This is a genomic window from Saccharopolyspora sp. SCSIO 74807 (assembly GCF_037023755.1).
GTDB classification, from domain to species: Bacteria; Actinomycetota; Actinomycetes; order Mycobacteriales; family Pseudonocardiaceae; genus Saccharopolyspora_C; species Saccharopolyspora_C galaxeae.
The window spans coordinates 3317501-3374100 of sequence record NZ_CP146100.1 but is presented as its reverse complement, the minus strand read 5'-3'; the positions used below and the strand labels follow the sequence as shown (position 1 = coordinate 3374100).

The 56600-nt window shown below is 70.6% G+C and carries 52 protein-coding genes, 2 rRNA genes and 1 pseudogene (2 of these 55 running past the window's edge); 26 read left to right on the top strand and 29 right to left on the bottom strand.

What is annotated here, in order from left to right; all coding sequences use genetic code 11:
• Positions 1-1260, top strand: the 3' portion of a protein-coding gene (locus V1457_RS15535; RefSeq protein WP_338595276.1) for a long-chain fatty acid--CoA ligase. The gene continues 543 nt to the left of window position 1, outside the view; 1260 of the gene's 1803 nt are visible here — the last part of the coding sequence; the start codon falls outside the window, past its left edge; its stop codon occupies positions 1258-1260.
• Positions 1261-1319: 59 nt separating this feature from the next.
• Here the strand turns inward: V1457_RS15535 and V1457_RS15530 are convergent, their stop codons facing one another.
• From V1457_RS15530 to V1457_RS15520, 3 genes are all read right to left on the bottom strand, one after another.
• On the bottom strand, positions 1320-2555 hold the full coding sequence (locus V1457_RS15530) for a hypothetical protein (RefSeq protein WP_338595274.1): 1236 nt from the start codon (positions 2553-2555) through the stop codon (positions 1320-1322).
• Between the two features lie 105 nt (positions 2556-2660).
• Complete coding sequence (locus V1457_RS15525; protein WP_295149230.1) at positions 2661-3704, bottom strand: C40 family peptidase; 1044 nt, start codon at positions 3702-3704, stop codon at positions 2661-2663.
• Positions 3705-4119: 415 nt separating this feature from the next.
• On the bottom strand, positions 4120-5508 hold the full coding sequence (locus V1457_RS15520; RefSeq protein ID WP_374220953.1) for an NYN domain-containing protein: 1389 nt from the start codon (positions 5506-5508) through the stop codon (positions 4120-4122).
• 75 nt (positions 5509-5583) lie between these two features.
• On the opposite strand from V1457_RS15520, the gene V1457_RS15515 reads away from it, so the two are divergent.
• Positions 5584-7290, top strand: coding sequence for a DEDD exonuclease domain-containing protein (locus V1457_RS15515; protein WP_200071216.1), 1707 nt, complete (start codon positions 5584-5586; stop codon positions 7288-7290).
• Between the two features lie 139 nt (positions 7291-7429).
• Here V1457_RS15515 and V1457_RS15510 read toward each other — a convergent pair whose 3' ends face one another.
• The 4 genes from V1457_RS15510 to V1457_RS15495 form a co-directional block, all read right to left on the bottom strand.
• A complete protein-coding gene (locus V1457_RS15510; RefSeq protein WP_200071215.1) occupies positions 7430-9094 on the bottom strand; it encodes a cytochrome bc complex cytochrome b subunit in 1665 nt (554 codons plus the stop codon).
• On the bottom strand, positions 9091-10254 hold the full coding sequence (locus tag V1457_RS15505; protein WP_200071214.1) for a ubiquinol-cytochrome c reductase iron-sulfur subunit: 1164 nt from the start codon (positions 10252-10254) through the stop codon (positions 9091-9093). The genes V1457_RS15510 and V1457_RS15505 overlap by 4 nt, the downstream gene beginning before the upstream one ends.
• Positions 10251-11054, bottom strand: coding sequence for a c-type cytochrome (locus V1457_RS15500; protein WP_200071213.1), 804 nt, complete (start codon positions 11052-11054; stop codon positions 10251-10253). The genes V1457_RS15505 and V1457_RS15500 overlap by 4 nt, the downstream gene beginning before the upstream one ends.
• 61 nt (positions 11055-11115) lie before the next feature.
• Complete coding sequence (locus V1457_RS15495; protein WP_200071212.1) at positions 11116-11727, bottom strand: heme-copper oxidase subunit III; 612 nt, start codon at positions 11725-11727, stop codon at positions 11116-11118.
• 88 nt (positions 11728-11815) lie between these two features.
• Between V1457_RS15495 and V1457_RS15490 the strand changes: the two genes are divergently transcribed.
• The 3 genes from V1457_RS15490 (at position 11816) to trpD (ending at position 13955) form a co-directional block, all read left to right on the top strand.
• Positions 11816-12274: a hypothetical protein gene (locus tag V1457_RS15490; protein ID WP_338595271.1), complete on the top strand. Its 459-nt coding sequence runs from the start codon at positions 11816-11818 to the stop codon at positions 12272-12274.
• Positions 12275-12385: 111 nt separating this feature from the next.
• On the top strand, positions 12386-12796 hold the full coding sequence (locus V1457_RS15485; RefSeq protein ID WP_200071211.1) for a hypothetical protein: 411 nt from the start codon (positions 12386-12388) through the stop codon (positions 12794-12796).
• 139 nt (positions 12797-12935) lie between these two features.
• On the top strand, positions 12936-13955 hold the full coding sequence (gene trpD, locus V1457_RS15480; protein WP_338604992.1) for an anthranilate phosphoribosyltransferase: 1020 nt from the start codon (positions 12936-12938) through the stop codon (positions 13953-13955).
• Positions 13956-14058: 103 nt separating this feature from the next.
• On the opposite strand, the gene V1457_RS15475 is transcribed toward trpD, so the two are convergent.
• The 3 genes from V1457_RS15475 to V1457_RS15465 all read right to left on the bottom strand — a co-directional run bounded on the left by V1457_RS15475 (position 14059) and on the right by V1457_RS15465 (position 15890).
• Positions 14059-14340 carry an Lrp/AsnC family transcriptional regulator gene (locus V1457_RS15475; protein WP_200071210.1) on the bottom strand — a complete coding sequence of 94 codons (282 nt, stop codon included), beginning with the start codon at positions 14338-14340 and terminating at the stop codon, positions 14059-14061.
• A 202-nt stretch (positions 14341-14542) separates the two neighbouring features.
• Positions 14543-14941 carry a cytochrome c oxidase subunit 4 gene (locus V1457_RS15470; protein WP_200071209.1) on the bottom strand — a complete coding sequence of 133 codons (399 nt, stop codon included), beginning with the start codon at positions 14939-14941 and terminating at the stop codon, positions 14543-14545.
• 31 nt (positions 14942-14972) lie between these two features.
• Positions 14973-15890: a cytochrome c oxidase subunit II gene (locus V1457_RS15465; RefSeq protein ID WP_200071208.1), complete on the bottom strand. Its 918-nt coding sequence runs from the start codon at positions 15888-15890 to the stop codon at positions 14973-14975.
• Positions 15891-16275: 385 nt separating this feature from the next.
• On the opposite strand from V1457_RS15465, the gene asnB reads away from it, so the two are divergent.
• Positions 16276-18204, top strand: coding sequence for an asparagine synthase (glutamine-hydrolyzing) (asnB, locus tag V1457_RS15460; protein WP_200071207.1), 1929 nt, complete (start codon positions 16276-16278; stop codon positions 18202-18204).
• 255 nt (positions 18205-18459) lie between these two features.
• Here the strand turns inward: asnB and V1457_RS30620 are convergent, their stop codons facing one another.
• The 3 genes and pseudogenes from V1457_RS30620 to V1457_RS15450 form a co-directional block, all read right to left on the bottom strand.
• The gene (locus V1457_RS30620; protein WP_367268968.1) at positions 18460-18588 is read right to left on the bottom strand and encodes a hypothetical protein; all 129 of its coding nucleotides are present in this window, start codon (positions 18586-18588) and stop codon (positions 18460-18462) included.
• Between the two features lie 47 nt (positions 18589-18635).
• Positions 18636-18784, bottom strand: a pseudogene (locus V1457_RS15455) (alpha-amylase family glycosyl hydrolase); the annotation flags it as partial.
• 131 nt (positions 18785-18915) lie between these two features.
• Positions 18916-20247 carry an alpha-amylase family protein gene (locus tag V1457_RS15450; protein WP_295141352.1) on the bottom strand — a complete coding sequence of 444 codons (1332 nt, stop codon included), beginning with the start codon at positions 20245-20247 and terminating at the stop codon, positions 18916-18918.
• 408 nt (positions 20248-20655) lie between these two features.
• On the opposite strand from V1457_RS15450, the gene V1457_RS15445 reads away from it, so the two are divergent.
• Positions 20656-20868, top strand: coding sequence for an RNA-binding S4 domain-containing protein (locus V1457_RS15445; RefSeq protein ID WP_200071205.1), 213 nt, complete (start codon positions 20656-20658; stop codon positions 20866-20868).
• 100 nt (positions 20869-20968) lie between these two features.
• On the opposite strand, the gene V1457_RS15440 is transcribed toward V1457_RS15445, so the two are convergent.
• Positions 20969-21331, bottom strand: a complete 363-nt coding sequence (locus V1457_RS15440) for an iron-sulfur cluster assembly accessory protein (RefSeq protein ID WP_200071204.1) — start codon at positions 21329-21331, stop codon at positions 20969-20971.
• 282 nt (positions 21332-21613) lie between these two features.
• Here V1457_RS15440 and V1457_RS15435 point away from each other — a divergent pair, with 282 nt between their 5' ends.
• The 7 genes from V1457_RS15435 (at position 21614) to cobS (ending at position 26608) form a co-directional block, all read left to right on the top strand.
• Positions 21614-22252: a DUF3043 domain-containing protein gene (locus V1457_RS15435; RefSeq protein WP_200071203.1), complete on the top strand. Its 639-nt coding sequence runs from the start codon at positions 21614-21616 to the stop codon at positions 22250-22252.
• 82 nt (positions 22253-22334) lie between these two features.
• Positions 22335-22712, top strand: coding sequence for a hypothetical protein (locus V1457_RS15430; protein WP_200071202.1), 378 nt, complete (start codon positions 22335-22337; stop codon positions 22710-22712).
• Between the two features lie 102 nt (positions 22713-22814).
• Complete coding sequence (locus V1457_RS15425) at positions 22815-23801, top strand: aldo/keto reductase family protein (protein ID WP_200071201.1); 987 nt, start codon at positions 22815-22817, stop codon at positions 23799-23801.
• Positions 23802-23906: 105 nt separating this feature from the next.
• Positions 23907-24467 carry a bifunctional adenosylcobinamide kinase/adenosylcobinamide-phosphate guanylyltransferase gene (gene cobU, locus V1457_RS15420; RefSeq protein ID WP_338595265.1) on the top strand — a complete coding sequence of 187 codons (561 nt, stop codon included), beginning with the start codon at positions 23907-23909 and terminating at the stop codon, positions 24465-24467.
• A gap of 38 nt (positions 24468-24505) precedes the next feature.
• Positions 24506-25606 carry a nicotinate-nucleotide--dimethylbenzimidazole phosphoribosyltransferase gene (gene cobT, locus V1457_RS15415; RefSeq protein ID WP_338595264.1) on the top strand — a complete coding sequence of 367 codons (1101 nt, stop codon included), beginning with the start codon at positions 24506-24508 and terminating at the stop codon, positions 25604-25606.
• Between the two features lie 8 nt (positions 25607-25614).
• Entirely contained in the window at positions 25615-25824 is a 210-nt protein-coding gene (locus V1457_RS15410) for a hypothetical protein (protein ID WP_200071198.1), read from the top strand.
• Between the two features lie 28 nt (positions 25825-25852).
• Positions 25853-26608, top strand: a complete 756-nt coding sequence (gene cobS / locus V1457_RS15405) for an adenosylcobinamide-GDP ribazoletransferase (protein WP_200071197.1) — start codon at positions 25853-25855, stop codon at positions 26606-26608.
• Positions 26609-26618: 10 nt separating this feature from the next.
• Here the strand turns inward: cobS and V1457_RS15400 are convergent, their stop codons facing one another.
• From V1457_RS15400 to V1457_RS15390, 3 genes are all read right to left on the bottom strand, one after another.
• Complete coding sequence (locus tag V1457_RS15400) at positions 26619-26903, bottom strand: MoaD/ThiS family protein (protein ID WP_200071196.1); 285 nt, start codon at positions 26901-26903, stop codon at positions 26619-26621.
• A gap of 178 nt (positions 26904-27081) precedes the next feature.
• Positions 27082-28146: an exo-alpha-sialidase gene (locus tag V1457_RS15395; protein ID WP_338595263.1), complete on the bottom strand. Its 1065-nt coding sequence runs from the start codon at positions 28144-28146 to the stop codon at positions 27082-27084.
• 145 nt (positions 28147-28291) lie between these two features.
• A complete protein-coding gene (locus tag V1457_RS15390; protein WP_338595261.1) occupies positions 28292-29395 on the bottom strand; it encodes a branched-chain amino acid aminotransferase in 1104 nt (367 codons plus the stop codon).
• 214 nt (positions 29396-29609) lie between these two features.
• Here V1457_RS15390 and V1457_RS15385 point away from each other — a divergent pair, with 214 nt between their 5' ends.
• Positions 29610-29906 (top strand): hypothetical protein, encoded by a 297-nt coding sequence (locus V1457_RS15385; protein ID WP_200071193.1) that lies wholly within the window; start codon positions 29610-29612, stop codon positions 29904-29906.
• Positions 29907-29965: 59 nt separating this feature from the next.
• On the opposite strand, the gene V1457_RS15380 is transcribed toward V1457_RS15385, so the two are convergent.
• Positions 29966-30631: a DUF402 domain-containing protein gene (locus V1457_RS15380; protein ID WP_200071192.1), complete on the bottom strand. Its 666-nt coding sequence runs from the start codon at positions 30629-30631 to the stop codon at positions 29966-29968.
• A gap of 3 nt (positions 30632-30634) precedes the next feature.
• Positions 30635-31906: an amino acid permease gene (locus V1457_RS15375; RefSeq protein ID WP_233627745.1), complete on the bottom strand. Its 1272-nt coding sequence runs from the start codon at positions 31904-31906 to the stop codon at positions 30635-30637.
• A gap of 331 nt (positions 31907-32237) precedes the next feature.
• Here V1457_RS15375 and V1457_RS15370 point away from each other — a divergent pair, with 331 nt between their 5' ends.
• Complete coding sequence (locus V1457_RS15370) at positions 32238-33728, top strand: leucyl aminopeptidase (protein WP_338604744.1); 1491 nt, start codon at positions 32238-32240, stop codon at positions 33726-33728.
• A gap of 136 nt (positions 33729-33864) precedes the next feature.
• Complete coding sequence (locus V1457_RS15365) at positions 33865-34377, top strand: OsmC family protein (RefSeq protein WP_200071190.1); 513 nt, start codon at positions 33865-33867, stop codon at positions 34375-34377.
• Between the two features lie 73 nt (positions 34378-34450).
• On the opposite strand, the gene V1457_RS15360 is transcribed toward V1457_RS15365, so the two are convergent.
• Entirely contained in the window at positions 34451-34804 is a 354-nt protein-coding gene (locus V1457_RS15360; RefSeq protein WP_200071189.1) for an oxidoreductase, read from the bottom strand.
• 292 nt (positions 34805-35096) lie between these two features.
• Here V1457_RS15360 and lpdA point away from each other — a divergent pair, with 292 nt between their 5' ends.
• From lpdA to lipB, 4 genes are all read left to right on the top strand, one after another.
• A complete protein-coding gene (gene lpdA, locus V1457_RS15355; RefSeq protein ID WP_200071188.1) occupies positions 35097-36467 on the top strand; it encodes a dihydrolipoyl dehydrogenase in 1371 nt (456 codons plus the stop codon).
• A gap of 61 nt (positions 36468-36528) precedes the next feature.
• On the top strand, positions 36529-38367 hold the full coding sequence (gene sucB / locus V1457_RS15350) for a 2-oxoglutarate dehydrogenase, E2 component, dihydrolipoamide succinyltransferase (protein ID WP_200071187.1): 1839 nt from the start codon (positions 36529-36531) through the stop codon (positions 38365-38367).
• Between the two features lie 117 nt (positions 38368-38484).
• Positions 38485-39369, top strand: coding sequence for a TIGR01777 family oxidoreductase (locus V1457_RS15345; RefSeq protein ID WP_338604735.1), 885 nt, complete (start codon positions 38485-38487; stop codon positions 39367-39369).
• 85 nt (positions 39370-39454) lie between these two features.
• The gene (gene lipB, locus V1457_RS15340) at positions 39455-40186 is read left to right on the top strand and encodes a lipoyl(octanoyl) transferase LipB (protein ID WP_200071488.1); all 732 of its coding nucleotides are present in this window, start codon (positions 39455-39457) and stop codon (positions 40184-40186) included.
• A gap of 413 nt (positions 40187-40599) precedes the next feature.
• Here lipB and V1457_RS15335 read toward each other — a convergent pair whose 3' ends face one another.
• Complete coding sequence (locus V1457_RS15335; protein ID WP_338604732.1) at positions 40600-41547, bottom strand: LLM class F420-dependent oxidoreductase; 948 nt, start codon at positions 41545-41547, stop codon at positions 40600-40602.
• A gap of 18 nt (positions 41548-41565) precedes the next feature.
• Positions 41566-42165 (bottom strand): TetR/AcrR family transcriptional regulator, encoded by a 600-nt coding sequence (locus tag V1457_RS15330; RefSeq protein ID WP_200071184.1) that lies wholly within the window; start codon positions 42163-42165, stop codon positions 41566-41568.
• 112 nt (positions 42166-42277) lie between these two features.
• On the opposite strand from V1457_RS15330, the gene V1457_RS15325 reads away from it, so the two are divergent.
• The 4 genes from V1457_RS15325 to V1457_RS15310 all read left to right on the top strand — a co-directional run bounded on the left by V1457_RS15325 (position 42278) and on the right by V1457_RS15310 (position 45828).
• Positions 42278-42793, top strand: a complete 516-nt coding sequence (locus tag V1457_RS15325; protein ID WP_200071183.1) for a hypothetical protein — start codon at positions 42278-42280, stop codon at positions 42791-42793.
• 181 nt (positions 42794-42974) lie between these two features.
• On the top strand, positions 42975-43910 hold the full coding sequence (locus tag V1457_RS15320; protein WP_295146356.1) for an oxidoreductase: 936 nt from the start codon (positions 42975-42977) through the stop codon (positions 43908-43910).
• Positions 43911-43977: 67 nt separating this feature from the next.
• On the top strand, positions 43978-44979 hold the full coding sequence (gene lipA / locus V1457_RS15315) for a lipoyl synthase (RefSeq protein WP_200071181.1): 1002 nt from the start codon (positions 43978-43980) through the stop codon (positions 44977-44979).
• Positions 44980-45102: 123 nt separating this feature from the next.
• Positions 45103-45828 (top strand): DUF4191 domain-containing protein, encoded by a 726-nt coding sequence (locus V1457_RS15310; protein ID WP_200071180.1) that lies wholly within the window; start codon positions 45103-45105, stop codon positions 45826-45828.
• A 184-nt stretch (positions 45829-46012) separates the two neighbouring features.
• On the opposite strand, the gene V1457_RS15305 is transcribed toward V1457_RS15310, so the two are convergent.
• Positions 46013-46477 (bottom strand): RDD family protein, encoded by a 465-nt coding sequence (locus V1457_RS15305; RefSeq protein ID WP_374220952.1) that lies wholly within the window; start codon positions 46475-46477, stop codon positions 46013-46015.
• Between the two features lie 206 nt (positions 46478-46683).
• Here V1457_RS15305 and glnA point away from each other — a divergent pair, with 206 nt between their 5' ends.
• On the top strand, positions 46684-48108 hold the full coding sequence (gene glnA / locus V1457_RS15300) for a type I glutamate--ammonia ligase (RefSeq protein ID WP_338604725.1): 1425 nt from the start codon (positions 46684-46686) through the stop codon (positions 48106-48108).
• 93 nt (positions 48109-48201) lie between these two features.
• Here glnA and V1457_RS15295 read toward each other — a convergent pair whose 3' ends face one another.
• The 6 genes from V1457_RS15295 to V1457_RS15270 form a co-directional block, all read right to left on the bottom strand.
• Positions 48202-49068 (bottom strand): SMP-30/gluconolactonase/LRE family protein, encoded by an 867-nt coding sequence (locus tag V1457_RS15295; RefSeq protein WP_200071178.1) that lies wholly within the window; start codon positions 49066-49068, stop codon positions 48202-48204.
• Between the two features lie 734 nt (positions 49069-49802).
• On the bottom strand, positions 49803-50735 hold the full coding sequence (locus V1457_RS15290) for an NADP-dependent oxidoreductase (RefSeq protein ID WP_338604720.1): 933 nt from the start codon (positions 50733-50735) through the stop codon (positions 49803-49805).
• 76 nt (positions 50736-50811) lie between these two features.
• Positions 50812-53832 (bottom strand): bifunctional [glutamine synthetase] adenylyltransferase/[glutamine synthetase]-adenylyl-L-tyrosine phosphorylase, encoded by a 3021-nt coding sequence (locus tag V1457_RS15285; RefSeq protein WP_338604717.1) that lies wholly within the window; start codon positions 53830-53832, stop codon positions 50812-50814.
• A gap of 54 nt (positions 53833-53886) precedes the next feature.
• Entirely contained in the window at positions 53887-54639 is a 753-nt protein-coding gene (locus V1457_RS15280; protein WP_295150781.1) for a type 1 glutamine amidotransferase, read from the bottom strand.
• 144 nt (positions 54640-54783) lie between these two features.
• Positions 54784-54901: ribosomal RNA gene (gene rrf / locus V1457_RS15275) — 5S ribosomal RNA — on the bottom strand.
• A gap of 127 nt (positions 54902-55028) precedes the next feature.
• Positions 55029-56600 (bottom strand): 23S ribosomal RNA (locus V1457_RS15270); it runs 1513 nt beyond the window's last position.

The window sequence follows — 56600 nt, the reverse complement described above, 5'->3', positions numbered from 1 at the left end:
GCGGACGAGATCGCGACGCTGATCTACACCTCCGGAACCACCGGCCGCCCCAAGGGCTGCGAACTGACCCACCGCAACCTGCTGGCCGAGGTGCGCGCGGACGTCGAGGCGTTCCCGCACCTGATGCGGCAGGGCAACTCGATGCTGATGTTCCTGCCGATGGCGCACGTGCTGGCCCGCGCCATCGCCACCGCCTGCGTCTACTCGCGCACCACGCTGGGCCACACCGGCGACGTCAAGGAACTGGTCACCGACCTCGGCTCGTTCCGCCCCACGCTGGTGCTGGCGGTCCCGCGGGTGTTCGAGAAGGTCTACAACACCGCGAAGCAGAAGGCGCACGGCGAGGGCAAGGGCCGCATCTTCGACGCCGCCGAGGACACCGCCGTCGCCTACAGCAAGGCGCTGGACCAGGGCGGGCCGGGCCTGGGGCTGCGGGCCAAGCACCTGCTGTTCGACAAGCTGGTCTACGGCAAGCTGCGCGCGGCACTGGGCGGTCGCTGCAGCGGCGCGGTCTCCGGCGGTGCTCCGCTGGGCGACCGGCTCGCGCACTTCTACCGCGGCGTCGGCGTGCCGGTGCTGGAGGGCTACGGGCTCACCGAGACCACCGCAGCGGCCGCGGTCAACGTGCAGGAGGCGGCCAAGATCGGCACCGTCGGCAAGCCGCTCGCGGGCACCAGCATCCGGATCGCCGAGGACGGCGAAGTGATGATCAAGGGTGACGTGGTGTTCCGGAAGTACTGGAACAACGAGACCGCCACCAAGGAGTCGCTGGAGGACGGCTGGTTCCACACCGGCGACCTCGGCTCCCTGGACGAGGACGGTTTCCTGCGGATCACCGGGCGCAAGAAGGAGATCATCGTGACCGCGGGCGGCAAGAACGTCGCCCCGGCCGTGCTCGAGGACAACCTGCGCGCGCACCCGCTGATCAGCCAGTGCATGGTGGTCGGGGACAAGAAGCCGTTCATCGGCGCGCTGGTCACCCTGGACCCGGAGTTCCTGCCGTCGTGGCTGACCAACCACGGCCGCTCGCAGGACACCCCGCTGAGCGAGCTGGCCGAGGACTCGGAAGTGCGCGCCGAGGTCCAGTCCGCGATCGATCACGCGAACCAGGCGGTCTCCCGCGCCGAGCAGATCAAGTCCTTCCGCATCCTGGCGAAGGACTTCACCGAGGCCACCGGTGAGATGACGCCGAGCCTGAAGCTCAAGCGCAACAAGGTCGCCGAGAACCACGCGGAGGACATCGAAGCGATCTACTCGTAAGCGCCGGTCGCTGCGCAACCGGCCGGGAACCCAGTCCTGCAACAGCGCGGCCGCTGCCGTCAGCGGAAGCGGTTGGTGAGTTCCTCGTGCCACCCGCGCAACAGCTCGTCGGTGCTGATCCCGGCGAGTTCGCGCAGGGCAGGGTCGACCGCGTCCGGTGTGCCTGCCCGCGCGATGCGCCGGTACAGCTCGACGACCTTCGGCTCGCCCACCCGCCGCACCAGGTGCTCGATCAGCGACCACGACTGCTGGTAGGCCAGGTCCAGCCGCCGCCCCGCCTGGTGGAAGTCCGCTTCGCCGGGCGGGGCGGCGGGCAGCGCACCGGTCCGCGCCTGGGCGCGCAGGTCCGGGGCGATCCGTTCCGGCGGCAGCCCGCTGTCCCGGTACCCGATGTAGTCCGCGAACCCTTCCAGCAGCCACATCGGCGCGCCCTCTGCGGTGTCGGCCCGCGCCGCGACGTGCGCGATCTCGTGCCGGAGCACGACGCGCAGGGACGTGTCGGACAACCGGCTCGCGGTTTCGGTGTTCAGCACGACTCGGGGGCCTTCGACGCGTCCGGACGACACGTCGACCTTGTCGGCCACGGCGACCGCCGCGATGCCGTCCACGGCGAACTCGGCGCCCACCAGGGCGCGCAATTCCTCGCGGGACCGCGGCAGCAGCACGCCCACCTGGCGGCTCCAGTCCGGGCCCCAGACGTCGGTGACGGAAGCGACGGCGCCGTCGAGCTCTCCGGTCAGCCGCTCGGCGAGGCCGTCGGTGCCGTCGTGGCCGACGATCACGCCGTGCTCGGTGCGCAGCACCCGGGATCGGCCGAAGTCCCACGGTTCGTGCGGCGGCCGCGCATCAGCGCTGATGAACCAACGTCCGCCCCGCGCGGTGAAGGTGAAGTTCATCGGCCGCCGGGTGGGTACCGCGTCCACCCCGGCCAGGGCGTAGCTGAGTTCCACCCGCGGGCGAGCCGGGTCCCCGCCGGGAAGCTGCTCGACCTGGTAGTCCCACGATGCCAGCGGCAGCTCGGCGAGATCGCCGAACAGTTCCCGCTGCCGCCGCCGGAACTCGCCGGACGCCGCCGGATCCACCGAGGCCATGAACGCCGCCTCGTCGCGCCGCAACACCGCCTGCGAGCGCTGCCGCAACACGGTCTCCTGCGCCTGCCGCCAGTGGGTCGTCTCGGCACGGGCCGCGATGCTCGGAGCGGGCGGGGCCTGCGCGGGCAACGGGAGCAATGCGCCCACCGCGAGCGCGGCCGCAGCCGCCAACGCCGCCGGCCATCCCCGCGAAAACCCAGGCACGAGGCGGATCGTAGGCCGGGCAGCACCGCGCGGCGAGGCGGATCCCGAACGCGGAACGGGCCGCTACCCCTGTGGGTAACGGCCCGCCGGACGCCTCGCCGGGTCTCAGCCCGCGATGCGGCGCATCGAGCTCACGTCCGCGATGTCCTGGTAGTCGTCGACCTTCACCACGTCGCCCTCGGTCGGCGCGTGCACCGCCTTGCCGTTGCCGACGTACATCGACACGTGGCTGACCGGGCTGTAGTAGAAGATCAGGTCACCGGGTTTGAGCTGGCTCGCCGAGACGCTCTTGCCCTCGGAGACCTGCGACTTGGTGGAGCCGCCGATGCTGATCCCGGCCTGCTTGTAGGCCCACTGCATCAGCCCGGAGCAGTCGAACGTGCTCGGCCCCTTGGCGCCGTAGACGTAGGACGAGCCCTGCTTGCTCAGCGCCGCGGTGACCGCCTCCGCGGCCTTGCCGGAACCGCCGGGGCCGACGTAGTCGGTTTGCCCGCCGCCGGTCAGCGAGTCCTGATCGGCGGAGCTCAGCTGCGAGTACTGCTGCTTGACCTTGGCGATCTGCGCGTCCATGTCGGCCTTCTTCTTGCCGATCTCGCCCTGGATGCGGGCGGCGTCGGCCTCGGCCTGGGCGGCCCGGCCGCGGGCGTCCTGGGCCCGCTGCTGCGCGCTCTCCGCCTGGTGCACCGCGGCGGAGAGCTGCTTGATCGCGTCGTTGTTGTCCTTGGCCAGCACGTCCAGCGCGGACGCGCGGTCCAGGAAGTCGTTCGGGGATTTGCTGACCAATAACGCGGAGAGCTTGTTCAACCGGGCGCCCTGGTAGGAGGCGGCGGTCATCTTGTCGACCTGGCCGCGGAAGCGCTCCTCCTCGGCGCGCGCCTGGTTCGCGACCTGCTCGGCCTGGCCCGCCTCGGCGGTGGACCGGTCCAGCTCGGCCTTCTTCGCGTTGTGGTCGTCCTCGGCCTTCTTGTAGTCCTCGGTGAGGGCTTCGGCCTGGTGCGAGAGCTCCCGCACCTGCTTGGCCGCCTCCGAGGCGCTCTCGGGGGGCTTGGGGTCTGCGACAGCCGGCGCGGAGGTCATGCTGACGGCGGCGGCGACCGCCGAGGCCGCCAAGGCTCCGCGCATCGTGCGCTTCAATCGGTGCGACGCCACGTCGCGCACTGCTCCTTCGTCTCTCGACCGCCCACCGAGACCACCCACCGAGGATGCAGCGGCGGTCCGGGGCAGTCCCGGACTCCGGGCACCAGGACGGCGCCCACGCACCCCACGGGGGCAGGTTCCCGGTTCGACTCCCCGAAGCCGATTCGGCGGCGCCGCGCGGAGGACCCGGAGTGGGCCGCTGATCGCCGCGCGGACGCGCTAAGGCTACGAAAGGTCATGCGTGACGTCTATACGAGGGGGGTTAATTCTTCTGTGCACTACACAATCCCACGATAGGATTACTTGTATGCGCAGACAGTGACCAGTGAGGCATCGGCTCACCTGCGCGTCAGCCGACCACCGCAGCGCCGGACCACCGCGACCGGAAGCAACGGGACCGCTATGACCTCCGCCACGAGCAGCCCGCTCAGACCCGGTTGATCCGCTCCAGCAGCAACGGGGACGACACCGCGTACGCCCCGGCGCGCCGCACCGACGTCACCACCGCCCGGTCCGAAGTCGCCACCACCAGCTGGCGCCCCTGCGGCTCGGCCTCCACGAGCGCGCGGATCACGTCGTCGGCGATCACCCCGGGATCGCTGAACAGCACCCGCACCCCGCGCGGGCCCGCCGTGGGCACCGCCAGCACGTCCGCGCCGTCGAACACCACCGTGACCTCCGCGCCGGTGCGCGCGGCCAGCGCGGCCAACTGGTGCGCCAGCCGGTTGCGCTGATCGGCCAGCGGCAGGTCCGGATAGCCGGTCTTGGTGACGTTGTAGCCGTCGACGATCAGGTGCACCGCGGGCAGCGCCAGCAGCTTGTCCAGCTCGGCGGCATCGCCGACCTGCCCGGTGGCCCCGGTGTCCGAGCGCACCCGCTGCACCACGTCGGCCGGGCGCGGTCCGCTGCCGCCCGCGCGCAGCTCGCGGCGCAGGCCGCCGAGCGCGCCCTCCATCGTCTCCAGCAGCAGGGCCAGCCGGACCTCGTCGCCCTGCCGGGCTTCCCGCGCGGAGTGCCGTGCGACTTCCGCGTCGGACTCCGCCCGGCGGGCGCGCTCGCGCTCCTCGGCCGCCTTGGCGCGTTCCCGGTCGCGTTGCTCGCGCAGCTCGGCGAGCTCCGACTCGATCTGTTCGCGTGCCGAGGCCAGTTCGGTGCGCGCGGACTCCGCATCGTCCTTGGCGTCGCGGAGCCGCTGCCCCTGCTCCCGCAACCGCTTGCGCAGCCGGTCGGCCTCCGTGCTGGTCTCGTTGCCGACCTGGTCGGCGGCCCGCCGGGCCTCGGCGAGCTCGCCCCTGAGCCGTTCGGCCTCGGCGCTGAGCCGCTGCGCGCGGGCCACCGCGGAATCCCGTTCCCCGCGCAGCTTGCCCTGCTCGACGCGGAACGCGACCAGCTCCAAGTAGTGCGGCGTGGCCGGCGCGGCGAGCAGCAGACCGGCCGCGGCGACCACGACCGGATCGGAGTCGGCCAACTCCAGCGCCGCCGGGCGGTGCTCCCGGCACCAGTCGACGACCGCGGTGCGGAACACCGTCGACCCCCGGAGCGCATCGACCAGCGGGGCCTGGCCGAGCCGGGCGCGCTTGGCAGGCGCGAACCGCATCACCGGGCGCACCGGGGCGGGCACGTCCGCGGGCCGGATGCCGTCGAGGGCTTCCCCGGCGATCTCCGCCAGCCGCGAGCGCACCGGAGCGGGCAGTTCCGGCTGCTCACCGGGACAGGACTCCGCCGCCTCCCGCGCGTCGTCGGCATCCTGCAGCGGACCGTCCACTGCGGACTCATCAGGGCGCGGATCATCGGCACCCGGCGAAGGCGAAACCACGCTCCCAGGCTAGTCGGCCGCCCCACGATCACCCGATCCGGCGGTTGTCGGTGGCCGCCCGTAGCGTGCCCGCCGATGACCGGCCAGCTGACCTTCGACGAGCTCGACGACGATCTCCCGCTGCACCTGGCGACGTTCGTGATCGTCGACCTGGAGACCACCGGCGGCAGCGCCCAGCGGGACGCGGTCACCGAGATCGGCGCGGTGAAGGTCCGCGGCGGCGAAGTGCTCGGCGAGTTCAGCACGCTGGTGGATCCCGGCCAGGAGATCCCGCCCGCGGTGGTCTCGATCACCGGCATCACCGACGCGATGGTGCACGGCGCGCCGCGCTTCGACTCGGTGCTGCCCGCATTCCTGGAATTCAGCAACGGCGCGGTCCTGGTCGCGCACAACGCCCCGTTCGACGTGGGGTTCCTCAAGGCGCAATGCGCCCAGCTCGGCCTGGACTGGCCGAAACCGCAGGTGCTGTGCACCGCCAAGCTCGCCCGCCGGGTGCTGACCAAGGACGAGACGCCGAACCACAAGCTCGGCACCCTCGCCCGCGTGCTGCACGCCCGCACCACACCGGTGCACCGGGCGTTGGACGACGCTCGCGCCACCGTGGACGTGCTGCACTCGCTGCTGGAACGGCTCGGACCGTTCGGCGTTCGCTCGGTCCGGGAGTTGCTGGAGCACTTGCCGGACGTGACACCGCAGCAGCGGCGCAAGCGCGGACTCGCCGACGAGCTGCCGAACGCGCCCGGCGTGTACCTGTTCCGGGGCCCGAACGACGAAGTGCTCTACATCGGCACGGCCACCGATCTGCGCCGCCGGGTGCGCCAATACTTCACCGCGGGCGAACGCCGCGGGCGGATCAAGGAGATGGTCGGGCTCGCCGACCGGGTCGATCACGTCACCTGCGCGCACCCGCTGGAAGCGGAGGTGCGGGAGCAACGGCTGCTCGGCGCGCACCAGCCGCGCTACAACCGGCGCTCGAAGTTTCCCAAACGCGCCTGGTGGGTGGTGCTCACGGACGAGCCGTTCCCCCGGTTGTCGATCGTGCGCATCGCTCGCGAAGGTGCCCTGGGGCCGTTCCGCTCCCGGGCAGCGGCGGGCGAGGCCGTGGAAGCGTTGCAGTCGGCGACGATGCTGCGCCGCTGCACCGACCGCATTCCGGCGAGGAACCCGAGCGGGCGGCCCTGCGCCGTTCACGAGCTCGGCCGCTGCGCCGCACCGTGCGCGGGATACCAGAGCGTCGACGAGTACGCGCCGGAAGTGATCTCGGTGCGCGAGGTCGTCGAGGGCCGCGGCGACGGCGTCCTGGAGCGGTTGCGCGACGAGCTCACCCGGCTCTCGGTCGAGCAGCGCTTCGAGGACGCGGCAGGCGCGCGGGACCGGCTGGCCGGGCTGGTGCGCGCGCTGGACCAGGCACAACGCTGGGCGGCGCTGGCAGCGGTCGCCGAGCTGATCGGCGCGCGCCCGGACGGATCAGGTGGCTGGCACCTGGCCGTGATCCGGCACGGCAGGCTCGCCGCGGCGGGCCACGCGCGGCGCGGGACGCCACCGATGCCCGTGGTGGACGGCTTGCAGGCCGCGGCCGAAACGGTGCGACCGGGAGCCGGCCCGCTGCGCGGTGCACCGGCGGACGAGGTGCGGGCGGTGCACCGCTGGCTCACCACCGGAGGCACCCGAATGGTCCGCTGTTCGCAGCAGTGGGCGGAGCCCGCGGGTTCGGCCGCGTCCTGGCGCGACTGGCTCGACCGCGCCACCCAGGCCCGCAACCCCTACCCCGCCACCAACTGATCCCCGCCGTTCGGAGTGCACGGCCTCTTCGCCCCACTGGATTGGTCGAACGGTCCGTTCACTCCGGACGCTTGGGGGTCGAACGCAGTGCGGCCCGGCACCCCGTTTCGGGATGCCGGGCCGCGAGTGCGCGATCGGCTTACTCGGTCGGCTGCTGCTGCCTGCCCGAGACGAGTTCGCGTTGCTCGAGCTCCTCGCGCTCGCGGCGCTCGTTCTCCGCGTGCGCTCGCTCCAGCGCCTCGGTCTCCTCGGCCGGGTCCGGCTTGAGCAAGCTGCCCGCGACCGGAGTGCCCGCGGCGCCGAGCTTGTTCATCTTCTTCGGCACCGGAGCGCCCTGGTACGGCAGCTCCTCCGGGTGGCCATGCGAGTCCACCGGCCCCAGCGGCTGGTGCACCTCGATGAACTCGCCGTGCGGCAACCGCTTGATGATGCCGGTCTCCACACCGTGCTCCAGCACCTCGTGGTCGGCCCGCTGCAAGCCCAGGCAGATCCGGTAGGTGAAGAAGTAGGTGATCGGCGGCAACAGCAGCAGCCCGATGCGGCCCATCCAGGTCATCGCGTTCAGCGAGATGTTCAGCTCGAACGCGATCACGTCGTTCATCCCGGACAGCTGCAGCACCAGGAAGAACGACAGCGCCATCATGCCGAGGCTGGTGCGCACCGGAACGTCCCGCGGCCGCTGCAGCAGGTTGTGGTGCGCGTCGTCCTTGTTCAGCTTGCGCTCGATCATCGGGTAGCTGATCAGCAGCGTGAACAGGATCCCCATGCCGAGGGCGCCGCAGAAGAACACCGGCGGCACCGTGTACGGCCCGATGTAGAGCTCCCACGCGGGCCAGATCCGCAAGATCCCGTCCGCCCACATCAGGTACCAGTCCGGCTGCGAGGCCGCGGAGACCTGCGAAGCGATGTACGGCCCGAGGTTCCAGATCGGGTTGATCTGGAAGACCCCGCCCATGATCGCCAGCACGCCGGTGGTCAGCGCGAAGAACGCGCCGCTCTTGAGCGCGAAGGTCGGCAGGATGCGGATGCCGACGACGTTGCTCTCCTTGCGCCGCACCCCCGGGAACTGGGTGTGCTTCTGGTACCAGACCAGCGCCAGGTGCACCGCGATCAAGCCGAGCATGATCCCGGGCAGCACCAGCACGTGCAGGATGTAGAGCCGCGGGATGATCACCATGCCGGGGAATTCGCCGCCGAACAGCGCCCAGTGCACCCAGGTGCCGATCACCGGCACGGACAGCACGATGCCGGACATGGTGGCGCGGACGCCGGTGCCGGAGAGCAGGTCGTCCGGCAGCGAGTAGCCGAAGAAGCCCTCGAACATGCCCAGGATCAGCAGCAGCGCGCCGATCGTCCAGTTCCCCTCACGCGGGCGCCGGAACGCACCGGTGAAGAAGATCCGGAACATGTGCGCCATCATCCCGGCGACGAACAGCAGCGCCGCCCAGTGGTGCAGCTGCCGGATGAACAGGCCACCGCGCACCTCGAACGAGATGTCCAGCGTGCTGGCGAACGCCTTGGACATCTCCACGTCCTGCAGGTTCCGGAACACCCCGTGGTAGGTGACCTCCTCCATGGAGGGGTCGAAGAACAACGTCAGGTAGATCCCGGTGAGGATCAGGATGATGAAGGTGTACAGCGCGATCTCGCCGAGCAGGAACGACCAGTGCGTCGGGAAGACCTTGTTGAGCTGGCGGCGGATGCCCGGCGCCATGTTGTAGCGCAGGTCGGCCTGGTCGGCCGCGTCCGCCGCCTGCCGGTAGAGCTTGCTCTCCGGCTTCGTGGGCGTCGTGATCGAACTCATGCGTTTCGCTCCCAGTACGCTGGCCCGACCGGCTCGATGAAGTCGTGCTTGGCCACGAAGTATCCCTGCTCGTCAACCGTGATCGGCAGTTGCGGCAGCGGGCGGGTGGCCGGACCGAACACCGGCTTGGCGTAGGTGTTGACCACGTCGAACTGCGACTGGTGGCAGGGGCACAGCAGCCGGCCGGTCTGCTGCTCGAACAGCGAGGTCGGGCAGCCGACGTGCGTGCACACCTTCGAGTACGCGTAGTAGTCGCCGTAGTTGAAGTCCTCCTGGCCCTTGCGCCGGACCGGGGCGCTGCCGGGCCGCAGCCGGATGAGCATCACCGGGGCGTCGGAGCGCCGCAGCACCGAGGCCAGTTCTTCCTCGTTGTGCCGGTCGGCCTCGCGGAACGGGAAGACCGTCTCGAACCCGCCCGCGTCGATGTCCTCCGGGCGCAGCAGCGACACGTCGTGCGGATCGCCGGTGTCGCGCCGCAGGTAGACCTTCTCGCCGGGCTTGTGCTGCAACCACGCGGTGTGCTCGAGGTTGTCCGGGCCCGCGGTGGCCCACGGGTCCTTGATGAACCCGCCGATCGCGATCACGCCGGTGCCCAGCCCGAGCGCCCCGGCGCCGAAGCCCAGCGAGCGGCGGATCAGCGAACGCCGCGCGAAACCGCTGCGGTCGCCGGCGTCGGCCAGGATCGCGGTCGCGGTCTGCCGGTCCACCTCGTCCGAGCCGTGCCCGTCGTGGCGCTGCTGGACGGCGACCTCGTGCGGGATGAACTTCTTGGTGTACATCACCACACCGGCGCCGACCGCGAAGATCGACAACCCGAGGAACAGGCCGACCAGCGGGTTGTACAGGTGGTAGAGCAGGTAGGCCGCGCCGCCCTCCTGCGGGCTGACGTACTCCCACGGCCACCAGATGAACACCACGATGAACGCCAGCGCGGAGAACCCGGCGAGGGCGAACCAGGCGGCGACGGCGCGCTCGGCGCGGCGCTCGGCCCGGGTGTCCTGCACCGGCCACGGGTCCTGGTAGCTGACCAGCTCGACGTCGTCGAGGGCCAGCCCGAGCCGCATCTTCTCGTCGCGGCTCATCTCGGCCAGCTCGGCTTCGGTGTACTCCCGCTTGGGGGTGTGCCCGCCTTCTCCCTGCGGGCTCTCGTTCTCGCTCATGCCCTGGCTCCGATCCACAGCGTGATGCCGATCAGCGCACCGAGGCCGACGACCCAGGCGATGATGAACTCCGAGGCGGGACCCCAGCCGCCGAGGGAGTTGCCGCCGGGGCTGTTGTTGCTTTCGGTCACGGACTTGACGTAGGCGATGATGTCCTTCTTCTCCTCCGGCGTGAGCTGCCGGTCGGAGAACTTGGGCATGTTCTGCGGGCCGGTGAGCATGGCCTCGTAGATCTGCTGCTCGCTGGCCGGGTCGAGGTTCGGCGCGAACTTCCCGGACGACATCGCGATGCCGCGGCCGGTGAAGTTGTGGCAGGAGGCGCAGTTGAGCCGGAACAGCTCGCCGCCGCGCGCCGAGTCACCGGTCGCCGAGGCGTTGGCCAGGTCCGGGCTCTGCGGCCCGCCGCCGTAGGTCTGCACGTAGGCGGCCAGCGCGTCGATCTGCTCCGGGTCGAACTTCGGCGGCTTGCGCGTCGCCTGCGCTTCCTGCCGCACCATCGGCATCCGGCCGGAGGAGACCTGGAAGTGCGTGGCTGCCTCGCCGACGCCGACCAGGCTCGGCCCGCGGTCCTTGACCCCGCCCAGGTTCGCGCCGTGGCAGCTGATGCAGGCGTTGTTGTAGAGCTGCTCGCCCTGCCTGACCAGTGCCGGGTCCGCCGCCGCGTGCGCGGTCTGCGGCTCGGGGGTCAGGACCGTGTACAGCCCGCCCGCGCCGACCAGCGCGATCCCGAGCGCGAGAGCACCGGAAAGCCTGCGCCGGAACTTCGACCCCGCGCGCTTCCGTTTCTTGATGGTGGTCATGAGTGCGGCAACCCTTGCTGTCAGGTTCGGGTGTTACGTGGCGGCCGATGCGGCCGTCGGGTCACGGAACGAGGTAGATCACGGCGAACAGTCCGATCCACACGATGTCCACGAAGTGCCAGTAGTAGGACACGACGATCGCGGCGATGGCCTGCGCGGGGGTGAACTTGCTCAGCCGCGTCCGCATGATCAGGAACACGAACGCGATCAACCCGCCGATGACGTGCAAGCCGTGGAAGCCGGTCGTCATGAAGAAGACCGTGCCGAAGGCCGACGAAGCCATCGTCGTGTGGTGGGAGGTGACCAGCGTGTAGTACTCCCCGGCCTGTCCGAGCACGAAGATCGCGCCCATGATCAGGGTCACCACGTACCAGCGGCGGAGGCCGAACACGTCCCCGCGCTCGGCCGCGAACACCCCCCACTGGCAGGTGAACGAGGAGGCCACGAGGATCACGGTGAACGGGAGGGCGTAGGCGAGGTTGAGCTCGCTGGGCGGCGGGGGCCACTCGCCCTCGTTCTGCGCCTTCACCGTGAAGAACATGGCGAAGAGCCCAGCGAAGAACATCAGCTCGCTGGCCAACCAAACGATGGTGCCCACGCTGACCATGTTCGGCCGGTTCAGCGAGTGCACACGTGAACTGATTGAGGGCGCTGCCGTTGTCACGCGACGCATTATGTCTCCCGCGATTTTTGCGTGCGCCCTCGGGTCCGGGGCGTGCCGTCCGGGTGATCAGATCGCGACCTGGAGGTGACCCGCTGTGATGAATTTCGGGCGTTTTCTGCCCCGGCTGGCCTTTTGGCGGCGGTCGCGGGAGCCCGCCGCACCCGCACTGGACGATCCGAGCCTGGTCATCGTGGTGCGGGCGTTCGACGACACGGAGGCCGCATCGGCGGTGCTCGCCCGTTCCGAGCGGTGGACCGCGGAACGTCCCGCGGTGCTGCGCCACCACTTGCGGCTGCCGCAGGAATCCGTGGACCAAGCCGGTGAGCTGCTGGAACAGGACGGCTGGCGGCTCCGGCACGCACCGGCCGCGGACGAGAGCGCATCCGACGGGGATGCAACGGCGGGCACGGTCGCCTTGTTCGCGGAGCGTGCGCAGAAACTCGATGCGTTGCATTGCTCACAGGAGAGCTCGCGGATGGCGAGCCTGGCGCAACGGCTGCGCGGCCGCGCGCTCGGCTGGGAAGCCTTGCAACCCGCCGGGCACGACGGGTCTTAGCAGGCCGGAACGGACGCATCTACTGTTCGGCGGCGCGCGGCGGCTAACATCACCGGCAGCGACATCACCACAGCGCCGTGAGCCGATCGTCGAGCAGCGAGGAGCACGCTGATGAGCACCCCGACCACGACCGTTCTCGTGTTCAGCCATCGGCAGGAGGTCCGCGAGGCCATCATCAACGCCATCGGCAGGCGGCCGGCGCCGGACCTGGCGCGGGTGCGGTTCACCGAGGCCGCCGGGGTCGCCGACGTGCTCACCGAGCTCGACGCCGGTCGCGCGGACCTGGTGGTGCTCGACGGCGAGGCGCAGCCCACCGGCGGCATGGGCGTGTCCCGCCAGCTCAAGAACGAGATCCCGAACTGCCCGCCGATCGCGGTCACGGTGCGCCGCCGCGACGACCGCTGGCTGGCGACCTGGTCGCAGGCCGACGCGGTGCTGGTGCACCCGCTGGACCCGCTGACCGCGGCCGAAACGGTCGCCGAGGTGCTGCGCGCCAACGCGCAGGCCGCGGTTCGCGCCTGAGACGCTGTCCTCGGACCTGGCGTCCGGTGCGCGGGGAGCACGTCCGCGCAGGCGCGACCGCGGAACTCGGTCGAGCCAGCCGCGCGGCGCAGGTTCGACGACACGCCATTGACCGAACCGGAGAACGATCGTGGGCACCATGTCGGGCAGCTGGCCTGCACTGCTCGGGCACCTAGTCGCGGGCAACGACCTTTCCGCGCAGGACACCGCCTGGGCGATGGATCTGGTGATGACCGGCGAGGCCACTCCCGCCAGGGTCGCGGCGTTCGTGGTGGCGCTGCGCGCCAAGGGCGAGACGCCGGCGGAAGTCCGCGGGATGGCCGACACGATGCTCGCGCACTCGCTGCCGCTGGAGATCGACCGCCGCGCGGTCGACGTGGTCGGCACCGGCGGTGACCGCAGCGGCAGTGTGAACATTTCCACGATGACCGCGATCGTGCTCGCCTCCTGCGGCGCGACGGTCGTCAAGCACGGCAACCGCGCGGCGTCGTCGAAGTGCGGCACCGCGGACGTGCTGGAGGAGCTGGGCGTAACCATCGATCTGCCGCCGGAGGGCGTGCGGGAGTGCGTGCGCGACGTCGGCATCGGGTTCTGCTTCGCCCCGGTGTTCCACCCCGCGTTCAAGTACACGGCCGGACCGCGCCGGGAGATCGGCATCCCCACCGCGTTCAACATCCTCGGCCCGCTGACCAACCCGGCACGTCCGTCGGCGGGCCTGATCGGTTGCGCGGACCCGCGGCTGGCGCCGGTGATGGCCGAGGTGTTCGCCGCACGCGGCAACTCGGTGCTGCTGGTGCGCGGCGACGACGGCATGGACGAGATCACCACCGCGGCGGGCAGCACGATCTGGGCGGTCGGCGGCGGTCAGGTCCGGCAGACCCGGATCGAGCCTGCGGAGCTGGGCATCCCGCTCAGCTCGCCGGATGCGCTGCGCGGCGGGGATGCCACGGTCAACGCCCGAGCGGTGCGAGACCTGCTGGCGGGAGAGTCCGGGCCGGTGCGCGACGCGGTGGTGCTGAACGTGGCGGGGGCGCTGGCCGCGCACGACGGGATCGCCGAGGACCTGACCGGGCAGTTGCGCGACGGCATCGAGCGCGCCAGGCAGGCGCTGGATTCCGGCGCCGCGGCCGCGCTGCTGGCCCGCTGGGCCGCGCACTGACCCACCGGTTGGTCCGGCGGTCCGTTCACGCGAGAGCCCGGAGCCAGAAGACGCCTGGCTGAGGTTCCGCCACCCGACCAGCTGCGCGAACCAATTCCTGAACCTAGTCCTCCAGGCCGATGGAGAAGGCGGCTTCGGTGTCCTGGCGCGAGTAGGAGCGGAAGGCGATGTGCGTGTCGGTGTCGAGCACGCCGCTGACCTTGTTGATCCCGCCGGGCACGATCTCGGCGATCTTCTCGTGGTCCGGCACCCGCACGATCGCGATCAGGTCGACATCGCCCGCGCAGGAGTAGACCTCGGCGACGCCGTCGATGTCGGCGATCTCCTGCGCCGCCTCGGGCAGGCGGTCGGCGACGGTCTGGATCAGCACGATCGCGGTGATCACGAGAACAACCTCCAAGGCATCCGCCGGACGCGGCGCCCGGCCGGGGAAATCCTAAGCGTTCGGACGCGGTCCCCGAGCGGTCTCGTCCTCCGGCGAGTCCGCCGCTCGGCGGTGCGAGCCCGCCGAGCGGCTCGAAACCCCCGCCGAACGGCGAAACGCCCCCCGGACCGGCGAGGTCCAGGGGGCGCGGAGTTCGCGGAACTCACTCGTGGTTCGGCCCGGTGTGGTACTCGAAGACCAGGCCGGCGACCGTGATCAAGATCGTTCCGACGGCTATCACGATCATCCAGGTGTGGAAGAACGCCAGCGCGACACCGGCGAACGCCGCCGAGGCGGCCACGCCCACCGGCCAGTAGCTGCCGGGGCTGAAGAAGCCCAGCTCGCCGGCGCCGTCGCTGATCTCCGCGTCCGGGTTGTCCTCCGGCCGGGTCTCGATGCGCCGCGCCACGAAGTTGAAGTAGCTGCCGATCAGCAGCGACAACCCGCCGACCAGGACCAGCGCCACCGTGCCCACCGGCTCCTTGGACCAGAGCCCGTAGACCACCGCGGACAGGAAGAAGAACAGCGTGATGATGTTGAAGATCTTCGCTTCGACCTTCATGGAGTCCTCACTCTCGCGCCGTGCGACGGCCTCAGTTGCCTGCCGACCTGCCGCCGATGGTGGATGCCTCACCGGAGGTGCGGTCGGTGTCGAACGGCACCGAGGTCACCGCCCGCGGCGAGCACAGCTCACCGCAGTTCATCGCACCCAACGCCTCGGCCGCGGTGTAGTACTCGCCGGTGGCCGGGTTGGTCTGTTTCCGCAAGTCCATGTACCTGTCGAACTTGTCCGGGGACAGCGCGCGGACCTCGAAGTTCATCATCGAGTGGTAGGTGCCGCACAGCTCCGCGCAGCGCCCGACGAACGAGCCTTCGCGCTGGATCGTGTTCTGGAAGCTGCTGTCCTGGTCGTTCTTGTCCGGGTGCGGGAAGGTGTCCCGCTTGAAGTTGAACTCCGGCACGAAGAACGAGTGGATCACGTCGGTCGAGCTGAGGTTGTACTCGATCCGCTCGTTGGTCGGCAGCACCAGCAGCGGGATCTCGCTGCTGCTGCCGACGGTGCGGACCGGCTGGCCGTCCGGGGTCTTGTGGCCGGGGTAGTTGAACTCCCAGTTCCACTGGAACGACACCACGTTGACCCGCTGGTCCGGGTTCGCGGGCTTGGCCATCACGTAGTTCTGGGTGACCGCGGTGAAGTAGAACAGCACCACGACCATGACGAACGGGACGGCGGTGTAGATGACCTCCAGCGGCACGTTGTACTGGAACTGCCGCGGGAGCTCCTCGCTCTTCTTGCGGTGGAAGGCCACCGACCAGAAGATCAGGCCCCACACCAGGACACCGACCGCCAGCGCAGCGATCACCGACCAGGTCCACAGCTGGCGCATCGACTCCGCCTGCGGGGTGACCCCTTGCGGCCAGCCGAACCGCAGGACCTCATCGGCCGAACAGCCCGTGGCCGCGACCGCGACCAGGCCCACCAGCCCGGCGACTTTGACCAGCCGTGGCACTCGGGTCCCCTCCTTCAGGCGCCCGTGCTGCTGCCGCAAGCCCACTGCGCGACGCCTCCTCGCTGCGTGATCCAACCCGTGCCGCCGGGATGCCGGGGCGCGCTGCGCACCGCGCGGCCCCGCGGCCGGAATGCTGCGGGGAGCCTAGCCCAGCAGTAGCCGCGATACTCCTTCGGGGTGGCGGGGTGAGCTGCACATCACCGAGATCCGCACAGCACGACCGGGTGATCGCGGAGCTGCGCCGGACCGATCACCGGAGGCGCGGCTACGAGCACGCGCGTGCAGGCGGCGACGGAGCACCCGGCATACTTGGGGCTTCCGCCCGCCGAGCACCCGCCGGCGGCGCGGAGCCTATCCATCGCCGACGCGAGAGGTGCACGAGAGCGTGTGCGGCCTGCTTGGACTAGTCAGTCCCACTGAAGAGAACGCCGGTTTCGCCGTCGACGCCGTGGCCAAAGCGCTGCCCTGCCAGCGGCACCGAGGACCGGACGAGAGCGACACCTGGCACGGCGGTGAAGCCGTCTTCGGGTTCAACCGGCTGTCCATCATCGACCTGGAGCACTCGCACCAGCCGCTGAGCTGGGGTCCGCCGGAGAACCCCGGCCGCTACACGATCCTGTTCAACGGCGAGATCTACAACTACCTGGAGCTGCGCGCGGAGCTGTCCGAGCAGTACGGCGCCCGGTTCGGCACCGACGGCGACAGCGAATCGATCATCGCGGCCTACCACTACCTGGGCACCTCGATGGTGGGCAGGCTGCGCGGCATGTTCGCGTTCCTGATCTGGGACAGCGAGCGGCGCGTGGTGTTCGGCGCCCGCGACCCGTTCGGGATCAAGCCGCTGTTCTGCGCGACCGGGCCCGGCGGCACGGCCTTCGCCAGCGAGAAGAAGAGCCTGCTGCACCTGTCGACCACGCTCGGCCTGGACGAGGACATCGACCACAAGGCGGTGCAGCACTACCTGACGATGCAGTACGTCCCGGAGCCGGAGACGCTGCACCGCAACATCCGCCGCATCGAGTCCGGCACCTCGTTCACCATCTCCCCCGGCGGCAAGCTGGTCACCGAGCGGTACTTCGTGCCGAACTTCCACAGCCGCACGATGAACACCGACGCCGACGCGCGGCGGCTGCACGACGACATCGTCGACGTGATGCGGGATTCGGTGGCCAAGCACATGCGCGCCGACGTGACCGTCGGGGCGTTCCTGTCCGGCGGGATCGACTCGACCGCGATCGCCTGCCTGGCCAAGGAGCACAACCCGAACCTGATCACCTTCACCACCGGGTTCGAGCGGCAGGGCTACTCGGAGGTGGACGTGGCCGCCGAGTCGGCCGCGGCGATCGGGGTCAAGCACGTCATCCGCACCGTCTCCGCCGAGGAGATGATGGAGACGTTACCGCTGATCATCTGGTACCTGGATGATCCGGTGGCCGACCCGGCGCTGGTGCCGCTGTGGTTCATCGCCCGCGAGGCGCGCCAGCACGTCAAGGTCGTGCTCTCCGGCGAGGGCGCGGACGAGCTGTTCGGCGGCTACTCGATCTACCGCGAGCCGCTGTCGCTGGCGCCGTTCGAGAAGGTGCCGGGCACGCTGCGCAAGGCGATGGGCCGGGTCTCGACCGCGCTGCCGGAGGGCGTGCGGGGCAAGGACCTGCTGCGCCGCGGGGCGCTGTCGCTGGAGGACCGCTACTACGGCAACGCGCGGATCTTCCGGGACGACCAGCTGGCCGCGATCATGGAAGGGTTCGATCCCGGGGTGTCGCACCGGGACATCACCGCGGCGCCGTACCGGGCATCGGCGGGCTGGGACCCGGTGACCCGGATGCAGCACGTGGACCTGTTCACCTGGCTGCGCGGGGACATCCTGGTCAAGGCGGACAAGGTGACGATGGCGAACTCGCTGGAGCTGCGGGTGCCGTTCCTGGACTCCGAGGTGTTCCGGGTGGCCAGCGGCATCCCGCTGGAGCAGAAGATCACCAGCGAGACCACGAAGTACGCGCTGCGGCAGGCGTTGCAGCAGGTCGTTCCGGCGCACGTGCTCAACCGCCGCAAGCTCGGCTTCCCGGTGCCGATCCGGCACTGGCTGCGCGACGAGATGCACGACTGGGCGCGCAACATCATCCAGCAGTCGCAGACCGAGCGGTTGCTGAACAAGACCGCGATCCTGCAACTGCTGGAGGAGCACCGCTCCGGGGTGCTCGACCACAGCCGCCGGTTGTGGGCACTGCTGGTGTTCATGCTCTGGCACGGGATCTTCGTGGAGGGCCGGCTGGCGCCGGAGGTTCCCGAGCCGCACTACCCCGTCAAGCTCTGAGCGGCCGGCGCCTGCCCGCGAGCAGGCGCCGATCGCCGCAAGTGCGGATCACGAGCACCGCGAGGCCGCCCCGCCCCCAGGCCGGGGCGGCCTCGTTGCGTTTCCGGCAGCTGACCAGCGCCTACCGGCGGATTCGGCCGCGCCTGGACGCACCGCGCCGCGGCGATCACGGCCGATCGAGGAGATCAGATCACGAAAGATCTTGGCAAGAACAGACCATTTCGGCAGTGCTCATCGAAAATCTTTGACGGATGCTCAGCGCTGCTGCCACACGGCCGTGTCGCCGGGGAGAACGGCGGACTCGGCTTCCCCGTCGCCGCGGAATCCGCCGCTGCGCAATAGCGTCCGGCCCGGCAGCTCGACCGGCTCGGCGCCGAAGTTCACCGCGCACGCGAAATGCGGAGGCCGCAGGAACGCCAGCACGCGGCGGAACCCAGGTCGGGCAGCTCCGGGTGCTTGATCATCCCGTGCGCCACGTCGAACCGGAAACCGTCCACCCCGCGGTCCAGCCAGAACCGCAGCGTTTCCCGGAATCCGCGCGCACCTGCGGGTTCCGCCAGTTCAGGTCGGGCTGCCGCGGGCTGGTACACCACGGCGTCGCGCCACCACCGCCGAGCCATTCGTCCTACCGGGGATCCGCCGGGCTCAGCTCTTGCGCGATCGTGCCGGGTGGATGGCGGGGGTGCCCGGACGAGCACCCCCGCCGCTGCCTCAGCTCAGCTTCTGCCCCGCGTGCAGGGCGACCGCCTCGTCGGGCCGGACGGTGACGTTGATCTTGCCGTCCTGGTAGACCTCCACGGTGCCTCCGGTGCACTGACCGTCCTGCAACGAGCCGTGCGCGACATCGCAGTAGGTGCCGGGCGGCAGCGAGGTCTGCAGGCTCTGCTGCCACTGCTCGCCCCCGCGGTTGATCGCGAGGAACCCGGCGTCGCCGCGGCCGAACGCGACCTTCCCGGAACCGTCGTCCCACCAGTTCACCAGGTCCTTGCCCTGCACGGACTTGTAGAACCCGAGCATCCCGGTGATCAGCGGGCTGCGGTGCGAGCAGACCCACGCCTGGTCGTCGCAGGAGGCCGGGCTGGTGGTCCCGTTCTGGTCGGCGGGCGGACCGGCATCGCTGTTGTCGAAGCCGAACCCGGACAGCAGCTTCGGCGTGCCGTACGGGTAGGCGAGCATGAACGCGTTCGCCAGGTCGTAGGCCGCGCCGTCCTTGTAGGTCAGCGTCGGCTCGCTGCGCTGGGTGTCGTGGTTGTCCACGAACACGACGGCCTGGTCCGAGGGCGTGGGCATCTCGTCCGGCGTGTTGCGCAGCCCGGCGATGTCGCCGTTCTTGAACGCGTCGCTGATCTTGTGGTGGTAGGCGAACTCGGTGACGTCGCCGTTACCGGTGTAATTGCTGGTCGGCGCGGCCTGATCCGCGATGACCTCCTGGTAGACGTACGGCTTGCGGTCGGTGCCCGGCAGGTTGTCCACCGCACCGGCGATCGCGCCGACGTCTTCCGGCGCCATGTGCTTGGCGCCGTCCATGCGGAAGCCGGTGACGCCGAGGCTGATCAGGTCGTTGAGGTAGGCCACCGCTTTCGAGCGGACCGCGTCGGACTCCGTTTTGAGATCGGAGAGCCCTTCCAGCTCGCAGGTCCGGACCTCTTCGGCGTTGTTGTAGTCCTCGATGTTGCGGCGGCACCCGTGGAAATCGCCGTCCTGGTAGACACCCGGGTAGTCGTACTTCGAGTAAGTCGACCCGGCGCTGCCCGGTCCGTGCTCGTCCGAGCTGCCCGCGGTCATGTGGTTGAGCACCGCGTCCGCGTAGATCTGCACACCGGCCGAGTTGCAGGTGCGGACCATCGCCGCGAACTGCTCGCGGTCGCCGCGGCGGCTCTGCAGCTGGTAGCTGACCGGCTGGTAGTCCTGGTACCAGGGGTGCGCCTGGTCGGCGAGCTGCACGTGCTCCTGCGGTGGCGAGACCTGCACGGCGCCGATGCCCGACGGCCCGAGGTTGCTGGTGCATTCCTGCGCGACCGATTCCCAGGGCCACTGGAACATCTGGATGATCGGCCCGTTCGCCGGGGCCACTGCCGGTGCGGGGGCCTGCGCGGGAGCACCGGACTGCGCAGCAGCGGTGCCCGGTCCGGGAGTTCCGGCCTGTCCGAGAGCGCTGGTCCGTCCGAGAGCACTGGTCTGCCCGACAGCGCTCGCCTGCCCGAGAACGCTGGGCGGCTCAGGTGCGGCGCACGCAGGTAGCGCTGCTACTGCCGCCATTCCAGCGGCCAGCGCCAGAGCTGATAATCGCAACGAAATCCTCCTAATCGATTCCGAATGCGATTCCATTAGCTCCGGGGCCGACCCGCAATGCGCCGATCAGCCGTCTCCGTAAACAGGGAACGTGTCTGCGCAGCGAATTTCCCGCGGGCCGCCGGAGCGGTCCGCGAGCCGGGCGGGAGAATGTGCGCCATGCGCGACGTCGAGATCCGGGACGGCACCATCCGGCTGGGCCAGCTGCTGAAGCTGGCCGGCCTCGCCGAGCACGGGGCGGAGGCGAAAGCCCTGCTGGAGGACGCCGAGGTGCTGGTCAACGACGAGGTGGAGGTCCGGCGCGGACGTCAGCTCGGCGATGGCGACCTGGTGACCCTCGGCGACGAGACCGTGCGGGTGGTCGCGGCCTGACCCTCCCGGCCGGACGCACCAAGCCCGGCGCACGCCGAGCCGAACGCGAAACGGGCCGGCCCTCCGCCAGGAGGACCGGCCCGTCGTGCGCGCGGGTGCGTCAGTGGAACGAGTCGCCGCAGGCGCAGGAGCCGCCCGCGTTCGGGTTGTCGATCGTGAAGCCCTGCTTCTCGATGGTGTCGACGAAGTCGATGACCGCACCCTGCACGTACGGGGCGCTCATCCGGTCGACGACCACGTCGAGCCCGTCGAACCCGCGCCGCGCGTCGCCGTCCAGTGCGCGCTCGTCGAAGAACAGCTGGTACCGCAGGCCGGCGCAGCCGCCGGGCTGGACGGCGATGCGCAGGTGCATGTCGTCGCGGCCCTCCTGCTCCAGCAGCGCCTTCGCCTTCTGCGCCGCGGAGTCGGTGAGGGTGACACCGTGCGAGGGAGCCTCGCTCTCAATGGTCTGGGCGGTCGTCATGACTCTCCCTAGGGGTCTCGCTCGTCCGCTTCCGGCCTGACGTGCAACGTCGACGCCGACCCGAGCTATTCCGCCGCGGGCGCTCCGCTCGGCTGATCAGCTCGGGGGCGAGTCCGTATCGGATTACCTGCCTCCCATGGTGGCACAGAACGCGCCGGTGCTGGTGTGAACGTCCCCGCACCGGGCCTGCGGCACCCGGCGGGCCGAATCTCGATCACGATCCCGGCACGGACCGCGCCCGTGCCGTGCCTGGCGCGACAGCCCGTCGAATACCCTGTAGGGGTGAGGTTCCTTCGCCGAAACAGCGCTGAGCAGACCGCGACCGCCGACCCCTCGACGCAGGACGGCGAGGTCACCGGGGAGACCGCCCGCGACCACACCCCCGGCAAGGGCCGCCCCACGCCGAAGCGGCGCGACGCCGAGACCCGCAAGCGCGGTCCCGTCGCCCCGCCGCCGAAGAACCAGCGGGAGGCGATGCGGCGCAACCGCGGCAACAAGGACGAGCGCCGCAAGGCCGCGAAGGAACGCCGCGAGCGCATGATGGCCGGCGACGACCGCTACCTCATGCCGCGGGACAAGGGCCCGGTGCGCCAGCACGTGCGCGACATCGTCGACACCCGGCGGCACGTGATGGGCGCGTTCATGCCGCTGGTGCTGGTCGTGTTCGCCACCACGCTGGTGCAGAACATGCTGGTGCAGCAGTACGCCACGCTGGTGTGCCTGGTGCTGCTGCTGGTGATGCTGTTCGAGGGCACGTTGCTGGGCCGTGCGGTGAACAAGCGGGTGCGGGAGAAGTTCCCGGACCACACCGACCGGCCGCTGGCGCTGGGCTGGTACGCGTTCACCCGGGCCATGCAGCTGCGCAGGCTGCGGGTGCCGCGCCCGCGGTACACGCCGAAGGACTTCCAGAAGATCGGCTGAGTCCGCGCGGGCGCCGCCGCTTCCGCCGCGCCCCAAGACCAGCGTGCAACGAGCTCGGGGGCTCGCCGGAGAGGTGACAGAAGTGAATCGGTACGAGGCGACGGTGCGACCGCAGGGGCCCGGTCCTCGTTGGGTCGTCGAAGTGGACGGCATCGGCGCGACGCGGGGCCGGACCGCCTCCGAGGCTCGCGACCTGGCCGCGGACATGGTCGCGGCCGCGCTGCAGGTGCCTGCCGCGGAGATCGCCGTCGACGTGCACTTCGCGCTGGACAGCGAGCTGGAGCGGGAGATCCTGGCCGCCCGGCGGGCCGCCAGGGAAGCGCAGGAGGCGCAGGAGAAGGCCGCGAAGCTCTCCCGCCGGGCCGTGCTGGACCTGAAGGAATCCGGCATGACCGGGCGGGACGTGGCAACCGTTCTCGGGCTGAGCCCGCAGCGGGTGTCCCAGCTCTCGCGCGGCTGAGTTCTCCCGCGGCTGAGTTCTCCGGCGGCTGGGCGATCCCCGCGGCCGGACCCGGATTTCCGCGGATGTTGGACCCCGCGGCCGCGGCATAGGGTCGGATCCATGGAGTTTCGACGGCTCGGCGACAGCGGACTTTCCATCAGCGAGATCGCCTACGGCAACTGGCTCACGCACGGATCGCAGGTCGAGGAGGACGCCGCGCGCGACTGCGTGCAGGCCGCGCTCGACGCCGGGATCACCACGTTCGACACGGCCGACGTGTACGCGCGGACGAAGGCCGAATCGGTGCTCGGCCGGGCGCTGTCCGGGCAGCGCCGGGAGGGCCTGGAGATCTGCACCAAGGTCTACTTCCCCACCGGTGAAGGACCGAACGACCGCGGCCTCGGGCGCAAGCACGTCATCGAGTCGTGCAACGCCTCGCTGCGGCGGTTGCAGACCGACTACGTCGACCTCTACCAAGCGCACCGCTTCGACCACACGGTGCCGCTGGAAGAGACGATGAGCGCGTTCGCCGACCTGGTCCGCCAGGGCAAAGCGCTCTACATCGGCGTTTCGGAGTGGACCGCCGAGCAGATCACCCGCGGTGCCGAGCTGGCGCGCGAGCTGTCGGTGCCGCTGATCTCGAACCAGCCGCAGTACTCGATGCTGTGGCGGGTCATCGAGCCGCAGGTGGTCCCGGCCAGCGAGCGCGAAGGGCTCGGGCAGATCGTGTGGTCGCCGATCGCGCAGGGCGTGCTCACCGGCAAGTACCTGCCCGGTCAGCAGCCTCCCGCCGGGTCGCGGGCCACCGACGAGGGCGGCGGTTCCACGATGATCTCGCGTTGGCTGCGGGACGAGGTGCTGAACGCGGTGCAGCAGCTCAAGCCGATCGCCGCGGATCTGGGCCTGTCGCAGGCGCAGCTCGCCGTGGCGTGGGTGCTGCAGAACCCGAACGTCTCCGCGGCGATCATCGGCGCGTCCCGGCCGGAGCAGGTCCGGGACAACGCGGCCGCCAGTGGCGTGCAGCTCGGCGAGGACGTGCTGGACCGGATCGACGAGGTGCTGGGCGATCTCGTCACCAGCGACCCGCGGCGGACCAGCTCGCACTGAGTCCGCCGCCCGGAAGCTCCGCGGCGAACGCCTCCGCTCACCCGGCCGAGGGGCGGGCAGGTAGCGTGCCGTGCGGTTGTCCGCACGATCGCAGGAGGTCCGCCCGTGCCCGCAGGCGAGCCCGCGCGGCGGACGCTGGTGCTCGGCGGCGCCAGGTCGGGCAAGTCCGCGCACGCCGAGGGGCTGGTGGCCGCCGAGGACGTCAGCTACCTCGCGACGTCCCGGCAGGACCCGTCCGACGCGGAGTGGACCGAACGCATCGCCGCGCACGTCGCCCGCCGCCCGGCAGCGTGGCGCACCGTCGAAGCCGGCGACCCCGAAGTGCTGGTGCAAGCCCTGCGCACCGCCACCGAGCACGGCCCGACGCTGCTGGTGGACGACCTCGCGACCTGGCTGACCGGGGTGCTCGACGACGCCTCGGCCTGGGACCGCGACCCCGCGGCGATGCGCGCGGTCGACGCGCACTGCGACGCGCTGGCGGCCGCGGTGGTCGAGTGCGCGGCGCGGCTGGTGCTGGTCTCGGCCGAGGTCGGGCTCGGGATCGTGCCCGCCACCAGGTCTGGAAGACTTTTCCGCGACCGCTTGGGCGCCCTCAACGCCCGGCTCGCCGAGGACTGCGACGCGGTGCTGCTGCTGGTGGCCGGCGTCCCCTTGACCCTGCGCTGACCAGCGACAACGCTCGCCCGCAACAACGGAGGTAACGCTTGTCCACCGAGAACACCCCGATCCGCTTCGGCGCCGTGCAGGCCCCGGACGAGCAGGCGCGGCGGCAGGCGGTGGCCCGGCAGGAGCAGCTCACCAAACCGGCCGGGTCGCTGGGGCGGCTGGAAGAGCTCGGCGTGTGGGCCGCGGCCCGCCAGGGAAGCTGCCCGCCGCGGCAGTTCACCCGGCCCCGCGTGGTGGTCTTCGCCGGCGACCACGGGGTCGCCCGGCAGGGCGTGTCGGCCTACCCGAGCGCGGTCACCGGGCAGATGGTGCGCAACTTCCTCGACGGCGGGGCCGCGGTGAACGCGCTCGCCCGCGGGGCGGGCGCGACGGTTCGGGTGCTGGACCTGGCGGTGGACGCGGACACCCCGGACGTGGTCGCGGCGCGCAAGGTCCGGCGCAGCTCCGGCGCGATCGACCGCGAGGACGCGCTGACCCCGGAGCAGGCCCGCGCCGCGATCCAGGCGGGGCGCGACGTCGCCGACGAAGAGGTCGACTCGGGCGCGGACCTGCTCATCGCCGGTGACATGGGCATCGGCAACACCACCCCGGCCGCGGTGCTGATCGCCGCGCTCACCGGCATCGAGCCGGTCGCGGTCGTCGGCCGCGGCACCGGCATCGACGACCGCGCGTGGATGCGCAAGACCGCCGCGATCCGGGACGCGCTGCGCCGCGCCCGCAAGGTCATCGACGACCCGGAGGCGTTGCTGCGCACTTCCGGCGGGGCCGACATCGCCGCGCTCGCCGGATTCCTCGCGCAGGCGGCGGTGCGCCGCACGCCGGTGCTGCTGGACGGGGTCGTGGTCGGCGCGGCGGCCATGGTCGCCGAAGAACTCGCGCCCGGAGCGCGGCAGTGGTGGCTGGCCGGGCACCGCTCCGCGGAGCCGGGCGGTTCGACGGTGCTGGAGCACCTGGACCTGAGCCCGGTGCTGGACCTGGAGATGCGGCTCGGCGAAGGCGCCGGGGCGCTGACCGCGCTGCCGGTGCTCACCTCGGCGGTGCGAGTGCTGGCGGAGATGGCGACGTTCGGCGAGGCCGGAGTGGGCGGCCCCACCGCCGCGGAAGCCGCCGGCCCGGATCCGGCCGAGCAGGAACTCTGAGGTGCGGGGTGTTCTTCCCTGCGCCGGTCGGCGGCTTGCTGATCAGCGTAGATCCGGTCCGGGAACTGGTCAGCGCTGCACCGGTCAGCCCCGCAGCGGTCAGCGCGGTACCGGGCAGCCCGGCGCTGGTCGGTCCCGCACCGATCAGCGCTGCACTGATCACCCCAGCCGCGGTCGGCTCCGTACCGGTCAGCCGAGCACGGCAGTATCCGCGGTGAGCGCAGCAATCACGCACGCGAGGACGCAGTGAACGGCCTGCGGCTCGCGGTGTCGTGGCTGACCGTGCTCCCCCTGCCCGCCCGCACCGTCGACGAACACGCCTGCCGCCGGGCGATCACGCTCGCTCCGCTGGTCGGCGTGCTCGTGGGAGTGTGCGGCGCGGCCGTGCTGTGGGCGCTGACCGCGCTCGGCGCGCCGCCGCTGCTGGCCGGGTTGCTCACCGTGGCGACGCTGGTGCTGGTCACCCGAGGAATGCACGTCGACGGGCTGGCCGACGCGGTGGACGGCCTCGGCTGCTACGGCCCGCCGGAACGCGCGCTGAGCGTGATGCGCGACGGCGGAACCGGCCCGTTCGCCGTGGTCGCGCTGATCGTGGTGATCGGCGTGCAGGCGACCGCGTTCGCGGAGATCGCCGCGTCCGGCCGGTGGGCCGCGGTGGTGCTGGCCTGCGCGGTCGGCCGCGCCGGTTTCGTGCTCTGCTGCCGGCGCGGCATTCCCGCGGCGCGGCCGGAAGGGATGGGAGCGCTCGTCGCGTCCTCGCAGCCGATCGGCACCGTGGTCGCCTGGTGGCTGCTGCTCGCCGCGGCCGCGTTCTGGCTGCCCGGAACCGGGTGGCACGGCCTCGGATGGCTCGGCCCGCTCGCGGTCGTCCTGGCGGCAGCGGCGCTCGCCGCGTTCAGCGCGCACACCCGCCGCAGGTTCGGCGGGATCACCGGCGACGTGCTCGGCGCCGCCGCCGAACTGGGCTGCACCGTCGTGCTCGCGGTGACCGCGCTGGGCTGAGCGGCGCCGATCAACCGCCCGCGACCGAGGCCACGACCTGGATCTCGGCGCCTTCCCGCAGCCGCGAACCCGCCCCGGCGAGCCCGCGGCACTCCTGCCCGTCCAGGTAGAAGTTGACGTAACGGCGCAGCGCGCGGCTCTCGTCCCGCAGCCGCCGCTCCAACGCCGGATGCCGCGCCGCGACCACGTCCAGCGCCCCGTCCAACGTCGGGTCGCCGTCCAGGTCGAGGTCCAGCCGCGCGACTCCCCCTGCCTTGTCCTGCAACATCCGCGGCAACACCAACGTCACCTGCATCGTGATCACCTCGAGAAGGTTCCGGATCTCTAAGAAGTTCTTTCAGGATGATTTGCGTAGCGGTGCCGGTAGCGGAATCTCAGCGGCTTCCTCGCTGCCCCTTGCCGGTGTGACCGCGCTTTCTGACGTATGCCCCGTCGGCCGCGATCGATCAGGTCGGCGAAACGCCTGCGAGGACTCACAACACCGCCGCGCGCAGCGACATCACGTCCGGCAAGTGGTCCGCCACCCGTTCCCAGCTGTCCCCGTCGTCGGCGCTGGCGAAGACCTCACCGGAACGGGAACCGAAGTACACGCCTGCCGGATCGGCGTCGTCCACGCACAGCGCATCGCGCATCACCGCGGACCAGAACCGCTCCGGCAAGCCCTCGGACAGCGCGGTCCACGAATCACCCGCGTCCTCGCTGCGGTACACGCGGCACCGGCCTTCCGGTGGGTAGCGCGTTGCGTCGGCGGTCAGCGGGAAGCCGTAGATCACGTCCGGCCGGTGCGGGTGCGTCACGATCGGGAACCCGAAGTCGCTGGGCAGGCCGTCGGCGATGGATTGCCAGGACTCGGCCGCGTCATCGCTGCGGTACACGCCGTGGTGGTTCTGCAGGAAATAGCGCTCCGGTTTGGCCGGGTGCTGCGCGACCTTGTGCACGCATTGGCCGAACCGCGGGTATTCGTCCTCCGGGAAGAAGTACGCCCGCACGCCGCGGTTGCTCGCCTCCCAGTTCCCGCCGCCGTCGGTGGTGCGGTAGACGCCGCCGGTGGACATCGCGACCACCACCCGCCGGTGGTCGTGCGGATGCGGCAGCACCGAATGCACGGCCATCCCGCCGAAACCCGGCGTCCAGTGCTCCCGGTCCGGGTTGTCCCACAACCCGCGGACCAGCTCGTAGGTCCGGCCGCGGTCTTCCGAGCGGAACAGCGCGGAGGGTTCGGTGCCCGCGTAGACGACCTCGGGCTGGTCCACCGGCCCGGGCGCGAGCTGCCACACCCGCTCCAGCGCCGCGCCGGTGTCGGCGGGGAACGCGATCGGCGCCGCGTCCGGTTCCTGCCAGCTGGCACCGAGGTCGTCGCTGGTGACCACGCTCGGCCCGTAGTGCGTGCTGGATGCGCCGACCAGCAGCCGCGGCGCGCGCCGCCGGGTGTCCACGGCCACCGCGTAGATCTCGGCCATCGGCAGGTGCGGTCCGGTCACGTCCCAGCCCGATCCGGTGCGCCGCGCCAGCCAAAGCCCCTTGCGGGTTCCGATCATCAGTAGTGCGTTCGGCGTGGTTGCTCCCCAGTGAGTGATGTGCCTCACCGGGAAGCTACTCCGCACCCCCGACAACGACCCGGGACGAAAGCAACGGCGCCTCTCCGACCAGCGGAAAGGCGCCGTGCGAAGGGTCCGGGGCCGCTCAGGCGAGCTTGGTCATCCAGCCGTGCTCGTCGGGCTCCGCGCCCTGCTGGATCTTGGTTAGGCGCTCGCGCAGCCGCATCGTGACCGGGCCGGGCTCGCCGTCGGCGATGGTGAACTCGCCTTCCTGGTGCTTGACGTGCCCGACCGGCGTGATCACCGCGGCGGTGCCGCAGGCGAAGACCTCGGTCAGCTCGCCGGAGCGGGCCTTCTTCTCCCACTCGTCGGTGGTGATCCGCCGCTGTTCGACCTGCAAGCCCAGGTCCGCGCCGAGCTCTAGCAGCGACGACCGGGTCACGCCGGGCAGCAGGCTGCCGGACAGCTCCGGGGTGACCAGCCGCGCGCCAGGGCCGGAGCCGAGCACGAAGAACAGGTTCATCCCGCCCATCTCCTCGACCGCGCGGCGCTCCACCGCGTCCAGCCAGACGACCTGGTCGCAGCCGTTTTCCACGGCCTCGGCCTGCGCGGCGAACGAGGCCGCGTAGTTGCCCGCGAACTTCGCGGCGCCGGTGCCGCCGGGCGCGGCCCGCACGTACTCGTGGCTGAGCCACACCGTGACCGGCTTGATCCCGCCCGCGAAGTAGGAACCGGCCGGTGAGGCGATCAGCGCGTAGAGGTATTCACTGGCCGGGCGGTTCACCCCGAGGCTGACCTCGGTGGAGATCATGAACGGCCGCAGGTACAGCGAGCTCTCGCCCGCCTCCGGCACCCACCGCCGGTCGATGGCGACGAGTTCGCGCAGCGAGTCCAGGAACACCTGCTCCGGCAGCTCCGGCATCGCCAGCCGCTGCGCGGAGCGCTGGAAGCGGCGGGCATTGGCCTCCGGGCGGAACGCGGCGACCGAGCCGTCCGGCTGCTGGTACGCCTTCAGGCCCTCGAAGATCGCCTGCGCGTAGTGCAGCACGGTGGTCGCCGGGTCCAGCTCCAGCGAGTGGTACGCCTCGACCTGCGCGTCGTGCCAGCCCCGCTCGGCGGAGTAGCGCACGGTCGCCATGTGGTCGGTGAAGAACTTCCCGAAACCCGGGTTAGCCAGTACCTCGGCCCGTTGCCCGTCGGTGGCCGGACGCGAACTGGGGAACCGGGAAAACGAGAGGTCTTCGCTCATGGCGCAACCGTATCGCGCGCCTGCGAGCAGTGGATACCGGGACTGCAGCGGTCGGGCCTCCGAGTTTTCCCGCAGCAGCAGCAGAGTTTCCTGGCCCGGGAACGGACCGCGATCGGACGTGCCGCCCCGGTGGCGAATCGATCCGCGGCGGTGCCGCAGAACTGTCCGGAAGAATCCGCGCCAACCCTTCACGGCGACGCTCTATGATGTCGGCATGACCCATCAGAACGACGTGCCCGCGACGACCGGGCCGACGACGGTGCAGCAGGACGCGCTGGCCGCCGCGCTCGGACTGCTGATGCCGTTGGGCGGCGGGCTCCTGGTGCTGTGGGGCTACGCGTGGCTGGGAGTGTTCGGCGCGGTCGTCGGCGTGGCGGCCGTCGCGTTCTGGGGTTTCTGGTGGTACGGCAAGCACCACTCGTTCTTCCCGAAGGATCTGCGCGGCGGCAGCGTCGGCGGGATCGCCGCGCTCACGGCGCTGTTCGGGTTGTTCTTCTTCCTCGCGCTGTAACTGTCACCCGTACGTCGCGGTGAAACCGGACCCGCGATGGAATCGCCGACCGGCTCCGATCACCGCACGAGTTCGGCGGGCAGCGTGGGCAGCGGCCAGGACGGGTCGGGCCGGGCGTCGCAATAGCTGCCGTCGAACGGGAACCGGCCCGCTTCGGCGAGTCCCGCCATCCGCTCCCCTTCGGAGCGCAACCGGCGCAGGTGCGCCTCGTCGATGCGGCCTGCGGCCAGCGCGGGCGCCAGCTCGTCCTCGTCCTTCCACGCCCAGCGGCCGCCGGGGAAGACCTCCAGGTCCAGCACCCCGTCCACGCGGTCCACACCGGTGTCGTCCCGGCCCAGCGGGACCTCCAGGTTCACGTACCAGTTGCGGAACTCCCCGTCCGGCTCGAAGAACCACCACACCGACGACCAGTGCCACGCGGAGACCATCCGCAGCGTGGGCGTGCCGTGCCAGACCGAGAGCGCTGGGACGCGCACGCCGGAGAACCGCTCGTGCATCGGCAGCTCCCGGGGTTTGCGCCCGTCCGGCGAGGTCGTGATGCGGATCGGGGTGCCCGCGGGAACCCAGCACAGCGTCCGGTCCGGCGCGTCCTCGACGACCCGCGCGGGGTGCACGGTCCCGAGCGACCCGTCGAGGCGCCAGAAGCGGTAGAGGATCTCCGCGCCGGGCGGCCACTCCGCCTGCGCGATGCCGGACTTCCCGCGTTCCGGACTGCCTTCGAGCATTCGTCATCTCCAGCGCCGTGCGATCGGGCCCGCGGCCAGCGGACCCGCGATGACCACCACCAACGTTGCGAGCATGGCATGGATCGACATGCTCATGGCCAGGATCACCGCCAATCCCATGCCGAGGCAGGCCGAGCGCATCCGCCACACCTGATCGCTCGCCAGCAGCACCCGGGCCGCGGCGTTGGCCAGCGCATGGTGCACCAGCAGGCAGCACGCCGCGAACGCCATCGCCGCCGCTGGCTGCACCAGCACCGACACCGCCGCGGCGAGCAGCCCGCAGCCCAGGTCCAGCAGGTAGGGCGTGCCGTAGCGGCCGTCGCGGGCCAGCACCCGCGGCAGGTCGCCTTCGCGTTGCACCGACAGCGCGGTGGAACGCAGCGATTCCAACAGCGCCAGCAGCACCGGCAGCATCGCGAGGCCGGCGCCGAGCCCGACCGGTCGCCGCAGGTCACTCGCACCCGCGGCGTCCAGCGCGTCCAGCAGCGGCCGGTCCGAAAGCGCCAGCCGCGCGGGGCCGAGCTGGTGCAGCAGCGCCAAGGCCAGCACGCACATCAGCACCGCGGCAACGATCAACGCCGCCGACGTCCCCCATCGGACGACGACGCCGCGTTGCCGGTCCCGGTCCTCCGAGGGTGCGGTGAGGCGCTCGAATCCGAGGAAGCCGAAGAACAGCAACGCGGCCGCTCCGGTGATCCCGATACCGGCGTCGCCCTGCGGCATCCCGGCCGCGGGCGCGGCGGCCGGCTCGATCGCGAAGCAGGCCGCGATCACCACACCGAGCACGGCGCAGGTGAGCCCGAGCCACAGCCACGCCGCAGTGCCGCGGATGCGCAGTCCTGCGGTCGCGGCCAGCACCACCAGCAGCACGACCACCGCGGATGACCCCGGCGGAGCAGCGGGCACCGCGTGCTCCGCGGCGACGCGGGCCACCGCCGCCAGCCCGGCCAGCTGCCCGGCGAGCGCGGTGCTCGCCCCGATCCGGCCGGGCAGCACGCCCAGCCGCGCGCGAGTGCAGGCGATCGCCGCTCCCGGTCCCCGATAGCTGCCGGACTGGTGCGCCGAGGCGAGCGCGCAGCACGCCGCCGTGACCAAGGCGACCGGGATGGCCAGCGGCAGGAACCGCCCCGCGGCCAGCGCCGCGGGCGCGAGACCGGTCAGCAGGCCCGCGCCCAGCATTCCGCCGAGCACCACCGGGAGCGCCTCGGCCGCCTGCGGCCCGGTCCGCGCCGCAGCGGGCGGAGCCGCCGTTGTCCGTGCGAACCGTTCCGCCACGCGACCACCTTCGCAAAACCCACCGCACCCGACGGCTCCGGCCGTCGGAGCCCTGCGCCGAAAGCCTACGCACGAGCGGATGCCGCTGATGCGCGCTCGGCGGCCTCTTGGCGCAATGCGGCTGCCCGATGATCGCGAGGGCGCTAAGCTCGCCGAATGCCGCAAGTTCGCGGCAGGGCACGGACCTCCCGCGGCCGCGAGGCGAGCCACCCGCTGCCGCCGACCGGATCCCAGCGGCGTTCTAGAGTGGCGGAAGGGCGACCGACCAGGTCAGGCCCGTCCTGCAGCGTTCAACCCGCCATCGAAGGCGAACCTCCCGGAGGAAGCACACGTGAGCACGCCGAAACTCGCCCTCACCGACACCAGCGCCGCGAAGCTGACCGTCGAGGCCCTGGTCATCGGAATCGTCGCCGGGGCCGACGGACCGGAGCTGGCCGCGGGCTCGGAGCAGGTAGCGGCCGGGTTCGACGGTGATCTGGCGAAGGTGCTCGGCACGCTCGGCGCGACCGGCAAGGCCGACGAGGTGGTCAAGCTCCCGGCGGGCAACGGCCTGCGCGCGGACGTGCTGCTGGCCACCGGGCTCGGCAAGGTCACCGGCGAAGCACCGACCGGGGAGGCGGTGCGCCGCGCCTCCGGTGCCGCGGCCCGCGCGCTGGCCGGTTTCTCGCACGCGGCGACCACCCTCGGTGCGCTCGACCTGTCCGCGGCGGTGCAGGGCACCGTGCTCGGCGCCTACTCGTTCCGGCAGTACAAGTCCGAACGCGGCGACGACCCGGTGGCCAAGGTCGACGTGGTGGTGCCGGACGCCAAGGACGAGGCGGCCAAGTCCGCGCTCAAGGGCGGCTCGGTGATCGGCGAGTCGGTCGGCGCGGCCCGCGACCTGATCAACACCCCGCCGAACGACCTGTACCCGGCCTCGTTCGCCGACCGCGCCGCGGAACTGGCCCGCTCGGCCGGGCTGGAGGTCGAGGTGCTCGACGACGCGGCGCTGCGCAAGGCCGGTTACGGCGGAATCCTCGGCGTCGGCGCCGGGTCGACCCGCCCGCCGCGGCTGGTGCGGCTGCGGCACAAGGGGCCGAAGGCGGCGAAGAAGGTCGCGCTGGTCGGCAAGGGCGTCACCTTCGACACCGGCGGCATCTCGCTCAAGCCCGCCGCCACGATGGACGAGATGACCTCGGACATGTCCGGGGCCGCCGCGGTGATCGCCACGATGGTGCTGGTCGCGAAGCTGAACTATCCGCTGGAGGTCACCGCCACGGTGCCGATGGTGGAGAACATGCCCTCCGGCAACGCCTACCGGCCCGGCGACGTGCTGACGATGTACGGCGGCAAGACCGTCGAGGTGCTCAACACCGACGCGGAAGGCCGGCTGATCCTGGCCGACGCGATGGTGCGCGCCGCCGAGGACGAGCCGGACTACCTGATCGAGACCTCGACGCTCACCGGTGCGCAGGTCGTCGCGCTGGGCAAGCGCACCCCGGCGGTGATGGGCAGCGAGGACTTCCGGGACCGGGTCGCCCGGCTGTCGCAGGCTTCCGGCGAGGGCGCGTGGCCGATGCCGCTGCCGGACGAGCTGCGCGGCGACCTGGACTCCAAGCTCGCCGACATCGCCAACGTCCCGGGGCACCGCTGGGGCGGGATGCTCGCGGCGGGCCATTTCCTGCAGGAGTTCGTGGCAGGCGAGCTGCCGTGGGCGCACCTCGACGTGGCGGGCCCGGCGTACAACTCGAACTCGCCGTGGGGCTACACCCCGAAGGGCGGCACCGGCGTGCCGGTTCGCACGATCGCGGCCGTGCTGGCCGACATCGCCGAGAACGGCTGACACACCTACCTCGGCGGCCTTCTCGCTGCCCCTTGCCGGTGTGACCGCGATTTCTGAGGTGGCTCCGCCCGGGGCCGGTGTGAACTCATCCGCAAAAGGAGTCCACACCGGCCCCGGGCGATGCCAGGATGGCCGGGTGAGCGAACCCAGCGGGCGCAGCAGACCGGACGGCACCGCACCGACTCGGCACGGTTTCGCGGTCGAGGTGGTGTGGACCGGCAACACCGGCGCCGGGACCAGCAGTTATCACAGCTACGAGCGCACCCACGAGGTCCGCTCCCCCGGCAAGAACTCCATCGAGGCATCCGCGGACCCCGCCTTCCTCGGCGATCCGGACCGCTACAACCCGGAGGAACTGCTGGTCGCCTCGCTGTCGCAGTGCCACATGCTGTGGTTCCTGCACTTGGCGGCCGAGCACGGCGTCGTCGTGATCGGCTACCACGACCGGGCGCGCGGCACGCTGGCGGAGAACTCCGACGGTTCCGGGCAGTTCAGCGAAGTGGTGCTCAACCCGGAGGTCGCCGTCGAGGACCTGGCCAGCGTCGATGCGGCCGAGGCGCTGCACCGGCGGGCGCACGAGCTGTGCTACGTCGCGAAATCGGTGAACTTCCCGGTGCGCCTGGTCCCGTCCACGCGAGTCGCGAACTAGCGACCCAGTCGCGACGGCGCGCGCACGCGCGTTGCGGAACTCTTCGCAGTGGCGCCGCCGAGCACGCACATTCCTAGCCGATGTCCCCGAGGTCTCTGCGGCGTTGTTCGCGCCGCCGCAGGATCCGTTGCCGCGCCTGGTAATCCCGCATCCGCTGCGGGTAGCCGAGCTTGGCGACCTCGTAGCAGGGCATCCCGAGCCGGTGGGCGAACCGGAACGCCGCGCGCGGCCCGTCCACTCGCCGCCTGGTCCATTCCCCGTCATGCGCGACCAGCAATAACGTGGTTTCGGTGACGTTGGTTCGCGGCTCCAGGAAAGCCTCGACGCCGTAATGACCTTCCGCCCACGCACGCAGGTGCTCGGAATCGCGGGAAGTGGCCGATCCGGCCGGGCGCCGCCGTCGCCGGAAACGATCGAACAGTCCCACCGCATTCGCCTTCCCGCGAGCGTCGCGGGCCGCCGGGTACCAGGCCGGACGGCGTTCCGCCGACTCGTGCAACTCCTGTTCGCGATGATGCCACCGCGACGCTGAGCGGAGGCTGAGAATGCGCCGAAAACGATCCAGTGGCATCCGGCACGTTCCGCTGATCCCCGGCGAGCCCACGTCGCATCGTTCCTTCGGGTGGTGACAAGATGTCTCCCGGGTGTTCCGCGCCTCGTGCGACAGCCGGGCCGGGCGGCACCGAAGCGAGTCAACGATGGCTGTCGAGGAGTGCGAAGTGACCGACACGTCCGCCGATCTGGTCATTCTCGGCGGCGGTTCGGGCGGCTACGCCTGCGCTTTCCGCGCGGCTGAGCTGGGCCTGTCCGTCGTCCTCATCGAAAAGGACAAGCTCGGTGGGACCTGCTTGCACCGCGGGTGCATTCCCACCAAGGCTCTGCTGCACGCCGCGGAGGTGGCCGATTCGGCCCGCGACGGCGATCAGTTCGGCGTCAAGACCTCGCTCGAGGGCATCGACATCAACGGGGTCAACTCCTACAAGGACGGCGTCGTCACCAAGCTGCACAAGGGCCTGCAGGGCTTGGCCAAGGCGCACCAGGTCCAGCTGGTCGAGGGTGCGGGCAAGCTGGTGGACCGCAACACCGTCGATGTCGGCGGCACCCGCTACACCGGCAAGAACGTCGTGCTGGCCACCGGCTCGTACTCCAAGTCGCTGCCGGGCCTGGAGCTGGGCGGGCGGGTCATCGCCAGCGAGGAAGCGCTGAACCTGGACTACGTGCCGGACAAGGTCGTGGTGCTCGGCGGCGGTGTGATCGGCGTGGAGTTCGCCAGCGTGTGGCGCTCCTTCGGCGCCGAGGTCACGATCGTCGAGGCGCTGCCGCACCTGGTGCCGAACGAGGACGAGTTCGCCTCCAAGCAGCTCGAGCGGTCGTTCCGCAAGCGCGGCATCAAGTTCAAGACCGGCGTGAAGTTCACCGGCGCGCAGCAGACCGACTCCGGCGTTTCGGTGAGCCTGGAAAGCGGCGACCAGCTCGACGCGGACCTGCTGCTGGTGGCGGTCGGGCGCGGGCCGAGCACCGCGGGCCTCGGTTACGAGGAGGCCGGGGTCGCGATGGAGCGCGGCTTCGTCACCACCGACGACCGGCTGCGCACCAGCCTCGACGGGGTGTACGCGGTCGGTGACATCGTGCCGGGGCTGCAGCTGGCGCACCGCGGGTTCCAGCAGGGCGTGTTCATCGCCGAGGAGATCGCCGGGCTGAACCCGGCCCCGATCGACGAGGCGGGCATCCCGCGGGTCACCTACAGCCACCCGGAGGTCGCCTCGGTCGGGCTGACCGAAGCCGCGGCCAAGGAACAGTACGGCGAGGTGCAGACGTTCACCTACGACCTCGCGGGCAACGGCAAGAGCCAGATCCTGAAGACGGCCGGGGCGGTCAAGCTGGTCCGCGCCGCCGACGGTCCGGTGCTGGGCCTGCACCTGGTCGGCGACCGGGTCGGCGAGCTCATCGGTGAAGCCCAGCTGATCTACAACTGGGAGGCGCTGCCGGAGGACGTGGCACCGCTGGTGCACGCCCACCCCACGCAGACCGAGGCGCTCGGCGAGGCCCACCTCGCGCTGGCAGGCAAGCCGCTGCACGTGCACGGCTGAGCCGCGCCCGGTCCCGCACCCGCACCACACCCCGCCACACCGCACTAGGAGTCAGCGACCGATGTCCTTCTCCGTCCAGATGCCCGCGCTAGGAGAGAGCGTCAGCGAGGGCACGATCACCCGGTGGCTCAAGCAGATCGGCGACACCGTCGAGGTCGACGAACCGCTGCTGGAAGTCTCCACCGACAAGGTCGACACCGAGATCCCGTCCCCGAGCGCAGGCGTGTTGCAGCAGATCGTCGCGCAGGAGGACGACACGGTCGAGGTCGGCGCCCAGCTCGCCGTGATCGGTGACAGCGCTGCGGGCGGGGAGTCCGCCCCGGCGCAGGAGGCACCCCAGCAGGAAGCTCCCCAGCAGGCAGCGCCGCAGCAACAAGCGCCGCAGCAGGAAGCAGCGCAGCCGTCCGCGCAGCAGGAGCAGCCCGCCGCGCCGTCCTCGGGCGGTTCGGCGCAGGGCACCGACGTGCCGATGCCGGCGCTCGGCGAGAGCGTCAGCGAGGGCACGATCACCCGGTGGCTCAAGCAGATCGGCGACACCGTCGAGGTCGACGAACCGCTGCTGGAAGTCTCCACCGACAAGGTCGACACCGAGATCCCGTCGCCGGTGGCAGGCACGCTGCTGGAGATCGCGGCGGGCGAGGACGACACGGTCGAGGTCGGCGCGAAGCTGGCCGTGGTCGGTGAGCAGGGCGCCGCCCCGGCGCAGCCCGCGGCCGCCACGCAGCCGGAGCCGACTCCCGCGCCGGCCGCGGAAGCGTCGGTGCCCGCTCAGCAGCAGGCCCCGGAGCCGCAGCCGGAACCGGAGCCGGAGCCCGCGCCGCAGGCCCAGCAAGCCGCGCCCGCCCAGCAGCAGGCCCAGCCGCAGCAGGCCCAGCCCGCGGCCCAGCAGCCAGCCGCGCAGCAGCAGCCCGCTCAGCAGCAGCCAGCCGGTCAGGCCCCGTCCGGCAGCACGCCGTACGTGACCCCGCTGGTGCGCAAGCTGGCCAACCAGCACGGCATCGACCTGTCCACGATCCAGGGCAGCGGGGTCGGCGGCCGCATCCGCAAGCAGGACGTGCAGGCCGCGGTGGACGCCGCGAAGTCGCGCAACGGCGCCCCGGCCGCCGAGCAGGCCCCGGCGGCGGCCGCGCCGAGCGCTCCGGCCCCGCGCACCGAGCCGTCCGAGGAGGCTCAGGCGCTGCGCGGCACGACGCAGAAGATGTCCCGGCTGCGCCAGGTGCTGGCCAGCCGCATGGTCGAGTCGCTGCAGACGGCCGCGCAGCTGACCACGGTGATCGAGGTCGACGTGACCCGCATCGCGCGGCTGCGGCAGAAGGCCAAGGACTCCTTCGAGGCTTCCGAAGGGATCAAGCTGTCCTTCCTGCCGTTCTTCGCGAAGGCGTCGGTGGAAGCGCTGAAGCTGCACCCGAAGCTGAACGCCTCCATCGACGAGGAGAACAAGGAGATCACCTACCACGGCTCGGAGCACCTCTCGATCGCCGTGGACACCTCGCGCGGGCTGCTCTCGCCGGTGATCCACGACGCCGGTGATCTGAACCTGGGCGGGCTGGCCCGCAAGATCTCCGACGTCGCCGAGCGCACCCGGAGCAACAAGATCAAGCCGGACGAGCTCTCCGGCGGCACGTTCACGCTGACCAACACCGGCAGCCGCGGCGCGCTGTTCGACACCCCGATCCTGAACCCGCCGCAGGTGGGCATGCTGGGCACCGGGACGGTCGTGAAGCGGCCCGTGGTGGTCTCCGACGAGAACGGCGGGGACACCATCGCGATCCGTTCGATGGTGTACCTGGCGCTGTCCTACGACCACCGGCTGGTCGACGGCGCGGACGCCGCGCGGTTCCTCAACACGATCAAGCAGCGGCTGGAGGACGGCGCGTTCGAGGCCGATCTGGGCATCTGATGCCGAGACTGTGATCGATCCGGCGGCGGGCCGCTCACCTGCGGGTGGGCGGCCCGTTTCGCGTCAGGCGCAGGAAAGCGCCTCGCGCGGGAGAGATCATTGCGGGACGATCGGGCCATGCGAGTGGTAATCGCCGGTTCGTCCGGGTTGATCGGCACGAGCCTAGTGGCGGCGCTGCGGCAGGGTGGGCACGAGGTGGTCCGTCTGGTCCGGCGAGCCCCGGAGGCCCCGGACGAGCGCGGCTGGGACCCGGCGGCGGGCCAGTTGGACGACGGTGCGCTGGCGGGCGCGGACGCGGTGGTGAACCTCTGCGGCGCCGGTTTGGCCGATCGTCGCTGGACTCCGGAGCGCAAGGAGCTGCTGGTGTCCTCCAGGGTGCGCCCGACCGCCGTGCTCGCCGAGGCCGTCGCCCGCCAGGGCGTCCCGGCGCTGCTCAACGGCTCCGCGGTGGGCTACTACGGGGACACCGGACAGCGGGTGGTGACCGAGTCGACGCCGCCGGGCTCGGGTTTCCTGGCCGACCTGTGCCGCCAGTGGGAGGCCGCGACCGGTCCGGCGCTGGACGCGGGCGCGCGGGTGGTGCTGCTGCGCACCGGCCTGGTCATCGCGCCGTCGGGTGGGCTGCTGGGCCAGCTCAAGCCGCTGTTCTCGCTGTTCCTGGGAGGCAGGTTGGGCGACGGTTCGCAGTACATGCCGTGGATCTCGCTGGACGACGAGGTGGGCGCGCTGCGGTTCGCCGCCGAGAATCGCGAGGTTTCCGGACCGGTGAACCTGACGGGGCCGGATCCGGTGCCGAACGCGGAGTTCACCCGCGCGCTGGCGGCCGCGCTGGGCCGGCCCGCGCCGTGGGTGGTGCCCGGGTTCGCGCTGCGCGCGGCGCTCGGGCAGGTCGCCGACGAGGCGATCCTCGCCGGTCAGCGCGCGGTGCCGGAGATGCTGGAAAAGCACGGCTACTCCTTCGCGCATCCGACGCTCGGCGCCGCGCTGTCGACCATCACCTGACCCGTGCCGCACGACACGTGCGCGGGGCGTTCGCCCGGACGTCTCGCGCACCGGGCGTAGCCTGGCTGCCGTGAGTCGTGCGGAGATGTCATGCCGCGCTTCGGCCGAGCCGGTCGAGGTGCGCGAGCTGGGAAGAATCGACTACCTGGAAGCTTGGGACCTGCAGCGGCAGCTGTCCGCAGCGCGCGCCGCGGAGTCCGGTCCGGACACCTTGCTGCTGCTGGAGCATCCGTCGGTCTACACCGCGGGCAAGCGCACCGCCCCGGAGGACCGGCCGCAGGACGGCACGCCGGTGATCGACGTGGACCGCGGCGGCAAGATCACCTGGCACGGTCCCGGCCAGCTGGTGGGCTATCCGATCCTCGGCCTGGCCGATCCGATCGACGTGGTGGATTACGTGCGGCGCCTGGAGCAGGGCCTGATCCGCACCTGCGAGCGCTTCGGCGTGCGCACCGGCCGAGTGGAGGGCCGCAGCGGGGTGTGGCTGCCCGCCGCGGACGGCCTCCCGGAGCGCAAGATCGCCGCGATCGGCATCCGGGTGCAGAAGGGCGTGACCATGCACGGCCTGGAGCTGAACTGCAACGCCGACATGGGCGCGTTCGGCCGGATCGTGCCCTGCGGCATCCGCGATGCCGGGGTGACTTCACTGGCGGCCGAGGCCGGCCGGGACGTGCCCGTCGACGAGGCGCTGCCGTGGGTCCGGCAGGACGTGCTGGCCGCGGTGAACGGCGAGCTGCCGGTGGTGGACTGCGACATCGAGCGCGCCGAGCCGAGCGCGGCCGGGGTGACGCTCGCGCTGGATCCGACGTTGCGCTGACACGGCGCTCCACTCCTCGGGTTTTCCGCGATTGCGGACCGAGTGGGGTCATGCCGCCGTCCCGGCGCGCACCCCGCTCGGCACCGCAGCGGCGTCGGCGGATTCCGCCGCCCCGGCCTGCGCCGCCGTTTCGGTAGCCGAACCGACCTCGCCAGGCCGCAGGGCTGGCACCCGGCGCGCGGCCGTCGTGCGACCGCTCGCCGCGGAGGGGTCGTGCGCCGCGGCGTCGTTGCCGGAGGCGGTCGGCCTCGGCTCGCCCAGGCAGCTCTACCAAGCTGACCGGCTGCGGCTTGGTGGAGCAGGACAAGCGCGGCTCGTACCCGCGGGCCGCGGTTCCCGCGCTGGTCCTGCTCACCGCCGCTTCCGACGTCTCCGGTCGGCTCCGCGGCCGACGCCCGCCGCGGACCGGGGACTCAGCCCAGCTGCCGGGCGACCTCGGCGGCGACCAGGTCGATGTGGTCCAGGTCGGTCAGGTCGAGTACCTGCAGATACAGCCGGGTGATGCCGGTGCGCTCCCGCCAGGCGCCGATCTTGTCGACCGCCTCCGCGGGCGTGCCCGCCAGCCCGTTGGTGCGCAGTTCGGCCACGTCCCGGCCGATGGCCGCGGCCCGCCGCGCGATCTCCGCCTCGTCCTTGCCGACGCAGAGCACCAGCGCGCAGGAGCGCGCGATCTCGCCCGGGTCCCGGCCGATCGCGCGGCAGGCCGCGTCGACCCGCTCGTACTGCGCGGCGGCCGTGTCGACGTCCACGAACGGCAGGTTGAACTCGTCGGCGAACCGGGCCGCCAACTCCGGAGTGCGCTTCTTGCCCCCGCCGCCGATGAGCACCGGCGGCCGCGGGCTCTGCACCGGCTTCGGCAACGCAGGCGAGTCGCTGAGCTCGTAGTACCGCCCGGCGAAGTCGAACGTCTCGCCCACCGGGGTGCCCCACAGCCCGGTGATGATCTCCAGCTGCTCGGCGTAGCGGTCGAACCGCTCCCGCAGCGCCGGGAACGGGATGCCGTAGGCGGCGTGCTCCTGCTCGTACCAGCCGCTGCCGAGGCCGAACTCGACCCGGCCACCGGACATCTGGTCGACCTGCGCGGCCGCGATCGCCAGCGGCCCCGGCAGCCGGAAGGTGCCCGCCGACATCAGCGTGCCCAGCCGCACCCGAGAAGTCTCGCGGGCCAGCGCGCCGAGCGTCACCCATGCGTCGGTCGGGCCCGGGTCACCGCTGACCGACCCCATCTTCAAGTAGTGGTCGGAGCGGAAGAAGGCGTCGTATCCCGCCGCCTCGGTGGCCTGGGCCACCCGCAGCAGGTCGTCGTAGCTCGCCCCCTGCTGGGGCTCGGTGAAGATTCGCAGCTTGAATGATTCGGTCACGTCTGCCGAGGCTAACCGTCACTGCGTGCGCAACCCCCGCAGGACCCGGTCGACGACCTGGCCGACCTCGGTGCTGGTCTGCTTCTGCTTCGCGGAACCGGCGATGGTGCTCGCGCCCGCCGACAACGCCCCGAACACCACGTGCGCCAGCGCGTCCACCGGCAGCGGGGTGATCTCCCCGGCCTCGACCAGCGCCTGCACGGCCTGCCGGATGACGCCGAAGGTGTAGCGCTCCTCGGCCTCCCGCCAGCGTTCCCAGCCCATCACCGCGGGCGCCTCGTGCACCACGATCCGCTGGTACGAGGGTTCCAGGCAGACCTGGATGAAGTCGTCCAACCCGGCGCGCACGGCGTCCCAGGTGGAGCCGGAGCCGAACAGCACCTTCGACAGCCGCCGCACGACGCGCTGCTCGACCTCCTCGAAGGCCGCCTCGAACAGCGCCTGCTTGCCGCTGAAGTGGTGGTAGAGCGCGCCCTTGGTGACGCGGGCGCGCTTGGCGATCTCGTCCAGCGAGGTACCGCCGTAGCCCTTCTTCGTGAACAGCGCGACGGCGGAATTCACCAGGGCCTGCCGGGTGCTCTCGGTGTGCTCGAGCCTGCGGGGCCGCGCTGTAGCCATACTCACAATCATAAAACATACCCGCGGTATGGCCGCGCTGGTAGCTTCGACGGCACATACTCCCGGTATGCCGCACACCGGGAGTACGACAGCGATCCGGTCTGGAGGAACCATGACTTGGGACGACTTCCACCAGCGGCAGCGCACGATTCGGGCGATCCTCGAGCACACCGCGCGGCACCCGTCCGCACCGCTGGAGCTCACGGCGGTACCCGGCGCCGATGAGGTCTTCGCCGATCGCGCCGACTTGCTGCGCGCGCTGCACTACAAGTGGACGCAGGTGCTGACCGGGCGGATCGACGTGGGCGTGCAGGACGCCGACGCGGAACCGCACGGCGACCGCGTGGAAGCGGTCGCGAACGCCTGGCGGCGCGCCGCCGCGGACAACCCCGCGCTGCGGGCGATCCTGGACGCGCACGCGGGCGAGCCGGCGCTGGCGCAGGCCGCGCTGCAGGAGCAGCGGATGCTCGCGTTGTCGGCCGGCCTCGCCGAGCAGCACGAACCGGCCTCCGAGACGAACCGCGTCGGCAAGGCGTTCCGGAGCCTGCTGCGCGCCGAGCCCAGCGCACCTTCGGGCAAGTCCCGCCGCCCGCTCTCTCAACTGCGCAAGCTCATCCCGAGCTTCTGAGATCCGCCGCCCACCGCGAAGCCGGACACCCTCTTGTTCGGAGCGTGGCGAGTCCCGCCGCTGCGACCACTGCCCCGCCACCCCGAAAGACCAGCAGCCGGGCCGCAGCGGTCGCGTCGAGTGATCAGATCGTGTCTCGGTGCACCTTTCAAGCACTGCCCCGGGCGGGTAGGAGTGGGGCATGGCGCGATGGACGACGACCGACATCCCCGAGCAGACCGGCCGGACGGTGCTGGTCACCGGCGCGAACTCCGGGCTCGGCCTGCAGAGCGCGCAGGTTCTCGCCGCCCGCGGCGCCCGCGTGCTGATGGCCTGCCGGAACGCCGAGAAGGGCCGCGAAGCCCAGCGGCTGGTCGCCGCGCACGCCATCGCCGAACCCGAGCTGGTGGAACTGGACCTCGCGGATCTCGGCTCCGTGCAGCGCGCCGCCGAGGACATCCGCAAGCGCACCGGTGACGAACTCGACGTGCTGATGAACAACGCCGGCGTGATGGCTCCGCCGCGCGGCAGCACCGAGAACGGCTTCGAGCTGCAGATCGGCACCAACCACCTCGCGCACGCGGCGCTGACCTGGCAGCTGATGCCCGCGCTGCGCGCCCGCCCGGGCGCCCGCGTGGTGACGCTGTCCAGCATCGCCCACCGCGGCGGCTCGCTGGACATCGACGACCTGAACTTCCAGCGCAGGCGCTACTCGCCGAGCCGCGGCTACTCGCAGTCGAAGCTGGCGAACCTGCTGTTCGCCTTCGAGCTCGACCGCCGGGCCCGGCGCGCGGGACTGGACCTGCGCAGCATCGCCGCGCACCCCGGCATGAGCGGTTCCGAACTGGCGTTGAACTCGCTGCGCGCCCGGTCGCTGCCGGATGCGCTGACCAGCATCGCCCGTCCGTTCAACGACCTGATCACCCAGTCGGTCGCGCAGGGGGCGCTGCCCCAGCTGTTCGCCGCGACCGATCCGGCGGCCACCAGCGGCAGCTACTACGGCCCGGACGGGTTCGCCGAGATCCGCGGCTACCCCACCCGCGCGAAGACCACTTCGACGGCGCAGGACACCCGTCTGGCCGAGCGCTTGTGGACCGCTACCGAGCAGCTGACCGGCGTCGACGCCGACCCGCGCTGAGCCGCGGCGAGCGGGATCACTGCTGACGGGTTCGGTCTCGGACGGGTGAGGGCGTAGCCTTGCGGCCGTGAGTGTGGCGCCAGAGGGACGGAAGCTGCTGCGGCTGGAAGTGCGCAACAGCCAGACTCCCATCGAGAAGAAGCCATCGTGGATCAAGACCCGCGCCCGGATGGGTCCGGAGTACCAGGAACTCAAGGGCCTGGTGAAGCGCGAGGGCCTGAACACCGTCTGCGAGGAGGCGGGCTGCCCCAACATCTTCGAGTGCTGGGAGGACCGCGAGGCGACCTTCCTCATCGGCGGTGACCAGTGCACCCGGCGTTGCGACTTCTGCCAGATCGACACCGGCAAGCCCGCCGAGCTGGACACCACCGAGCCGCGCAAGGTCGCCGAGTCGGTGCAGGCGATGGGCCTGCGCTACTCCACGGTGACCGGGGTGGCCCGCGATGATCTCGACGACGGCGGGGCCTGGCTCTACGCCGAGACGGTCCGGCGGATCCACGACCTGAACCCGGGCACCGGCGTCGAGCTGCTGATCCCGGACTTCAACGCGGAACCGGACCAGCTCGCCGAGGTCTTCTCCTCGCGCCCGGAGGTGCTCGCGCACAACCTGGAGACGGTGCCCAGCGTGTTCAAGCGGATGCGCCCGGCGTTCCGCTACGACCGCTCGCTGAAGGTGCTCACGCTGGCCCGCGAGGCCGGGCTGGTGACCAAGTCGAACCTCATCCTCGGCATGGGCGAGTCGCCGGAGGAGGTGCGCCCGGCGCTGCAGGACCTGCACGACGCGGGTTGCGACATCATCACGATCACGCAATACCTGCGGCCCAGCGCCCGGCACCACCCGGTGGACCGCTGGGTCAAGCCGGAGGAGTTCGTCGAGCACACCAAGGCCGCCGAGGAGATCGGCTTCCCCGGCGTGATGGCCGGTCCGCTGGTGCGTTCCAGTTACCGCGCGGGCAGGTTGTACGCGAAGGCGACCCAGCACCGCGGCATGCCGCTGCCGGACAACCTCGCCCACCTGGCGCAGGCGCAGCCCGCCGCGCAGGAGGCCAGCTCCCTGCTCGCCCGCTGATCGGCCCGCTGACCAGCGCACTCGCCGTCCGTCCCGGTCCTGCGGGGCGGACGGCGAATTCGTCCGCGAACCGCAGCGGACGTCCCTGGTCGGGCGTTGAACGGCGGCCGTATCCTGGGGCGCATGGCCAACCAGGACAAGGCAGCCAAGAAGGCGGCGGCGAAGGAACGGCGCAACGCGCTGCGCGGACGCATCTCGCAGATCTTCCAGGCGTTCCAGATGCAGCGCCGCGAGGACAAGCTGCTGCTGCCGCTGATGATCGGCGTCTTCCTGGCGATCGCGGTCGTGGTGTTCGTGATCGGCTTCTTCTTCGGGATGCAGTGGGCGTTCCTGCCGGTCGGCATCGCGCTCGGCGTGCTCGCGGCCGTGATCGTGTTCGGCCGCCGGGTGCAGGCGACCGTCTACCGCAAGGCCGACGGCCAGCCCGGCGCGGCCGGGTGGGCGCTGGACAACCTGCGCGGCAACTGGAAGGTGTCGCAGGCGGTGGCGGGCACCGCGCAGCTGGACGCGGTGCACCGGGTGATCGGCCGCCCCGGCATCGTGCTGGTCGGCGAGGGCGCGCAGCACCGGGTGAAGTCGCTGCTGGCGCAGGAGAAGAAGCGGGTGTCCCGGCTGGTCGGGGAAACGCCGATCTACGAGGTCGTCATCGGCACCGAGGAGGGCCAGGTCCCGCTGCGCAAGCTGCAGACGCACCTGATGAAGCTGCCGCGCAACATCAACTCCGGCCAGGTCGACTCGCTGGAGAACCGGCTCTCCGCGCTGGCGAGCCGGGGCAATTCGATGCCGAAGGGCCCGATGCCGCAGGGCGCCAAGATGCGCAACGTGCAGCGCGCCTCGCGCCGCCGCTGACCCGACCCGGGTGAGCGGACCGGTTCGCCCCGACAGACCGGTCGAGTGGCCCGCTCGCTCCACGGCCGGGCGCTCCCGGCGGATGACGTCCGCGCGTGCTCGGAGTTCCGAGTGAACGGTCCGTTCGCTCGATCTTTTCGGACCAACGGTCCGTTCGCTCCGGACGGAACCGCGCGAACAGCGCTCAGCGGCGCACCACGACCGTCCCGGTGAGCCGATCCAGCCACGTCCGCCCGTCCCGGTTGCGGATCACCGCGGGAACCAGGAACGCCGTCAACGCGCACCGCACGATCGCGCGCCACAACCCCACCGAGTTCGCGCCGCCCAGCCGCGCCACCCAGATACCGGCCAGCAACATCCCCGGCGTGAAGCCGAAGACCGCCACCGGCAGCGCCGTGATCACGAACCAGGTCAGCAGACTCCAGTTGCCGGGCGGTTCGGGAACGGTGAACAGGCCCGCGACCAGCGCGGCCAGCACGATGTCCACGAGGAAGCCGAGCAGCCTGCGGCCACCACCGGCGACCGAGCCGGTCCCGCTCTCCGGCAGGCCCAGCCGCTCGCCCGGCCAGCGCCGCTGCTGCGTCGAGTCCGGGCCGCGCTCGTCGTCCACGCTGCTCACTCCGGGTCCGGATGCGGTCTCTTCGGTCACCCCGCAAGCCTACGGCCGCCCGCACGGAGCCGGTCGGCGGCCGCCCTCCGCAGTCGCGCTCACCCGTTCGGCGGGTCGTTAACAGCCGCGAAACATCGGGGTGATGACCGGGCAACACCGGCGGCATAACGTGGGCATCGAGCCGGTGAGCTCGACGAACGCCCGCCGGTGAGCAGTTCACCAGATGCGTTAAGGAGCCATCGAGGGTGTTCAAGAATCCAGACGAGGTCCTGCGCTTCATCTCCGACGAGGACGTGAAGTACATCGATGTCCGGTTCTGCGATCTGCCGGGCGTCATGCAGCACTTCACGGTCCCCGCCGCGGCCTTCGACCAGGACACCTTCACCGAAGGGCTGGCCTTCGACGGCTCCTCGGTCCGAGGTTTTCAGTCGATCCACGAGTCGGACATGTTGCTGCTGCCCGACCCGTACACCGCCCGCGTCGACCCGTACCGCGCGGAGAAGACGCTGATCCTGAACTTCTTCGTGCACGACCCGTTCACGCTGGAGCCCTACAGCCGCGACCCGCGCAACATCGCGCGCAAGGCCGAGCAGTACCTGGCCGAGTCCGGCATCGCCGACACCGCGTTCTTCGGCGCCGAGGCCGAGTTCTACATCTTCGACTCGGTGAAGTTCGGCGAAGGCCCGAACAAGACCTTCGCCGAGGTCGACTCCGTCGAGGGCTGGTGGAACACCGGGCGCGACGAGGAAGGCGGCAACCGCGGCTACAAGACCCGCATGAAGGGCGGCTACTTCCCGGTCGCGCCGTACGACCACTTCGCGGACCTGCGCGACCGGATCTCCACCCAGCTGGCCAACTCGGGCTTCACCGTCGAGCGGGCGCACCACGAGGTCGGCACCGGCGGCCAGGCCGAGATCAACTACAAGTTCAACACGATGCTGCACGCCGCGGACGACCTGCAGCTGTTCAAGTACATCGTGAAGAACACCACCTGGGAGGACGGCCGCACCGCGACGTTCATGCCCAAGCCGCTGTTCGGTGACAACGGCTCCGGGATGCACAGCCACATGTCGCTGTGGAAGGACGGCGCGCCGCTGTTCCACGACGAGGCCGGCTACGCCGGGCTCTCGGACACCGCGCGGTACTACATCGGCGGCATCCTGCACCACGCGCCGAGCCTGCTGGCGTTCACCAACCCGACGATCAACTCGTACCACCGGCTGGTGCCGGGCTACGAGGCGCCGGTCAACCTGGTGTACTCGCAGCGCAACCGCTCCGCCTGCATGCGCATCCCGATCACCGGCAACAACCCGAAGGCCAAGCGCGTCGAGTTCCGCTGCCCGGACCCGTCCGGCAACCCGTACCTGGCGTTCGCGGCGATGATGATGGCCGGGCTGGACGGCATCAAGAACAAGATCGAGCCCGCCGAGCCCATCGACAAGGACCTCTACGAGCTGCCGCCCGAGGAGGCCAAGGGCGTCCCGCAGGTGCCGGACAACCTGGCGCAGGTCATCGACAACCTCGAGGCCGACCACGAGTACCTGCTCGAAGGCGGTGTGTTCACCCCGGACCTGATCGAGACCTGGATCTCGCTGAAGCGCGAGACCGAGATCGACCCGATCCGGCTGCGTCCGCACCCGCACGAGTTCGCGCTCTACTTCGACGTGTGATCGAACCACCGCTGCCGCGGGCCGGGAGGGACCGAGTCCTTCCCGGCCCGTTTCGCGTTCCGGGCCTCGCGGCTCGTCTGCGGGCTTCCCCGCTCACGTCCCGTTCCACGGCACCGGCTGGCCGCCCGCCGATCCGGGGCGGAAGCGGAACAGCGCGCCCGCGTACGGGTCCGCCACCAGCGCGCGTTCGTCGTAGCCGGAACACGCCGAGGTCACGTACATCTCGTCCAGCCGCCGCCCGCCGAACGCCAAGCCGGTGATGCGCCGCGTCGGTGCCCACAGCACGGTCTCCAGATCACCGCTCGACGCGTAGCGGTGGATGCGCCCGCTGCCGCGCATGGCGACCCAGACGCCGCCCGCGCTGTCCATCGCCAGCCCGTCCGGATGGCCTTCGGACTCGGCGCACACCACCCAGCGGCGGCCCCGGCCTGCCCGGCCGCCTTCCACGTCGTAGTCGAACGCCCAGATCACGCGGGCGACCGTGTCGACGACGTACATCGTCGTCCCGCTCGGGCTCCAGCCGATGCCGCCGGAGCGGGTGAGGCCGTCGACGAGCACTCTGGCCCGGGTGCCGTCCAGCACGTACAGCGCGCTGCGCTTGGCCTCCCGGCTGTGCGTGAGCGTGCCCGCCACGAATCTGCCCGCCGGATCGCAGGCGCCTGCGCTCATCCGGTCGCCCGCCTGCACGCCCGCGATGGGTTCCAGCGCCGCCCGGCCCGGGAACAACCGGGCGAACCCGCGATCGGCGGCCGCGATGAGCTGGCCGTTGCGGGTGGCGGCCAGCGCCGTGACGACTCCCGGCAGGACTTGCACCTCGTCCACCTCGGAATCCCGGTGGTAGGTGTGCAGTTCTCTGCGCAGGACGTCCACCCAGTACAGGCAATTCAACGTGGGCATCCACAGCGGGCCGGCGCCGGAAAGCGCCTGCCGATCGACGAGTAATTCGAAGTCCTCGGACACCATGCACTCCTATTCGGACCGCGCGGCCGCCGGTTCGTGCGCGCACCCTTTCGCGGTGCGCAGCAGGTTACCGCCAGGATAGCGGCGAGCAGACCTCCGAACGGGCAGTATTCGCGGAAAACCCGCGGTGATTGCCAATCGCCGGGAGCATTGGACTTTCGCGGTGGTCTCCACGGAGCAACCGATTCGCCACTTTCCCGCGCGCCGGCCGCCGAGCGGCGGTCTGCAGTGCGCATACCACGAACCGGACCGGCGGCCCGCCGGTTCGGCGAAATTCGTCGGCGCCGGGCGTGCGCAGCGTTGTGCAAAACGCACAACAATGCATTTGCACGTGCAGCAAGGGCATCGGCCGCGTGAATTGCGGATCCTTCGCACCGCGGACGAATTCAGCCGCGGCTGCGGCGACACCCGCTGAGAATAATCGCGAATATGCGGCGAACCGCTGCCGAACGGGCGGCGCGGCAGCCGAAATCCAGAACCGGCGAGACTCGCCGAACAGACCGCCACCGGAAACACCGGCACCGAGCACGGCGAAAGCCGCACAACTGCCCATTGTGGACGCGAATATCGGGCAGCGACCCGTTCGCACGGTGAATCGACCCCCAGCGATGATCTCCCGGTCGGTCGGCGACAGCGCGACCAACCGGGAGATCATCGCCCGACCGGAGGCCTGCGGAGATCAGCCGCGCGGCATCGACCGCGAAACTTCGGCGGCCTGCCGCGCAAACCGGAGCTCAGCCGACGGTGAGCACGAGCTTGCCGCGCACGTGCCCTTCCTCCAGCAGCTCGTGCGCCTTAACGGCCTGCTCCAGCGGGAAGGTCTGCTGCAGGTCCACCCGCAGCCGCCCGGCGTCGACCAGCTCGCCGAGCCAATTGAGCTGACTCGTGTCCGGGCGCACGAACACGTAACGCCCGCCCTGGTTCAGCACCTCGGTGTCCACGACCGAACCGTGCCGCGCCGGGTCGCGCACCAGCCGCGGCGAAACCTCCAGGGCCGCACCGCCGATGAAGTCCACCGCGGCGTCGACGGTTCCGTCCCCGCCGACCAGCTCGGCGACCCGCTCGGGAAGCCCCTCGCCGTAGGTCACCGGCTCGGCGCCGAGTTCACGCAGGTAGTCGTGGTTGCGTTCGGACGCGGTACCGAGCACGCGAGCCGCACCCAGTGCCTGTGCGATCTGCACGGCCAAGTGCCCGACGCCGCCGGACGCGGCGTGCACCAGCACGGTGTCGCCTTCACCCACCTCGACCGCGTTGAGCAGTTGCAACGCCGTCAGCCCGGCCAGCGGAAGCCCGGCAGCCTGCTCGAAGGACTGCGCGCGGGACTTGCGCGCCAGCGCACGCTCCGGCACCGCGACCAGCTCGGCGTAGGTGCCGTTCTGCACGTGGTCCTCGCGGGCGTAGGCGACGACCTCGTCACCGACTTGGTAGCCCGTCACGGCAGGGCCGACCGCTTTGACCACACCGGCCACGTCCCAACCGGGGATCAACGGCGTGTGATGCGGCAGCACGCCCTGCAGATAGCCGCGGCGGATCTTCCAGTCGACCGGGTTCACCCCGGCCGCACGCACCTGCACCAGCACGAAATCGGGGCCCACCAGCGGGTCGGGAAGCTCTTGCACGGACAGCACGTCGGGGTCACCGAACTCAGTGAGCGAAACAGCCTTCATACCTCGTCCAACGACAGTTGATCAGTCGGCATTCCGGCCCACGGACTACCCCTCGGGCAGCAGCGGCACACCGGGCTCAGTCCTCGTAGAACACCCGCTCCACGACGGCACGGGCGTGCCGGGTGACCCGCAGGTAGTCGTCGAGCACTTCACCGGTGTCCACGCTCGCCGGGTAGCCCAGCGCCGCCGCCAACGCGGCCAGTTCCCTGGCCTGCTTGGGAAGCTGGTCCCCGGGTTTGCCGCGCACCAGCATCACCGCGTTGCGCGAGCGCATCGCCAGCGTCCACGCTTCGATCAGCTGCTCCGCGTCGTCCCCGGACAGCACCCCGGCCTTCACCGCAGCCGCGATTCCGTCCACAGTGGAAGTCGTGCGCAGCTCCGGGTGCTGGTGGGCGTGCCGCAGCTGCAACAGCTGCACCGTCCACTCCACGTCGGCGAGGCCGCCGCGGCCGAGTTTGGTGTGCGTGGCCGGATCCGCCCCGCGCGGCAATCGCTCCGAATCCACCCGGGCCTTGATCCGGCGGATTTCCCGGACCTTCGCATCGTCCAGGCCGCCCTCCGGATAGCGGATCGGGTCGATCGCGCCGCAGAACGCCTCGCCGAGTTGCGGATCGCCGGCCACCGGCCGAGCGCGCAGCAGCGCTTGCGCCTCCCAAGCCTGTGCCCAGCGCCGGTAGTAGGTCAGGTAGGAATCCAACGTCCGCACCAGCGCGCCGCTGCGCCCCTCCGGACGCAGGTCGATGTCCACCTCCAGCGGCGGGTCCTGGCTGGGTGCGCCCAGCAGCCGCCGCACGTGCTCCACGACCGCGGTCGCGAACCGCACCGCGGTCGTGTCCTGCACACCCTCGACCGGTTCGCACACGAACATCACGTCCGCGTCCGAGCCGTACCCGAGTTCGGCACCGCCCAGCCGCCCCATGCCGATCACCGCGATCCGCGCGGGCACTGTCTGCCACTCCGCGCGTCCTCCGATCTCGCGGATGGAGGTGTCCAGCGCGGCTTCCAGCACCGCGACCCACACGCTGGACAAGGCCCGGAAGACATCGGTCGGCGGCATCAGCCCTAGCAGGTCAGCGCACGCGATGCGCAGCAGCTCGTGCCTGCGCAGCGAGCGCGCCGCGGAGACCGCTCGCTCCGGTTCGGCATGCCGCCCGACCGCACTGCGCAGCGAAACCGCGACCGCCTTCGGATCGCGCTCGGCCAGCGCCGGGGTGTCCGAAAGCAGCCGCAGCACCTCCGGCGCGCGCACCAGCAGCTCCGGCACCAGCTTGGACGTGCCCAGCAGCAGCGCGAGCCGTTCCACGACCACGCCCTCATCCCGCAGCAGCCGCAGATACCAGGGCGTTTCGGCCAGCGCCTCGGACACCTTCCGGTACGCCAGCAGACCGCCGTCCGGATCCGGCGTCCCCGCGAGCAGGTCCAGCAACATCGGCAGCAGCGCACCCTGGATGTGCGCCCGGCGGGAAACCCCAGCGGTCAACGCCTCGATGTGCCGCAGCGCCCCTTCCGGCGAGGTGTAGCCGAGCGCGGCCAGCCGTTGCACTGCCGCGCCGGTGGTCAGCCGCAGCATGTCCGTCGGAACCTTCGCCACCGCCTCCAGCAGCGGGCGGTAGAACAGCTTCTCGTGCAGTCTCCGGACCCGGTTGCTGTGCCTGCGGTACTCGGCGACCAGGACGTCACCGGCGCTGCGCCTGCCGCTGGAGCGCAACCCTGCCGAGCGCGCGAGGAAGTGCAGCTCGTCCTTGTCGTCCATCGCCGGGAACAGGTGCGTGCGCCGGAGCCTGCGCATCTGCAACCGGTGCTCCAACGTGCGCAGGAAGCCGTAGGACTCGACGAGGTCCGCCGCGTCGGCCCGCGCCACGTAGCCACCCTCGCCAAGATCGCGCAAGGCTTCCACGGTGATCGGACTGCGCAGGTCCTCGTCGCTGCGCCCGTGCACCATCTGCAGCAGCTGCACGGCGAACTCGACATCGCGCAAACCACCGGGTCCCAGTTTGAGTTCGCGCTCGGACAACTCCGCGGGAACGTGGTCCTCCACCCGCCGGCGCATCGAGCGAACGTCCGCGACGAAGTCTTCGCGCTCGGCGGCGGTCCACACGAACGGCCGCACCGCCTCGAGATAGCGCCTGCCGAGGTCGGCATCGCCTGCCACCGGGCGGGCTTTCAGCAGCGCCTGGAACTCCCAGGTCCGCGCCCAGCGCCGGTAGTAGTTCACGTGACCGTCGAGCGTGCGCACCAGCGCACCCGCCTTGCCCTCCGGCCGAAGTGCCGCGTCGACTTCGAAGAACGCCGATCCGGCCACCCGCATCATCATGCTCGCGAGCTTGCCCGCGCCCGCCAGGTCGGCTTCGGATTCGGCCACGAACACCACGTCGACGTCGCTGACGTAGTTCAGCTCGTGCCCACCGGTCTTGCCCATCGCGATCACGGCGAGGCGCTCCGCGGCGTCGCTGCCTTCTCCTCCGGCGAGTTCGGCCTCGGCGACCACCAGCGCCGCCCGCAACGCGGCCACTGCGACATCCGACAACGACGCCGCGACCTGCTCGAACGCGGTCGACTCGAGCTCCGGTTCCACGGCGCCCGCCAGGTCCCGCGCAGCGATTTCCAACAACAGCCCGCGATAGCCGGCTCCCAGAGCGATGACCGCGTCCCGGCCGGTCAGCGTGCTGTCCCCGAACCGGACCGGCGCGAGAAGTTCCGCAGTGCACGCCTCCACTTCGCGTGCCGCTGTATTGGCGGAACTGCGCAGCCGCCGCCAATCCTCCGGGTGCGCGACGAGGTGATCGGCGAACGCCGCCGACGTTCCGAGCACGCCGAGCAATCCACCGCGCAGCCGCACGTCGGACGCGAGTTCGTCGCCGAGCTGCGCCCACTCGGATTCGGCGGCTTCCCGGAAGCGGTCGATCGAATGCAGCGCCAGGTCCGGATCAGCCGCACGGGACAGCGCCGCTACGGCTCGCTCGTAGGTTGCGACCGGCCCGGAGTCTGTCCACCAGCCGATCGCGCGCAGCTGCTCTTCGGCCCGGACGGCATCGCTGAAGCCGTACCGAGCCGGGGATGGAGCCGAACCGGACCGGGACGAGCTGCCGTTGCTCATACTTCGCACCGTAGCCCGACCCGGCGAAAAGCAGGCACCCGACCGACTCGAAGATCACGCCAACGGCAACGAGCGGGTCGGATTGCGCTGCTCCGGCGGAGCCGCGGCCAATTGCACGAACCGCTCGGCCACCGGCGCCCAGCTTTCCGCGAGATCATCGTGGAACGCCGCCAAGTGCTCCGGATCCAACTGCCCCGCACGCGCGCGCTCGGCAGCTTCCGGCATCCGCCGCGCCCAGTCCAGCACGGTATCGGGCTCGGTCTCGATGTGGAATTGAAAGCCGTAAGCGCACGGGCCGACCCGGAACGCCTGGTTGTCCGAACTCGGCGAAGACGCCAACAACTGCGCGGACGGCGGCAACCGCACGACCTCGTCGTTGTGGAACTGCAGGACGTCCGGCGTCAACGGCAAGTCACCGAGCAACGAGTCGTCGGCCGCCGCGTCGCGCTTCGCGACCAGCAAGGTCCCGACCTCCGCACCGTCCCGCCGCGCCGCGACCCGTCCACCGGTGGCCACCGCGAGCAGTTGCGCTCCGAGGCAGATTCCCAACACCGCGGTCCGCCGACTCACAGCCGAGCTGAGCAGAGCACGAACGTCCGCCAACCACGGATGATCCGGGTCGTCGAGGGCTCCCATCTCGCCACCGAGCACGACCAGCCCCTGGTACTGCTCGAGTTCCTCTGCCGCCGGGATCCGCGGCGGCCGCACCACGTCGAGTTCGGCCCCGGCATCTTCGAGCCACTTGCCGAGCCGCCCGACGGGGTCGATCTCCGAGGGCTGCACGACCAGCAAACGCACGCGCTCCATGCCGCGACACTACGAGATCAGCCACCCGCCCGGTAGAACGACCTCGAAGGCCCCGAAAACCACCTCGGTGGCTGTGGTTTCTCGGCCCCGGACAGCAGAAGGCCCCGGAACCGTGGTTCCGGGGCCTTCCCCATTTACGAGTATTGTCGGCGGTGTCCTACTCTCCCACACCCACACAAGTGCAGTACCATCGGCGCTGGAGGGCTTAGCTTCCGGGTTCGGAATGGGACCGGGCGTACCCCGCTCCGCTATACCCACCGACAAACCAACACACACCCAAACCCCATACGGGTGTGCTCACCAAAGGTGAAAACCAATATTCACAAGTCAAACACAACAACCAACGAGTTGTTGCCTCAGACACCATATAGTGGACACGAGACATCCCTGTGGGCAAGTCCTCGGCCTATTAGTACCCGTCCACTCCATCCGTTACCGAACTTCCATGCCGAGCCTATCAACCCCATCATCTCTAGGGGGCCTTAACCCATCAAGGGTGGGAACCGTCATCTTGGAACAGGCTTCCCGCTTAGATGCTTTCAGCGGTTATCCCTCCCGAACATAGCCAACCAGCCCTGCTCCTGGCGGAACAACTGGCACACCAGAGGTCCGTCCGTCCCGGTCCTCTCGTACTAGGGACAGCCTTCCTCACGACTCCTACGCGCGCGGCGGATAGGGACCGAACTGTCTCACGACGTTCTAAACCCAGCTCGCGTGCCGCTTTAATGGGCGAACAGCCCAACCCTTGGGACCAACTCCAGCCCCAGGATGCGACGAGCCGACATCGAGGTGCCAAACCATGCCGTCGATATGAACTCTTGGGCAAGATCAGCCTGTTATCCCCGGGGTACCTTTTATCCGTTGAGCGACACCACTACCACCAGCCAGTGCCGGATCACTAGTCCCTGCTTTCGCACCTGCTCGACCCGTCAGTCTCACAGTCAAGCCCCCTTGAGCACTTACACTCACCACCTGATAACCAACCAAGCTGAGGGAACCTTTGGGCGCCTCCGTTACCCTTTAGGAGGCAACCGCCCCAGTTAAACTACCCACCAGGCACTGTCCCCGATCCGGATCACGGACCCGAGTTAGATGCCCGGAACGACCAGAGTGGTATTTCAACAACGACTCCACACCCACTAGCGTGAGCACTTCCCAGTCTCCCACCTATCCTACACAAGCCGAACCAAACACCAATACCAAGCTATAGTAAAGGTCCCGGGGTCTTTCCGTCCTGCCGCGCGAAACGAGCATCTTTACTCATATTGCAATTTCACCGGGCCTGTGGTCGAGACAGCGGAGAAGTCGTTACGCCATTCGTGCAGGTCGGAACTTACCCGACAAGGAATTTCGCTACCTTAGGATGGTTATAGTTACCACCGCCGTTTACTGGCGCTTAAATTCTCCGCTTCCCCCTCCAAAGAGAGGTAACAGGTCCTCTTAACGTTCCAGCACCGGGCAGGCGTCAGTCCGTATACCTCGTCTTACGACTTCGCACGGACCTGTGTTTTTAGTAAACAGTCGCTTCTCCCTGGCCTCTGCGGCCACCACCAGCTCCCCCGGCACGCGGGTTCACCAGCACTGGCCCCCCTTCTCCCGAAGTTACGGGGGCAATTTGCCGAATTCCTTAACCACAGTTCACCCGACCGCCTCGGTATCCTCTACCGGACCACCTGTGTCGGTTTCGGGTACGGGCCATGCACACACATCGCTAGAGGCTTTTCTCGGCAGCACGGGCACACTGACTTCACCACCACGGCTACGCATCACCCCTCACCCACATAGTTGCCCGGATTTCCCTGGACAACGGGCTACAGGCTTACACCAGTACCACCACTCACTGGCACAGCTACCCCACTACGTCACCCCATCACTTGACTACTCCGGCATCAGGTCCCATGCACTCACACCAGAAGTCCGAAGACCACCAATGCTCGCGGATGGTTAGTCTCAACCGTTTC

What these genes read in the sequence shown, in the direction of transcription:
- V1457_RS15385 (WP_200071193.1), top strand. Translation starts at nt 29,610, where the DNA reads ATGACCCATCAGAACGACGTGCCCGCGACGACCGGGCCGACGACGGTG.
- V1457_RS15310 (WP_200071180.1), top strand. Translation starts at nt 45,103, where the DNA reads ATGGCCAACCAGGACAAGGCAGCCAAGAAGGCGGCGGCGAAGGAACGG.
- V1457_RS15490 (WP_338595271.1), top strand. Translation starts at nt 11,816, where the DNA reads ATGAATTTCGGGCGTTTTCTGCCCCGGCTGGCCTTTTGGCGGCGGTCG.
- V1457_RS15510 (WP_200071215.1), bottom strand. Translation starts at nt 9,094, where the DNA reads ATGAGTTCGATCACGACGCCCACGAAGCCGGAGAGCAAGCTCTACCGG.
- V1457_RS15425 (WP_200071201.1), top strand. Translation starts at nt 22,815, where the DNA reads ATGGAGTTTCGACGGCTCGGCGACAGCGGACTTTCCATCAGCGAGATC.
- V1457_RS15515 (WP_200071216.1), top strand. Translation starts at nt 5,584, where the DNA reads ATGACCGGCCAGCTGACCTTCGACGAGCTCGACGACGATCTCCCGCTG.
- V1457_RS15390 (WP_338595261.1), bottom strand. Translation starts at nt 29,395, where the DNA reads ATGAGCGAAGACCTCTCGTTTTCCCGGTTCCCCAGTTCGCGTCCGGCC.
- lipB (WP_200071488.1), top strand. Translation starts at nt 39,455, where the DNA reads ATGTCATGCCGCGCTTCGGCCGAGCCGGTCGAGGTGCGCGAGCTGGGA.
- sucB (WP_200071187.1), top strand. Translation starts at nt 36,529, where the DNA reads ATGTCCTTCTCCGTCCAGATGCCCGCGCTAGGAGAGAGCGTCAGCGAG.
- V1457_RS15345 (WP_338604735.1), top strand. Translation starts at nt 38,485, where the DNA reads ATGCGAGTGGTAATCGCCGGTTCGTCCGGGTTGATCGGCACGAGCCTA.
- V1457_RS15440 (WP_200071204.1), bottom strand. Translation starts at nt 21,331, where the DNA reads ATGACGACCGCCCAGACCATTGAGAGCGAGGCTCCCTCGCACGGTGTC.
- V1457_RS15445 (WP_200071205.1), top strand. Translation starts at nt 20,656, where the DNA reads ATGCGCGACGTCGAGATCCGGGACGGCACCATCCGGCTGGGCCAGCTG.
- V1457_RS15500 (WP_200071213.1), bottom strand. Translation starts at nt 11,054, where the DNA reads ATGACCACCATCAAGAAACGGAAGCGCGCGGGGTCGAAGTTCCGGCGC.
- V1457_RS15330 (WP_200071184.1), bottom strand. Translation starts at nt 42,165, where the DNA reads ATGGCTACAGCGCGGCCCCGCAGGCTCGAGCACACCGAGAGCACCCGG.
- V1457_RS15400 (WP_200071196.1), bottom strand. Translation starts at nt 26,903, where the DNA reads ATGCAGGTGACGTTGGTGTTGCCGCGGATGTTGCAGGACAAGGCAGGG.
- V1457_RS15495 (WP_200071212.1), bottom strand. Translation starts at nt 11,727, where the DNA reads ATGCGTCGCGTGACAACGGCAGCGCCCTCAATCAGTTCACGTGTGCAC.
- V1457_RS15485 (WP_200071211.1), top strand. Translation starts at nt 12,386, where the DNA reads ATGAGCACCCCGACCACGACCGTTCTCGTGTTCAGCCATCGGCAGGAG.
- V1457_RS15320 (WP_295146356.1), top strand. Translation starts at nt 42,975, where the DNA reads ATGGCGCGATGGACGACGACCGACATCCCCGAGCAGACCGGCCGGACG.
- V1457_RS15395 (WP_338595263.1), bottom strand. Translation starts at nt 28,146, where the DNA reads ATGATCGGAACCCGCAAGGGGCTTTGGCTGGCGCGGCGCACCGGATCG.
- V1457_RS15450 (WP_295141352.1), bottom strand. Translation starts at nt 20,247, where the DNA reads ATGTTCCAGTGGCCCTGGGAATCGGTCGCGCAGGAATGCACCAGCAAC.
- V1457_RS15280 (WP_295150781.1), bottom strand. Translation starts at nt 54,639, where the DNA reads ATGGAGCGCGTGCGTTTGCTGGTCGTGCAGCCCTCGGAGATCGACCCC.
- V1457_RS15380 (WP_200071192.1), bottom strand. Translation starts at nt 30,631, where the DNA reads ATGCTCGAAGGCAGTCCGGAACGCGGGAAGTCCGGCATCGCGCAGGCG.
- V1457_RS15470 (WP_200071209.1), bottom strand. Translation starts at nt 14,941, where the DNA reads ATGAAGGTCGAAGCGAAGATCTTCAACATCATCACGCTGTTCTTCTTC.
- V1457_RS15505 (WP_200071214.1), bottom strand. Translation starts at nt 10,254, where the DNA reads ATGAGCGAGAACGAGAGCCCGCAGGGAGAAGGCGGGCACACCCCCAAG.
- V1457_RS15290 (WP_338604720.1), bottom strand. Translation starts at nt 50,735, where the DNA reads ATGAAGGCTGTTTCGCTCACTGAGTTCGGTGACCCCGACGTGCTGTCC.
- trpD (WP_338604992.1), top strand. Translation starts at nt 12,936, where the DNA reads ATGTCGGGCAGCTGGCCTGCACTGCTCGGGCACCTAGTCGCGGGCAAC.
- V1457_RS15325 (WP_200071183.1), top strand. Translation starts at nt 42,278, where the DNA reads ATGACTTGGGACGACTTCCACCAGCGGCAGCGCACGATTCGGGCGATC.
- V1457_RS15285 (WP_338604717.1), bottom strand. Translation starts at nt 53,832, where the DNA reads ATGAGCAACGGCAGCTCGTCCCGGTCCGGTTCGGCTCCATCCCCGGCT.